Annotated in this window: 52 protein-coding genes (2 of these 52 cut by a window edge); 29 read left to right on the top strand and 23 right to left on the bottom strand. The window is 66.8% G+C overall.

The window, feature by feature from the left end; all coding sequences use genetic code 11:
• Window positions 1-1,170 carry the 3' end of an NACHT domain-containing protein gene (locus OV287_RS54005; RefSeq protein WP_267541915.1) on the top strand. Its footprint begins 2,865 nt before the window's first position, so the window shows 1,170 of its 4,035 coding nt (coding positions 2,866-4,035); the start codon falls outside the window, past its left edge; it ends in the stop codon at window positions 1,168-1,170.
• A gap of 8 nt (window positions 1,171-1,178) precedes the next feature.
• Here the strand turns inward: OV287_RS54005 and OV287_RS54000 are convergent, their stop codons facing one another.
• Together OV287_RS54000 and OV287_RS53995 are read right to left on the bottom strand one after the other, a co-directional pair.
• Window positions 1,179-1,634: an Imm26 family immunity protein gene (locus OV287_RS54000; protein WP_267541914.1), complete on the bottom strand. Its 456-nt coding sequence runs from the start codon at window positions 1,632-1,634 to the stop codon at window positions 1,179-1,181.
• Window positions 1,635-1,645: 11 nt separating this feature from the next.
• The gene (locus OV287_RS53995; protein WP_267541913.1) at window positions 1,646-2,428 is read right to left on the bottom strand and encodes a hypothetical protein; all 783 of its coding nucleotides are present in this window, start codon (window positions 2,426-2,428) and stop codon (window positions 1,646-1,648) included.
• Window positions 2,429-3,350: 922 nt separating this feature from the next.
• Between OV287_RS53995 and OV287_RS53990 the strand changes: the two genes are divergently transcribed.
• The 3 genes from OV287_RS53990 to istB are packed head-to-tail and all read left to right on the top strand — an operon-like array spanning window position 3,351 to window position 5,952.
• A complete protein-coding gene (locus tag OV287_RS53990; RefSeq protein ID WP_267535216.1) occupies window positions 3,351-3,680 on the top strand; it encodes a hypothetical protein in 330 nt (109 codons plus the stop codon).
• 9 nt (window positions 3,681-3,689) lie between these two features.
• The gene (istA, locus tag OV287_RS53985; RefSeq protein WP_267535575.1) at window positions 3,690-5,204 is read left to right on the top strand and encodes an IS21 family transposase; all 1,515 of its coding nucleotides are present in this window, start codon (window positions 3,690-3,692) and stop codon (window positions 5,202-5,204) included.
• A complete protein-coding gene (istB, locus tag OV287_RS53980) occupies window positions 5,185-5,952 on the top strand; it encodes an IS21-like element helper ATPase IstB (protein WP_267533277.1) in 768 nt (255 codons plus the stop codon). Before istA ends, istB begins: the two co-directional genes overlap by 20 nt.
• Window positions 5,953-6,600: 648 nt before the next feature.
• Here the strand turns inward: istB and OV287_RS53975 are convergent.
• Complete coding sequence (locus tag OV287_RS53975) at window positions 6,601-7,440, bottom strand: LysR family transcriptional regulator (protein WP_267541912.1); 840 nt, start codon at window positions 7,438-7,440, stop codon at window positions 6,601-6,603.
• 108 nt (window positions 7,441-7,548) lie between these two features.
• Between OV287_RS53975 and OV287_RS53970 the strand changes: the two genes are divergently transcribed.
• The 3 genes from OV287_RS53970 (at window position 7,549) to OV287_RS53960 (ending at window position 9,471) form a co-directional block, all read left to right on the top strand.
• The gene (locus OV287_RS53970) at window positions 7,549-7,836 is read left to right on the top strand and encodes a YybH family protein (RefSeq protein ID WP_267541911.1); all 288 of its coding nucleotides are present in this window, start codon (window positions 7,549-7,551) and stop codon (window positions 7,834-7,836) included.
• A gap of 73 nt (window positions 7,837-7,909) precedes the next feature.
• Window positions 7,910-8,689 (top strand): DsbA family protein, encoded by a 780-nt coding sequence (locus tag OV287_RS53965; protein ID WP_267541910.1) that lies wholly within the window; start codon window positions 7,910-7,912, stop codon window positions 8,687-8,689.
• Complete coding sequence (locus OV287_RS53960) at window positions 8,686-9,471, top strand: pirin family protein (protein WP_267541909.1); 786 nt, start codon at window positions 8,686-8,688, stop codon at window positions 9,469-9,471. Before OV287_RS53965 ends, OV287_RS53960 begins: the two co-directional genes overlap by 4 nt.
• Before the next feature lie 128 nt (window positions 9,472-9,599).
• Here the strand turns inward: OV287_RS53960 and OV287_RS53955 are convergent, their stop codons facing one another.
• The 3 genes from OV287_RS53955 to OV287_RS53945 form a co-directional block, all read right to left on the bottom strand.
• Window positions 9,600-11,147 (bottom strand): delta-60 repeat domain-containing protein, encoded by a 1,548-nt coding sequence (locus OV287_RS53955; protein WP_267541908.1) that lies wholly within the window; start codon window positions 11,145-11,147, stop codon window positions 9,600-9,602.
• 72 nt (window positions 11,148-11,219) lie between these two features.
• The gene (locus tag OV287_RS53950) at window positions 11,220-12,176 is read right to left on the bottom strand and encodes a bifunctional helix-turn-helix transcriptional regulator/GNAT family N-acetyltransferase (protein WP_267541907.1); all 957 of its coding nucleotides are present in this window, start codon (window positions 12,174-12,176) and stop codon (window positions 11,220-11,222) included.
• A 290-nt stretch (window positions 12,177-12,466) separates the two neighbouring features.
• Entirely contained in the window at window positions 12,467-13,288 is an 822-nt protein-coding gene (locus tag OV287_RS53945) for an alpha/beta hydrolase (RefSeq protein ID WP_267541906.1), read from the bottom strand.
• A 174-nt stretch (window positions 13,289-13,462) separates the two neighbouring features.
• Between OV287_RS53945 and OV287_RS53940 the strand changes: the two genes are divergently transcribed.
• Window positions 13,463-14,389: a LysR family transcriptional regulator gene (locus OV287_RS53940; protein WP_267541905.1), complete on the top strand. Its 927-nt coding sequence runs from the start codon at window positions 13,463-13,465 to the stop codon at window positions 14,387-14,389.
• Window positions 14,390-14,524: 135 nt separating this feature from the next.
• On the opposite strand, the gene OV287_RS53935 is transcribed toward OV287_RS53940, so the two are convergent.
• Window positions 14,525-15,376 (bottom strand): hypothetical protein, encoded by an 852-nt coding sequence (locus tag OV287_RS53935; RefSeq protein WP_267541904.1) that lies wholly within the window; start codon window positions 15,374-15,376, stop codon window positions 14,525-14,527.
• Window positions 15,377-15,656: 280 nt separating this feature from the next.
• Here OV287_RS53935 and OV287_RS53930 point away from each other — a divergent pair, with 280 nt between their 5' ends.
• The 3 genes from OV287_RS53930 (at window position 15,657) to OV287_RS53920 (ending at window position 17,668) form a co-directional block, all read left to right on the top strand.
• Window positions 15,657-16,589 (top strand): transposase, encoded by a 933-nt coding sequence (locus tag OV287_RS53930; protein ID WP_267541903.1) that lies wholly within the window; start codon window positions 15,657-15,659, stop codon window positions 16,587-16,589.
• Between the two features lie 65 nt (window positions 16,590-16,654).
• Window positions 16,655-17,173: a putative immunity protein gene (locus OV287_RS53925; protein ID WP_267541902.1), complete on the top strand. Its 519-nt coding sequence runs from the start codon at window positions 16,655-16,657 to the stop codon at window positions 17,171-17,173.
• Between the two features lie 309 nt (window positions 17,174-17,482).
• Window positions 17,483-17,668 carry a hypothetical protein gene (locus OV287_RS53920; protein ID WP_267541901.1) on the top strand — a complete coding sequence of 62 codons (186 nt, stop codon included), beginning with the start codon at window positions 17,483-17,485 and terminating at the stop codon, window positions 17,666-17,668.
• Window positions 17,669-17,825: 157 nt separating this feature from the next.
• Here OV287_RS53920 and OV287_RS53915 read toward each other — a convergent pair whose 3' ends face one another.
• From OV287_RS53915 to OV287_RS53905, 3 genes are all read right to left on the bottom strand, one after another.
• The gene (locus OV287_RS53915; protein ID WP_267541900.1) at window positions 17,826-19,121 is read right to left on the bottom strand and encodes a S1 family peptidase; all 1,296 of its coding nucleotides are present in this window, start codon (window positions 19,119-19,121) and stop codon (window positions 17,826-17,828) included.
• 391 nt (window positions 19,122-19,512) lie between these two features.
• On the bottom strand, window positions 19,513-20,247 hold the full coding sequence (locus OV287_RS53910) for a hypothetical protein (protein WP_267541899.1): 735 nt from the start codon (window positions 20,245-20,247) through the stop codon (window positions 19,513-19,515).
• Between the two features lie 134 nt (window positions 20,248-20,381).
• Window positions 20,382-21,383, bottom strand: a complete 1,002-nt coding sequence (locus OV287_RS53905) for a helix-turn-helix domain-containing protein (RefSeq protein ID WP_267541898.1) — start codon at window positions 21,381-21,383, stop codon at window positions 20,382-20,384.
• Window positions 21,384-21,460: 77 nt separating this feature from the next.
• On the opposite strand from OV287_RS53905, the gene OV287_RS53900 reads away from it, so the two are divergent.
• Window positions 21,461-22,036 carry a GNAT family N-acetyltransferase gene (locus OV287_RS53900; protein ID WP_267541897.1) on the top strand — a complete coding sequence of 192 codons (576 nt, stop codon included), beginning with the start codon at window positions 21,461-21,463 and terminating at the stop codon, window positions 22,034-22,036.
• Between the two features lie 78 nt (window positions 22,037-22,114).
• Here OV287_RS53900 and OV287_RS53895 read toward each other — a convergent pair whose 3' ends face one another.
• Window positions 22,115-22,618, bottom strand: coding sequence for a hypothetical protein (locus OV287_RS53895; RefSeq protein ID WP_267541896.1), 504 nt, complete (start codon window positions 22,616-22,618; stop codon window positions 22,115-22,117).
• A 405-nt stretch (window positions 22,619-23,023) separates the two neighbouring features.
• Between OV287_RS53895 and aac(3) the strand changes: the two genes are divergently transcribed.
• On the top strand, window positions 23,024-23,845 hold the full coding sequence (gene aac(3) / locus OV287_RS53890) for an aminoglycoside 3-N-acetyltransferase (RefSeq protein ID WP_267541895.1): 822 nt from the start codon (window positions 23,024-23,026) through the stop codon (window positions 23,843-23,845).
• 43 nt (window positions 23,846-23,888) lie between these two features.
• Here aac(3) and OV287_RS53885 read toward each other — a convergent pair whose 3' ends face one another.
• Window positions 23,889-24,968 carry a leucine-rich repeat domain-containing protein gene (locus OV287_RS53885; protein ID WP_267541894.1) on the bottom strand — a complete coding sequence of 360 codons (1,080 nt, stop codon included), beginning with the start codon at window positions 24,966-24,968 and terminating at the stop codon, window positions 23,889-23,891.
• Window position 24,969: 1 nt separating this feature from the next.
• A complete protein-coding gene (locus tag OV287_RS53880) occupies window positions 24,970-25,518 on the bottom strand; it encodes an SMI1/KNR4 family protein (RefSeq protein ID WP_267541893.1) in 549 nt (182 codons plus the stop codon).
• A gap of 114 nt (window positions 25,519-25,632) precedes the next feature.
• Between OV287_RS53880 and OV287_RS53875 the strand changes: the two genes are divergently transcribed.
• Complete coding sequence (locus OV287_RS53875) at window positions 25,633-26,274, top strand: hypothetical protein (RefSeq protein WP_267541892.1); 642 nt, start codon at window positions 25,633-25,635, stop codon at window positions 26,272-26,274.
• A 2-nt stretch (window positions 26,275-26,276) separates the two neighbouring features.
• Here OV287_RS53875 and OV287_RS53870 read toward each other — a convergent pair whose 3' ends face one another.
• Window positions 26,277-26,807 (bottom strand): bactofilin family protein, encoded by a 531-nt coding sequence (locus OV287_RS53870; protein WP_267541891.1) that lies wholly within the window; start codon window positions 26,805-26,807, stop codon window positions 26,277-26,279.
• 227 nt (window positions 26,808-27,034) lie between these two features.
• Between OV287_RS53870 and OV287_RS53865 the strand changes: the two genes are divergently transcribed.
• On the top strand, window positions 27,035-27,472 hold the full coding sequence (locus OV287_RS53865; RefSeq protein WP_267541890.1) for a hypothetical protein: 438 nt from the start codon (window positions 27,035-27,037) through the stop codon (window positions 27,470-27,472).
• A 134-nt stretch (window positions 27,473-27,606) separates the two neighbouring features.
• Here OV287_RS53865 and OV287_RS53860 read toward each other — a convergent pair whose 3' ends face one another.
• Window positions 27,607-27,762, bottom strand: a complete 156-nt coding sequence (locus OV287_RS53860; protein WP_267541889.1) for a hypothetical protein — start codon at window positions 27,760-27,762, stop codon at window positions 27,607-27,609.
• A gap of 171 nt (window positions 27,763-27,933) precedes the next feature.
• On the opposite strand from OV287_RS53860, the gene OV287_RS53855 reads away from it, so the two are divergent.
• The 3 genes from OV287_RS53855 (at window position 27,934) to OV287_RS53845 (ending at window position 29,949) form a co-directional block, all read left to right on the top strand.
• Window positions 27,934-28,827 (top strand): alpha/beta fold hydrolase, encoded by an 894-nt coding sequence (locus OV287_RS53855; RefSeq protein WP_267541888.1) that lies wholly within the window; start codon window positions 27,934-27,936, stop codon window positions 28,825-28,827.
• 89 nt (window positions 28,828-28,916) lie between these two features.
• Window positions 28,917-29,480, top strand: coding sequence for a hypothetical protein (locus OV287_RS53850; RefSeq protein WP_267541887.1), 564 nt, complete (start codon window positions 28,917-28,919; stop codon window positions 29,478-29,480).
• Window positions 29,470-29,949, top strand: coding sequence for a hypothetical protein (locus tag OV287_RS53845; protein WP_267541886.1), 480 nt, complete (start codon window positions 29,470-29,472; stop codon window positions 29,947-29,949). Before OV287_RS53850 ends, OV287_RS53845 begins: the two co-directional genes overlap by 11 nt.
• A gap of 92 nt (window positions 29,950-30,041) precedes the next feature.
• On the opposite strand, the gene OV287_RS53840 is transcribed toward OV287_RS53845, so the two are convergent.
• From OV287_RS53840 to OV287_RS53830, 3 genes are all read right to left on the bottom strand, one after another.
• Window positions 30,042-30,626 (bottom strand): DUF2911 domain-containing protein, encoded by a 585-nt coding sequence (locus OV287_RS53840; protein ID WP_267541885.1) that lies wholly within the window; start codon window positions 30,624-30,626, stop codon window positions 30,042-30,044.
• 78 nt (window positions 30,627-30,704) lie between these two features.
• Window positions 30,705-31,283 (bottom strand): GNAT family N-acetyltransferase, encoded by a 579-nt coding sequence (locus OV287_RS53835; protein WP_267541884.1) that lies wholly within the window; start codon window positions 31,281-31,283, stop codon window positions 30,705-30,707.
• 47 nt (window positions 31,284-31,330) lie between these two features.
• Entirely contained in the window at window positions 31,331-32,002 is a 672-nt protein-coding gene (locus tag OV287_RS53830; protein ID WP_267541883.1) for a nitroreductase, read from the bottom strand.
• A 292-nt stretch (window positions 32,003-32,294) separates the two neighbouring features.
• On the opposite strand from OV287_RS53830, the gene OV287_RS53825 reads away from it, so the two are divergent.
• From OV287_RS53825 to OV287_RS53805, 5 genes are all read left to right on the top strand, one after another.
• Complete coding sequence (locus OV287_RS53825) at window positions 32,295-32,861, top strand: hypothetical protein (RefSeq protein WP_267541882.1); 567 nt, start codon at window positions 32,295-32,297, stop codon at window positions 32,859-32,861.
• A 41-nt stretch (window positions 32,862-32,902) separates the two neighbouring features.
• Window positions 32,903-33,298, top strand: a complete 396-nt coding sequence (locus OV287_RS53820) for a GIY-YIG nuclease family protein (protein WP_267541881.1) — start codon at window positions 32,903-32,905, stop codon at window positions 33,296-33,298.
• Window positions 33,299-33,567: 269 nt separating this feature from the next.
• Complete coding sequence (locus OV287_RS53815) at window positions 33,568-35,151, top strand: SH3 domain-containing protein (RefSeq protein ID WP_267541880.1); 1,584 nt, start codon at window positions 33,568-33,570, stop codon at window positions 35,149-35,151.
• Between the two features lie 154 nt (window positions 35,152-35,305).
• A complete protein-coding gene (locus OV287_RS53810) occupies window positions 35,306-35,764 on the top strand; it encodes a hypothetical protein (RefSeq protein WP_267541879.1) in 459 nt (152 codons plus the stop codon).
• Window positions 35,765-36,057: 293 nt separating this feature from the next.
• Window positions 36,058-37,818 (top strand): S8 family serine peptidase, encoded by a 1,761-nt coding sequence (locus OV287_RS53805; RefSeq protein ID WP_267541878.1) that lies wholly within the window; start codon window positions 36,058-36,060, stop codon window positions 37,816-37,818.
• Between the two features lie 73 nt (window positions 37,819-37,891).
• Here the strand turns inward: OV287_RS53805 and OV287_RS53800 are convergent, their stop codons facing one another.
• Entirely contained in the window at window positions 37,892-38,365 is a 474-nt protein-coding gene (locus tag OV287_RS53800; RefSeq protein ID WP_267541877.1) for an FBP domain-containing protein, read from the bottom strand.
• Window positions 38,366-38,592: 227 nt separating this feature from the next.
• On the opposite strand from OV287_RS53800, the gene OV287_RS53795 reads away from it, so the two are divergent.
• Complete coding sequence (locus OV287_RS53795) at window positions 38,593-40,203, top strand: hypothetical protein (protein ID WP_267541876.1); 1,611 nt, start codon at window positions 38,593-38,595, stop codon at window positions 40,201-40,203.
• A gap of 161 nt (window positions 40,204-40,364) precedes the next feature.
• Here the strand turns inward: OV287_RS53795 and OV287_RS53790 are convergent, their stop codons facing one another.
• The 4 genes from OV287_RS53790 to adh form a co-directional block, all read right to left on the bottom strand.
• Window positions 40,365-41,774 carry a family 2B encapsulin nanocompartment shell protein gene (locus OV287_RS53790; protein WP_267541875.1) on the bottom strand — a complete coding sequence of 470 codons (1,410 nt, stop codon included), beginning with the start codon at window positions 41,772-41,774 and terminating at the stop codon, window positions 40,365-40,367.
• A 48-nt stretch (window positions 41,775-41,822) separates the two neighbouring features.
• On the bottom strand, window positions 41,823-43,229 hold the full coding sequence (locus OV287_RS53785; protein ID WP_267541874.1) for a family 2B encapsulin nanocompartment shell protein: 1,407 nt from the start codon (window positions 43,227-43,229) through the stop codon (window positions 41,823-41,825).
• 3 nt (window positions 43,230-43,232) lie between these two features.
• Window positions 43,233-45,563 carry a family 2 encapsulin nanocompartment cargo protein terpene cyclase gene (locus OV287_RS53780; RefSeq protein ID WP_267541873.1) on the bottom strand — a complete coding sequence of 777 codons (2,331 nt, stop codon included), beginning with the start codon at window positions 45,561-45,563 and terminating at the stop codon, window positions 43,233-43,235.
• Window positions 45,564-46,006: 443 nt separating this feature from the next.
• A complete protein-coding gene (adh, locus tag OV287_RS53775; RefSeq protein WP_267541872.1) occupies window positions 46,007-47,536 on the bottom strand; it encodes an aldehyde dehydrogenase in 1,530 nt (509 codons plus the stop codon).
• A 242-nt stretch (window positions 47,537-47,778) separates the two neighbouring features.
• Between adh and OV287_RS53770 the strand changes: the two genes are divergently transcribed.
• The 5 genes from OV287_RS53770 to OV287_RS53750 form a co-directional block, all read left to right on the top strand.
• Window positions 47,779-49,677: a sigma-54-dependent Fis family transcriptional regulator gene (locus OV287_RS53770; RefSeq protein WP_267541871.1), complete on the top strand. Its 1,899-nt coding sequence runs from the start codon at window positions 47,779-47,781 to the stop codon at window positions 49,675-49,677.
• A 174-nt stretch (window positions 49,678-49,851) separates the two neighbouring features.
• A complete protein-coding gene (locus tag OV287_RS53765; protein ID WP_267541870.1) occupies window positions 49,852-50,052 on the top strand; it encodes a hypothetical protein in 201 nt (66 codons plus the stop codon).
• A gap of 85 nt (window positions 50,053-50,137) precedes the next feature.
• Entirely contained in the window at window positions 50,138-51,322 is a 1,185-nt protein-coding gene (locus OV287_RS53760; protein WP_267541869.1) for a hypothetical protein, read from the top strand.
• A gap of 335 nt (window positions 51,323-51,657) precedes the next feature.
• Window positions 51,658-53,121, top strand: coding sequence for a hypothetical protein (locus OV287_RS53755; protein ID WP_267541868.1), 1,464 nt, complete (start codon window positions 51,658-51,660; stop codon window positions 53,119-53,121).
• Window positions 53,122-53,640: 519 nt separating this feature from the next.
• A protein-coding gene (locus OV287_RS53750) for a tetratricopeptide repeat protein (protein ID WP_267541867.1) crosses the window boundary here: on the top strand, window positions 53,641-56,195 show its 5' portion. 109 nt of this gene lie beyond the right edge of the window; 2,555 of the gene's 2,664 nt are visible here — the first part of the coding sequence; its start codon is at window positions 53,641-53,643; the stop codon falls past the right edge of the window.

Raw genomic sequence — 56,195 nt, 5'->3', positions numbered from 1 at the left:
GAGCAGAAGGACCTGATCGGTCGTGCGATGATGGTGGCGCTCGGGATCGATCCGCAGCAGCTCAGGCGAGAGGCCATGGCGCTACTGGCCTGTGCACGAGGTGCTGCTTCCTTTAACTCCCAGGCAATGGAGGCCCTCGGTGTCGTGACGGCGCTTCCTCGGCTTCCGATAACACCCGATTGGAAGAAGGCCGCGAAGCTGAACCTCCCTGCGGACACCCTCGTTCACGCGCTCTCTCACCCGTCATGGGCTGTCAGTACCAGCGCGGCTCAACTCCTGGAACACGGCGCGGGCGGCCAGGAGGCTCTCAAGCTGCTCGAGCAGCGGGTCCAAACACTCCGGAAACGCGAAGATGAACACCTGGTCCTGAACGTGGTCGGACTCGCGCCGCTTTTGTGGAAAGAGCAGCAGGCCGCCGCCCTGCTCCTACCGCTGCTAGAGCCGCCTGTGTCCTTCGTCAACGCGCCGCTGTACGAGGTATTGCCCGCGCTGTATGGGCGAACCCGGTCCGAGGAGATCATCGGATGCCTCATTCGAGGAGTCGAAGCGAAGGACTCCCGCATCGCGTGCAAGGCGGCGGAGGCAGTGCTGGAAGTGGCCGGGGTGCTTCCCGCGAGCGCAATCGAGGCGCTCGCTCGTTCTGCCGAGAGATGGGCTTGGGGCGAGCCCGAGTGTGACCAGCACCCTGACGTGGTAGTGGAGGGAAGGGTCTGCTCGCTCTGCCATCGTGTCCTGCCCCATCCCAAGGTGCCGCTCCTGCAGGTCCTGCTGAGCAAGGAGGGGCTGACCTTCGAGAACGGACTTCAGCTCATTCAGTCTCCGGATGCCGAGGTTCAAGCGATTGCCGCCGCGGCGCTTGTCTCTCGGCCTACCGCGGAGCACCTGGCCCAGGTCATCCACAAGGTGGTCGAGCACCAGCTCCCGCCATTCGTACTGGAGAATGTACTCGCCGTGGAGGCGGAGGCCCTGCGCGAGGTCCAAGGGGCGCTGAGGGAACTGCTTCAGCTCCCGTGGGACACGCTGCGGGAGCGCATGGTGGAGGCGCTTGCCACTGCGGGGTGGGTGAGCCGGGACGAGGCCTTGAGTCGTGCAAAGGCAGCTCTCAAGGACCCTGCCTTGGGCGTCCGAAATCAGGCGGTCATGACCATCCGATACATCATGGCTCAGTGAGAGACTGCCTATTTCAGGCGTACTTTCAGGTGCTCCACCGTGGCGTTGGGCCGCCCCATGAAGGTGTCGAGCAGGCGTTCTTCGACTGCATGCTGTTCCCAAACAGCCATTTGTTCCAGCCCAATACACTCGTGGGGTTCGGCACTCCTCGAATGACCGTCCAGGTCGAAGATCGTGCAGTTACGGAAGTCCAATATATCCTGCCTGAATGAGACAATCGGTTGAGTCAGCGGTTCCTCGAGCTCTCTCCACCCGATGACCTCCCACAATTTGGGGTCCAAATGACGGACAGCCACCTTGAAGAGGATGGGCTTGGATGCAATCCGATCGAGATCTGTATCAGGACTCTCGGTTTTGTAGTCGTAGAAGGCATCATGCGTTCGCGTCAGCGCCCTCCCGTAGCCGAAAGAGCCGTCCGAGAGGCGAATTCTCAAAAACGTCCCTGGCCTATAAAATCTCGGCATTCGCGCCATTTCTAATACCCTGTGTAAGAGTAACGTTGACCCCACCGGTCTGTGGCAGCGTCGTGAAACCGCCTGCCCCACGGATTGTCTCTCGCCACGCTGCGGATGGCATTCTCGGTCCGATAGGGCTTCCCGGTGTCAGACCAGGCACCACCCAGAGAATCAATCAACTGCTGCTCTCGTCCGCGAATCCGCCAATACGCGACATCATCATATCTCTTGCCATAGTCAACCGCGCTCCCAACATCGAATACATCAACGCGGCCGAAATCGAACGCAGCGCCCTTCGGCTCAGCGTCCTCGTCGATGTGGTGATTCGCATCTCGCAAAATAACGGCCAACCACGCCTGCTCTTCGAGGGACTTGGTGAGATCGACGACCATGCTGGTTCGCCCTGCGTAGTAGCGGTGGGTGATCTTGTTGAGCTTCGTGTAGGTCACATAGATGCGCCCCCGATTCTTTTGGGTCTCCTTGTTGGGTTCTGATGTTGGCGATGCGCCGGGAGGCGCCAGTGGGGCGGACGTCGGTCCCGTTCGGGTCTTGGGAGCCTTCGTCACTGGGTGTTGACCTTGGACCCACCCAGACACATCGCCGAAGTGCGTGCCGTAGAACTCATCCGCGATGTCGATCGGGGTCTCCGCCCCGTCCACGGCCGCGCTGACGGTCAAGCAGACCAGGAGAACACTACCGGCCGCAGCGACGATCGATCCTCCCGTGACGATGAGCTCTCCGGCCACACCGCCAGCCCCTGCTTCTTCCGCTGCCGTGGCGCCCTCTGGCACGATCCGGAGCACGCCTCGGGGGATGCCATTTCCCAAGCCCTCGCCAGAAATCCCCTCGAGCGGAGGTGACGAGGATGGACCCAGCGGCGCCACAGGTGAGGCCCCCGGCGTTGCCGCCACAGGCACTACTTCCAGGCCAGCGCGAGCTGAATGAAGCGCTTCATTCAGTGCCCCCGATGCAAGGTAACGGCGCGGGACATAAACACAGCGCTCTCGTTGACCCGTGGCGCGACGGACGCTCTGGGCAGCGCCGCTACACCCCACAAGAAACATGCAGAGCAGCACAGCCAACAAGCGTGCCATGCAGCACCTCCTGACGTTGATTGCTCCCCCAAGCAGGTGGGGAGGAGGCGAACGTAGCGCGCCCCAAGCAGATGGGGAGAGCGGCGGGATGGGGGCCCTGTTGAGGGTGAGGGCTGGAGCCGAGGGGGCGAGGAAGGCCGCTGACGGGTGCCGCCAGGGCTGTGCGCCGGGCCGGTGCAGAGGCGGTGCAGCCCTCTTCAGGCACACGCCGGCCCAAGTGTTGATGGTCACCAGGAAGCGCAGGTTCCTGGTCATGGGTCGCCGGGAGTTGCCTGACTTCAAGACCACTCCCTGAGATGGGTGTGGCCGAGAAGTTGAGGGGGGGAGAGTGCGCCGGTGGAATCCACGGTCGCGCGCGTCCTGAAAAGACGGAAGGCCCACCAGTAGCGGCTGGAGGGCCCTCCTTGGAGGCGCGCCCTGGTGTGCGAGAGGGGCGAGCCGGTGAGGAAGAGGTAGCGCACTCCGGGGCGCGGCGCCAGAAGCCGGCGCGCGCAGGAGTGTCGTGGAGGCGCTGCGCTTCGTGGTGTGCGGCCGGCCCGAGTGTCGGCAGGTGTTCTTCCTCTGCTCTGCGTGCGACCGTGGCCAGCGCTACTGCGGGCCGCCGTGCAGTCGAAGGGCGCGGGCGGAGTCAATGCGCGCGGCTGGTGCGCGCTACCAGCGCACCCGGGACGGACGGCACGCACATGCCGCGCGGCAGGCGGCCTGGCGGGAGCGGCGGCGAGAGAAAGTGACGCATCAGTCTCCCGCTGCCGTGGCGCGGACAGCCAGTGTGCCCGTCGCGCCGGCCCCGGCCGCCACGCAGGTGGCCGCGGAGCCGAGCGCAGCGAGGCCACTGCCGCATGCACCGCCGCCCTCCATCCCCGCCTGCACCTCGTGCGGGCGTCAGAGTCCCTTCCTGCGCCACACCACGCTTGCGCGCACCCACGTGGGCCGGCGCTTCAGGGCTGCCCGTCCGCCGTGAGGTGGGCCCATGATTTCCCCCGAACTCGCCGCCCGCATCCGCCGACTGCACTTCGCCGAGCACTGGAAGGTGGGCACCATCTGCTCCGAGCTGAGCGTGCACCACGACACCGTCCGGCGCGCCCTGACGCTCGAGCGCGTCAGCGGCACGGGGGTGAAGTCCGTCAGGCCCACGCTGCTGGATGCCTACAAGGGCTTCATCCAAGCCACCCTGGAGGCCCACCCACGCCTCACCGCCATGCGCCTCTTCCACATGGTGAAGGCGCGCGGCTACGTGGGTGGCCCGCTCCAGGTGCGCCGCTACGTGCGCACGGTGCGTCCCACCTCTCGCGCCGAGGCCTTCCTGCGCCGCAGCACGCTTGCGGGCGAGGAGGCCCAGGTGGATTGGGGACACTTCGGCACGCTGTCCGTGGGCAACACGCGCCGCCCTCTGTGCTGCTTCGTCATGGTGCTGGGCCACAGCCGCGCCCTCTACGCGCGCTTCTTCCTCGACATGACGCTGGAGAGCTTCCTCAGGGGCCACGTGCTGGCCTTCCAGGCGCTGGGGGGCGTGCCGCGCGCGCTGCTGTACGACAACTTGAAGTCCGTGGTGCTCGAGCGCGCCGGCGACGCCATCCGCTTCCACCCGCGCCTGCTGGAATTGGCCGGCCACTACCACTTCGCACCCAAGCCCTGCGCCCCCTACCGCGGCAACGAGAAGGGCAAGGTGGAGCGCACCATCCGCTACCTGCGCGACTCCTTCTTCGCCGCGCGCACCTTTAGCGGCGTGGATGACCTCAACTCTCAAGCGGCGCGGTGGGCGGCCGAGGTGGCCCACGCGCGCCAATTGCCCGGCGACGTCACCGGGCGCACCGTCGCCACGGCCCTCGAGGAGGAACGCCCGCGGCTGCTGCCCCTGCCCGCACACCCGTTTCCCACGGACGTGGTGCGCCCCGTCGCCTCCGGCAAGACGCCCTACGTGCGCTTCGACTCCAACGACTACTCCATTCCACACACCCTGGTGAAGAAGCCCCTCACCCTGGTGGCCTCCGAGACACGCGTACGCGTACTGGACGGCTCCGAGGAGGTGGCCTCCCACCCGCGCTGCTTCGAGAAGGGCCGCACCCTGGAGCAGCCCGGCCACCTCGCCGCCCTCGCCGACGCCAAGGCCCGCGCGCACGAGCTGCGCGGCCGAGACTTGCTGCGCGCCTCCTGCCAGCAGGCGGAGGGCTTCCTCGCGGCCCTCGCCCAGCGCGACCTCTCGCTGTCACACCACACTGCTCAATTGCTGAAGTTACTTACGCTCCACGGCGCACGCGCCCTGGATGAGGCCCTCGCCGAGGCCCTGCGCAAGGGGGCGGTGAGCGCCCCCGCCGTGGCCCACCTCCTGGACCAGCGCGCTCGCCGCCAGCGTCAGCCTCCACCACTCACCGTGGTGCTGCCGGATGACCCGCGCATCGCCGCCTCCCGCACCCGCCCCCACTCCCTCGCCGACTACGACCGCCTCCTCGACAAGGACTCCGCCGATGACGACTCCACTCGCTGACCGCCTGGCCTCCCTCGGACTGCACGCCACCTCCCAGGGCCTCGCGGACCTCATCGCCCGCGCCACGAAGGCCAGATGGGGCGCTACCGAGTTGCTGGAGCACCTGGCCGACGAGGAGCAGAAGGAACGCGGCCGCAGAAGTCTCGAGCGGCGCCTGTCTCGCAGCCGCCTTGGCCGCTTCAAGCCCATGGCGGACTACGACTGGGGATGGCCCAAGAAGATTGACCGCGAGGCCGTCGAGTCCGCCTTGCGCCTGGATTTCCTGGAGCGCGCGCGCAACGTCGTCATTGTCGCCCCTCAGGGACTGGGCAAGACGATGATCGCGCAGAACATCGCCCACCAGGCCGTCCTCAAGGGGCACTCCGCTCTCTTCGTCACCGCCTCCCAGTTGCTGCTCGACCTGGGCGCCCAGGACACCAGCCGCGCACTGGACCGCCGCCTGCGCCACTACACCAGCCGCACCAGCCTGCTCGTCATCGACGAGATGGGCTACCTCGCCTACGACGCGCGCAACGCGGACCTCCTCTTTCAAGTCGTGGCGCGCAGGTATGAACAACGCTCATTGGTGATGACCACGAATCTGGCGTTTTCGGACTGGCCGACCATTTTTCCCAACGCCGCGTGCGCCACCGCGCTGATTGACCGCGTCATCCACCACGCGGACGTCCTCGCTATCGAAGGCGAGAGCTACCGCCGCCGCGAGGCCGAGGAGGCCGCGACGACCAGGAGGGCGAAGTCCAAGCGCTGAGCCTCACCTCGGACCGGGATGCCGGACCCCCGGCACACCTCCAGCGTCCCAGTCCAAATTTCCGCGTTTCCTCGTGAACGCCAACACCCAAGCGGCCCACCTGGCAGGGGGGCGGCACTCCAGGCGTCAACTACCCTGACACAGGGGGCCAGGGCCCCGGCAGGTGAGGCTCGGGGCGGTGGGAGTCGCCAGGCACGACCGCAGCCACGGCGGGCACCTTGGGCTCAGTGGAGGCCGCCAGGGGCCCGGTAGGCAACTCGGGCTGGTGGGGGGCTTTGGGGGTCAGTAGTAGCAGGCCCAGGTATCGGCGCCAGAAGATGGATTCAGGGCTGAAGGGTTTGCCGCTCTCGCCCGGCGAGGGGACCAAGGGGACCAAAAAAGGACCAAACCGAATGGACGTGCCTGGACTCGCCCGGACAGATGGGTGCCCCATTTTCAGAGGGAAAACGTGGGGTGGGCCTCTGGTCCCGAGTGGAGGCGGCTCCGTCCTTAGCGGCTTCGATTCCCGCCGCCTCCACTACTCCTCCGCTCTTCTCCACCGGCCCGGCGCACAGCACGGGCGGCACTCGTCTGCGGCCTTCCTCTCCCCTCTGCACCAGCCCACCCCCTCAACAGCGCCCCAATTTCTCCTATGCTTCTCTGAAGGTCTCATGCCTCCCACACGCCCGGGGCGCGCCGGAGGGCTTCGGAGAGTGACTCCCGCGCCCGCCGGAGGGCCGCGTCCGCGCGCCGGGTGGCGGCGGAGAGCAGCCACACCGGTGGGCCGCCCGGGAGCTCCTCCTCCAGCAGCAGGCGCGGGTCTCCCTCGGCGAGCAGCGCCGGGAGTACGCTCCGCCCCAGGCCCGCAACGCAGGCATCCCTGATGCCGAGCAGCGTGTCGCACTCCACGAGGGCCTCGGCGCCTTCGGGGACGGCCTTCCACCAGCGCATGGAGGAACGGGTGCGCAGGCTCCCTGAAGGCAGGACCCAGGCCGCCGAGTCCTGCCTGGCTGCCCGTGCCCGGAACACGCCGAGCCGCAGCTTTCCGAGCTGCTGCCCCCGCAGTGCGCCCCCCGGCGTATGGCTTGGCCGCAGCGCCAGGTCCGTCACACCGGGCTCCAGCGCCAGCTCGCTCTCGGAGATGCGCACTTGAACTCGCTGCGTGAAGCCGCACGTGCGCAGCGCGCCGAACAGCAGTGACGCCAGCACCTCGTTGGTGGTGATGACGAGCTGGCCTGCGCGTGCCCGGCGCTGCTCCTCGAGAAGTGCACCCACGTCCAGGGCGTGGGGACGCATCCGGCCCGCGCGCTCGGCGATGGCGAGGCCGAGCGGTGTCGGGCGCAGTCTCGCCCCACGCAAGAAGAGCGGCGCTCCCAGCGTACGCTCGAGGGCGTCCACCCTCCGCGAGATGGACGAATGGCGCAGCGAAAGCTCGCGCGCCGCGCCCACGACGCTCCCCGTGCGCACCAGCGCCTCCACGGTCTGTAGGTCGTCCCAGGTAATGTGCATGAACGCACATGCTGTGCGCGTCTGCGGTAAGTCGTCAACGCAGGCCCACGGGGCTATCTCTCGGGACCTGGCAATGACGCCACTCCCGCAGGAGCAACACATGGTCTCTTGCCCCCACGACATGCCCGCCGCCTTTGCCACCGCCTTCAACTCCGGAAGTGTCGCGGCCCCGCCATCCGCGAGGCGCTCCAGGGCTTCCTCGCGCTCAAGGGCCCCATCGACATGAAGCTCACGCGCGTGGTGGAGGGGCCGGGCACCGCAGTCGTCGTGGCCGACTGGTCCCTGCCGACGCCGGACGGGACGGTGCTGACGGGGAGGACGTCGGACGTGGTCACCCGCTCGGCCGACGGCAGCTGGCGCTACTCCGTCGACGCCCCCTTCGGCGTCAAGGCGTAAAGCCTGGCCGCCGTGCGAGGGTGCGCGGCGGAGGCTGGAGACCCCCTGCAATGAGAACGAATCGGAGAGCCCCGTGAAGACCCCCAGCAACGACAACGAGACGCCCCCTGAGGTGCAGGCGCTGTGTGACCCCGAGACTGGGACGTGCGCGCTCCCCGGCGCTGCGCCGAAGACTGCCGGGCCGAGTGCCGAGGGGCCCTTGGGAGAGGTGCTCTACGTAGGGGACCCGATGTGCTCCTGGTGCTGGGGCGCCTCGCCCGGCCTCCGCCAGCTGGAAGCGGAGGCGAATCGTCGAGGCATCCCCTTCCGCATCCTCGTGGGCGGGCTCCGTCCCGGAGGCGGGGACGCCTGGACCGAGCGGTTCAGAGGCTTCCTGCGCCACCACTGGGAGGAGATCGCCGCGCGCACCGGGCAGCCGTTCTCCACCCGGTTCCTCGACCGAGCGGCGTTCAACTACGACACCGAGCCCGCGTGTCGCGCGTTCCTCGTCATGCGCGGGATGCTCGCGGAGACGCCCGGACCGGCGACGCGCGCGTACGAGGTGTTTGCCGCCATCCAGCAGAAGTTCTACGCCGAGGGGCAGGACCCGACCGTGGCGTCCTTCTACGAGAGTATCTGTGCCGCGCAGAGCCTCGACTTCGGCGTGTTCCTGGATCGGTTCAGCCAGGCAGATGCGAAGCGGGCGACGGCGAACGAGTTCCAGGAGGTCAGGGCCCTGGGCGTGAGCGGGTTCCCCACTGTGCTCTTCCGTGGCAGCGCCGGCCTCGCAGTGCTCGCAAGTGGCTTCGCGACCGGAACGCGCCTGGTCGAGGCCCTCGTTCGGGCGACGAAGCAGGCAAGGGTCGAACCGTGAAGCTCGGTCGTCGTGCGCTGGTGCGCGGTGGCTCCCATCTGTTGGGGCTCGCCGCGCTCGGCTGTTCCTCCCCTCCGAAGCCTGCGCCCGCGGCCGACGTCCGCTTGCGCCCGCTCTCCTCCCTGCCGGTGACAGAGCTGCCCTGGCTGCGCCTGCGCGACCACTTCATCGCCACCGTGGGCCCCCATGCGGGCAAGGGACGCCCACTCGGCAGCCTTCTCGTCCTGGCCGATGCCACCTTCGCGCCCCGCTCGCGCTTCCCGCTCCACCCGCACCGGGAGATGGAAATCTTGAGCATCGTTCTCAGCGGCGAGCTGAGCCACCACGGGGACCAGTCCCATGGGGCGACGCTGCGCCCGCGCGAGGCGCAGTTGATTTCGGCCCGGGAGGGTATGGTCCACGCCGAGGGCAACGAGACGGATGAGGACACGCGGATGTTTCAGCTGTGGTTCACCCCCGAGCAGCACGGCGGTGCGCCCGCGTACTTCCGCCGCTCCGTCCCGCCCGCTCCATCGGGAGGCCGCCACCTCATGGCCGGGGACGAGGCGATGCCCCTGCGGAGCGATGCGCGCGTGTGGTGGCTGGATCTGGCAGCGGGACAGGAGACCGCAATCGCGGTGGCCGCGGGACGTGCCGGCTATCTGCTGTCCTTGGATGACCCCCTGCAGTTGGGGGAAGGGCGAGTCCTTGCCAGAGGCGAGGGGGCGCAGCTGAACCAGGGAGGCCTGACGCTGCGAGCCTCGCAGGATTGCGGCGCGCTCTGGATTGACGTCGCGGCCTGACATTCCAGAGAGAACGGCCCCGTCGTCCCACCCTCGTGAAGGCTCATGCCGGGTGACTGCGCCGTCCTGCCACTGCACCTGGACGCGGATGGTCCGCTTGGGGACATCCACCGGCGGCTTGCCGACCCCTAAAGCGGCGGATGAAAGCCGGTGTCCAGGCTGCCGTCTGGCAGAAGCTGAACAAGCTGGCGGAACGTCTCTCCGCCAGCCGAGTGCGGCGCGAAGCGATAGAGAAGCACGGTGCCGTTGGGCCCCACTGTGAGCTCGCGAATGCTCGAGATCCCTTGCTCGGCGAACGCCGAACGGAAACGCTCGGCGACCGCCCTGTCGATCCGCCCGTTCGAGTCCAGGCGTGCCAGCACCACTGGAGTCTGTTCGTCGGACGCGTTCACGGGACCCACCTGGGCGACGATGAAGCCTCCGTCCGCAAGAGCGCTCCGGTGGTTGGCTTCGAAGGGAAGCTCCTCCCGCTGGAAGGTGTCGTCCAGGGTTCCGTCAGGGTTCAGACGCCTCACCTCGGAACGAGCCTCACCCGTCACAAAAGCGGTGACGAGCTTTCCGTCCGCCTGAACAGCCAGGGCTGTTGCCTGGCGCAACTCCTTCTCGCGCTGCATCCCCAAAAGCCGCTCATGAAAGGCCTCATCAGGCTGCCCTTCAGCGCTGATGGAGTAGACAGCCGGGAGGAGAGACTCCTCATCGTTGGGATTGTCGGCGACGAGGAAACGTCGCCCATCGGCACCGCTTGCGCCGGGAATGGACTCGGCCACATCCAGCCCTGGCATCTCCCTCCATGAGGACAGGTCTGGCAGCCCCTCGGGAGTGATTCGCAGGATGGGGCTCCCGGACTTGGAATCCGCCTCACGACGGAAGCCTCCATACATCAGCAGCCCACCATCCGACTGGAGCTGGATCTCCGCGACCAGGCCCTCGACGTGCTGCTCGGCCGGGAGCTTGGGGATGGACACCCGGCGGAGTTCTTCTCCCTCCGGGCTGACGATCAGGGACAGCTCGTCCTCGTGATTCGGAGAGCTGGAGATCGACCTCGAGCCCAGGAGGATCTTTCCATCCGACTGAAGCCAGACGTGGCCTGGATGCACGGGCGTGAGGCTCATGCAGCGGTCCTGTCCCTTGAAGGTGGGATCGATGCTCCCATCCGGCAGGAGCCGGGAGAGCTTCATGCCCTTCTTCCGCGTTCCTTCCTTGGAGATGAAGCCTTGGATGAGGAGCCTGCCGTCGGGCTGGTACGTGACACCCAGGACTTCCGTGCTGAACCCATGCTGGCCGGCTTCCCACAGGGAAACCTCGCAGGGTGAGGCGAACGTGAACCCCTTCAGCTTGCCGTCGAGGGCCTCTCCGGGCCTGAACCACACGTCGAAGGACGCCACGCGCACCGTGACGTCCAGGAAGGGGACTCGTCGGGGCAGGGGCACCACGGCCAGGATGAGCAGGAGGACCCCAGGCACGAGCGCGCTGATGACCATCCTGCGTCCCTGGGACATGCGCATCAACCACACCGGCCAGGTGAGCGCGAAGTAGTAGAGCGTATAGGAGAACAGGCCCGTCACCAGCCAACCTCCACCGCCCGGCCGGTCGGTGCTTAGGTTGGTGTGGATCACCACGCCAATGGCCACGGGGATGGCGAAGACAAGCGGCCAGAACCACAGGATACGTCTCATGCCCCCGACTATAGACATCCTCTCCTTCAGCGGCGCCTTGCTGGCCGCTGCCTCAAAAGGCTGCTTTCCGCTCTAACCCCTCGGTCGGTACGACATCGCCACGTCGCATCGCTCGTAGCGCGCCCCGAACAGCCGCATGATCTCGGCGTCGTGCACGAAGCCCAGCTTCTCGTAGAGATGGATGGCCGCCGCGCACTTCTTGTTGGTCAGCAGATAGACCTTGCCGAAGCCCAGGCTGGAGGCCCGCTCCAGGGTCTTGGCGAGCAGGAACTCGCCGACCTTCAGGCCCCGGGCGCTCTTCAGGACGCCCATCTTGGTCAGCTCGACCCAGCCGTCCTTGGACACCATCAGGGCGCAGGTTCCGACCACGCCCAGCTCCGGCGTCTCGGCGAACAGCACCACCCCGCCCTTGTCGAGGATCAGCTCGCGCGGCCTCGACAGGAGGGCGATGTCGTTCTCCTCGAGGGCGAACATGTCCTCGATCCATTCGGCGTTGATTCGATAGAAGGCGTCGGTCAGGTCGTCGGAGAAGTCGCGCGCCCACATCGCGGGCGGACCGGCGGCCTTGACCCGGCTCAGCAGCGAGGCCTCGGCCAGCCGCGCCTCCACCTTTGCCAGGCCCTGCATGAAGTCGCCCGACAGCCCTTCGACCAGCGAGGCGGCGGCGGGCTCGATGCGCGGCATCAGCTGCGTCTGGATGCGGACCATCAGGGCCTCGCCCTTCTCCGTCAGCGCCAGGCGCTTCGAGCGCTGGTCGTCCGGCGCGCGCCGCGCTTCGACGAAGTCTTCCAATGTCCCGAGGGCGCGGGTCACCGTGGGTTGGGCCAGTTGCAGGCGCTCGGCCAGTTCGCCCACCGTGATCGGGCCGTGCAGGCGGATCGTCATCAGCAGCGATATCTGGGCCGGCTGGACCGGCAGGTCCAGTGAGCGGGCCACTTCGGCGGCGTCGGCCTGCATCCGCTCGGCCAGGCGCTTGAGCCGGCTGCCCAGAAAGCCCACGCCAAACCCCGCCAGAAGATCGACTTCCATGCCGTACCTCCATTTCATAGCACGCTATATAGATAGCTATGAAACAGGATGGAGCGCAAGAGGGGTGGACTGTTCCTTCCTCGCCTGCTGGCCTTGCTACTTCCAGTGGAGGCGGCGGGAATCGAAGCCGCTAACGGCGGAGCTGCCTTCCCTCGGGACCAGAGGCATCCCCCCGGTTTCCCCTCTGAAAATGGGGCGCCCATCTGTCCGGGCGGGTCCAGGCGCGTCCGTTCGATTTGGTCCTTTTTGGTCCCCTGGACGAAGCGCTGGAGCAAACGGGGCAAGCCCAGCTACTGCATCGGGACCGGCTGCGGATTCCGCGCCCACTCGAGCGCAGCGGTGGCGACCTCTTCCCAGCCCTTCTCCCCGACGATGAAGTGGTCGCGGCCAGCGAACTCGCGGAAGGCGACGATGCCGCTCCGGTACTTCCTGGCGTTATCGCGGTTGAGTGCCGCGGGCATGATGTGGTCGTGCTCTCCGGCGATGAAGAAGAGGGGCGCTCGGTCTTCCTTGTGGAAGTCCACCTTCGCGGCGGTGTTCGGGTTCAAGTTGATGGTCGCGCCTTCGAAGAGGATTCGGCCCGGCGCGGCGACGGCGTAGCGCTCATACGCCTCCCGGCTCTCCTCCTCGCTCAGCGTGTTGGTGAAGGCGTAGTGGAACTCTTCGTGGGTGAACGGCACCGCGCGCTTCACGTTCGCCGGATTCTTGAGCACGGGGAACGTCGAACGCACTTGAGTCAGCGGCACCCGCAGCACCCCCTTCACCGGCGCCGAATCAATCACCACCCCCGCTGCACCCAATCCCCGGTCGAGCAGGAGCTGCACCACCGTGCCACCGAACGAGTGGCCGATGAGGATGGGCTTGGAGGGGAGCGCCTCGATGATGCTCGCGTAGTGGTCCACCACCTTCTGCACGCTCAGCTCGGCAATCGGCGAGGAGTCCTCGCGCAGGCCGTCCACTTCACCCTCCATCCCCGGGTAGGTGGGCGCCAGCACCTTGTACCCACGGGCTTCGTAGAACTTCACCCAGTTCTCCCAGCTACGGGGCGTCACCCACAGGCCGTGAATGAGGACGATGGTGTCGGGGAAATTGTTCTTGCCGGTGGTCTCCATGGCTTTCTCTCTCTCCTGTGCCGCGAGGTTCGTGTCGCGTTGATGAGAAGAGTATGTGCATTCGCCATTTCCTCCGGTAGGAACAGATTGCGACAATCATCTTCAACCCGAAGTTGAAGATAGTCAGACGAACCCGCTTCAACCCGTGGTTGAATGCCCCCTGGGAGCAAGTGCGTGGAACCCCTTTCAGCCATTGAAGCCTTCGTACGCAGCGCCGAGCTGGGCAGCTTCTCCGCGGCTGCGCGAAAGCTCGTCCTGACGCCCGCGGCGGTGAGCAAGAGCGTCGCCAGGCTCGAGGACTCGCTGGGGGTGCGCCTGTTCCACCGCACCACGCGCAAGCTCAAGCTGACCGAGGCGGGTGAGCACCTGTTCGCTGACGTGGCGGGAAGTCTGCACACGCTGCAGGAGGCACTCACACGCGTCTCGAGCCAGAGACTCGAACCGACGGGGACGCTCAAGCTGAGCCTCGCTCCGGCGTTCGGGCGCGAGTACGTGCTGCCCGTCTTGAAGCCCTACCGGGAGGCCTGCCCTCGCGTACTTCCTGAGTGGCACTTCGAGAACCGGCAGGTGGATCTCATCGCCGAGGGTTATGACGTCGCGGTGGGCGCCGGGTTGGAGCTGAGCGCGGGGCTCGTAGCGCGGGAGCTGGCGCGCATCCACATCATCGCGGTGTCGTCCAAGGAGTACCTCAAGAAGCACGGCACGCCGAAGACGCCGGAGGAGCTGGCCCATCACCAGGTGATCGCGTTCCGTTCGCCGCGCACGGGCAAGCCACGGGTCTGGACGATGCGGAACCGCGACGGCACCGAGGCCCTCGTCGACCCGAAGCCGGCCATCTTGCTGAGCGAGGTGGACGCGATGGCCGCGGCGGTCCGCGGCGGCATGGGCGTGGCGCTGCTGCCGACCTCGCAGGTGCTGGCGGATCTGGAGCGCGGCACGGCCGTCCGCGTGCTCCCGGAGTGGTACGCCGACGGCGGCCCCTTGCTCGTCTACTTCTCGAGTCAGCGCCTGCTGCCCGCGCGGGTTCGCGTGTTCATCGAGCTGCTCGCAGCCCACTTCAAGCAGGAGAAGCTCGCGCAGCGGTTCCGGGCGGATCGGTAGATATTAGTGTAAGCGGCGGGAATCGAACTCGCGTCAAGGCGGAAGCGCCGCCGCCGAGGTGTCAGACGATTCGTAGCCGCCGCCGAGGTGTCAGACGATTCGTAGGAGGCCTCGGCCGAGGTGTCGGCCGAGGTGTCAGACGATTCGTAGGAGGCAATATACCTGTACGAGTCCTTTGACACCTTCCCGGACACCTTCCCCGAGACACCTTCCCCGACACCTTCCCCGGCGGCCAGCCGATCTGGCGCCCGAACCCAATGCGCACCGGCCCCGCCCAGGGCACCTTTCCCTCGAAAACAGGAGGGAAACACCATGCACCGGAAGACGGTCTTCCAATTCTCGCGGCAGCCCTGGTTCCCCAGGTTCCTCAGGACCCAGATCGACGAGTTCCTCGACTTCATGGTGCAACTGCCCCAGCGGGCCCACCTGCCCCATGTCAACCACCCGTTCCTCCCCTTGTTCGACGAGGTGCTGGCGCACTCCCAGGCCCGGATCCTCGTCGGCTTCGAGTCGATGGACGGGGGCGGGCTCGCCCATATCGCCTCCGAGGTGGGCGGCCCCCTCAATCCGAAGCTGTCCCTCCAGCTCACCGACGAGCAGTGCGTCCCCGCCCGGGTGAAGCGGCTCGAGCAGCTCGCGGGCCGGCCCATCGAGGTGCTCGCCAGCCCGAAACACCAGGTGGCCGAGCGCTTCCGGGGCCGCGGCATCGGCGTCTTCATCAACTCCTTCCACCACCTGGGCCACGGAGAGGATCGTGCCGTGCTCCAGGAGCTCGTCGACCATGACCTGGACGTGGTGATCGGCGAGGGGAACAACAACAGCCTCCGCCAGGTCATCGGCATGACGGTGATCGTCCCGCTCGTGATGCTGCTCGTCACGCCGTTCATCCAGCCGTTCCGCCCCTCGCGGCTGCTCTTCACGTACCTGCTGCCCATCCTCCCCTTCGTGTCCGTCTGGGACGGGGTGGCCGCTCTCTTCCGCCTCCACCGGCCCGAGGAGCTGGAAGCGATGGCCCGGAGCCTCGGACGGGACGACTACGTCTGGAAGGCGGGAAGGCGGGAAGGCGGGAAGGCGAGACAACGGTCGCGGGGGCTTCGTCATCTGAGATGGTGTCCTGAGATGGTGTCAAAGGAATCGAAATGCGAGGTTGAGAGAGGCTCGGCGTGGACGGATGGCCAACCGTTCTTCAAGTCCTTTCGAGGACTTGCGATTGGCCCGTGGGGTGCATCTGGCTTCGCAGCTTGCAACTCGCACGCAGGGGATGGGGATGGGTTGGCCGCTGAGAATGTTCCAGGAGGAGGGCTTCTATTTCGTCACGTCCAGGTGCTTTCAAGGACGGTTGCTGCTGCGGCCCAGTCCGCAGGTGAACGAGGTGGTGGGAGGCGTACTGGCGCGCGCCGTCCAGCAGAGCGACGGCGATGTGCGGCTGCACGCCTTCACCTTTGCCTCCAATCACTTCCACCTGCTGGTGTGGGCGAGGGGCCCGGCACTTGCTTCTTTCATGCAATACCTGCGTGCCAATCTCTCCCGCAAGGTAGGGAAGTTGGTGGATTGGAGTGGGGGCTTCTGGGAGCGGCGCTACTCGGCGGAGCCAGTGCTGGACGACGCCGCGTTGGTGGGACGGCTGCGCTACGTGCTGGCCCACGGAGTGAAAGAAGGACTGGTGGAGAGGAGCGCCGAGTGGCCAGGGCTCACCTGCCTGCCACAGTTGCTGGGGCCAGCCAGGCGGCTCTTCTGGTGGCTCAACTGGACGAAGCGCTGGAGCAAGCGGCGGAGTGAGGACATGGCAGAAGCGCAGGGGCGCTTCGCACAGGAGTGGGCCGAGCCGGTGGAACTGGAGTTGGCTCCCCTGCCGTGCTGGGAAGGACTGGCAGAGGAGGAGCGGCAACGCAAGGTGCGGGGACTTGTGGAGCATGTGGAAGCCGAGGCCCATGCCCGGGGTACTCCTGTTTTGGGGGCACGGGCTGTGCGGGCACAAAACCCTCATACCCGCCCCGAGCACCTCAAGCGCAGCCCTCGGCCTTTGGGGCATGCCTCCTCAAGCCTGGCGTTAAAGGAACTCCGTGAGCAGTACCGGGCCTTTGTCTCTGTATTCCGCGAGGCAGCGGCTCGGTGGATGCGGGGAGATTTCTCGGCCCGCTTTCCGCCTTTCTCCTTCCCTCCGCGTGTCGTGCCAGGTCGCTTCGCTCAAGTTCTTTGACCCCCTCTCCGGCTTCGCTCAAGTTCTTTGACCCCCTCTCCGGGAGGCTGGGCGATGATCTGTCCATGCCGATCCTGCCGAAAGAGCGAGACCCCAGGTTGATCACGATCCGTCGTGGCGGGAGCCTGACCGACGAGGACCACCACCTGCTCGCAGAGTGGGCCGCCCTCTGCGCGGAGCACGTCCTGCCCTTCTTCGAGAGCGCGTGCCCTGAGGACTCGCGCCCCCGTGACGCCATCGCCGTGGGTCGGGCGTGGATCAGGGGCGAGGTGCGGATGCGTGACGCCCACCGAACCGCGTTCGTGGCCAACGCCGCGGCTCGTGGGTTGCCTGAACCAGCCAAATTCGCTGCTCTCGCGGCAGGCCAGGCGGTGGCCGTCGCCCACGTCGCTGCGCACTACTTGGGCGCGGCGGCGTACGCCATCCGAGCCGCCGCCGCGTCGGTCGCCGTGGGTGACGCGGAAGGGGCTCGTCTGAAGGAGCTCGGATGGCAGCGGAAACGGATTCCCGCCACCCTTCGTGAACTGGTCCTCGAAGACCAGCGGGCGCGGAACGACATCTGCTGGGGCGTCTTCACCGGGTGACGCAGGTCCGAGACCTCACGCAGCGAGGCCGCGGCTCGGTGGAAGCGGGGAGATTTCTCGGCCCGCTTTCTGCCTTTCTACTTCCCTCCGCGTGTCGTGACAGGTCTCTTCGCTTAAGTTCTTTGACACCCTCTCCGCTTAAGTTCTTTGACACCCTCTCCGGACACCCTCTCCGGCGTGTCGTGACAGGTCTCTTCGCTTAAGTTCTTTGACACCCTCTCCGACACCCTCTCCGGTCTCTCCGCTTAAGTTCTTTGACACCCTCTCCGGACACCCTCTCCGCCCTCTCCGGGGAACACGCACGACCCGGTGGGCGAGACGACGCTGTGCCCGGACTGTGGCGGGGAGCTCGTCGTGCGGGACTGGCACTCCATCCTCAGTTACCGGCTGACGGCGGAGGGAGGGTGCCCGAACTGCGGAACGAGGATACCGGGCCACTTCGGCGCGAAGCCGGGAGACTTCGGGCGCCGCCGTCTCCCCATCGCGGTGCTGTAGAACCTCCCCGTAGGCAGAGCGCCATGCCGGTGGAGAGGCCGTGCAGCCCCATTGGGCACACGCCGACCCCGGCTGCCCTCCCATGAGAGCGCGGCAGGGGTCGGGGCTTGTGGGCAAACGCGGCGCGTGGCTCGACACCACGTGCTCTGGGGCAGCCCTACTGCGAGCGGATCTCCAGATCGTGGATGATCAACGCCGTCTCGATGGGGGTGAAGAAGACATCCCAGGAGCACCGCCGAGCCTGGCCATTGGTCGAGATGATCCCCGTGCACGAAGCAGGCTTGTTGTACGGGTTGCCCGCGGTGATGGTTCCCTTCGCGATGACTCCGTTGTTGGGGCTCAGGGAGAACACGGGACCGCCACTGTCCCCTTCTCCGGCCGCGGCCAGGTAATCCAACTGCTCCGCCCGAACCATCGGCCCGTGCAGGCGCGCGCCGCCATCCGAAAAATAGAAGGCGTCCTTCGACTTCGTGACGATACCGCACAGCACACCACTGTAAGCGCCGGAGGTGCACAGATACTCTCCGACCCAGGGATCGGTGGCGCCGTGAACGGGCTTGGTGAACTCGCCGACGAACACTCCACCATCGAAGATACGCGAGCCCGAGCTGCTCACCTTGATGGCAATCGTGTCGTTTTCGCTGATGTACGTCTCGAGGCCATTGGTGCCGTTACCTGGAATGGTACCCAGGGGATCGTTATTCCCGTCCGTGAAGGAAATCCCATTCTGGAAGTAGGAGCAGTGCGCGGCCGTCAGCACGTAGTAGTCATCCGAGAACCAGCCGTTGTACCAGACCCCAAAGCCTGTAGAGCAGCCATTGCCGAACGCACTCCTGATGGCTGCGCCGCCATACCACGGGGCGGTATCGTTCCAGCGGGACAGTGGCGTGGGCCGCTTGCCCGAGCCCAACTCGATGTGGATCGGTGCGCTCTCGAAAAGCGCCAGCCGCGCGACTTCCGCAACCGGGTTTTCCACCTCGACCTTCAGCCCTTGATAGTCCGCCAGCGGCTCGATCCGCGCGATGACGAGCCCGGGAGTCTCAGACGCCTGGAGGAAGAGGCGCCTGGCCTCCGCTCGCAGCTCCTCCTTCGAATAGGGGACCGTCTCCACCACCACATCCACATCGTCCTGGGCGCCGAGCCCGTCGACGAGCGTCACCAGCTCGGCGGGAATCTCCTGTCCCTCCTTCCACAGGACCCTGACCAGGCCCTTGGGCACGTCCAGGACGATTTCGCCAAAGCCAGTGCCGGGGTACCGCTGGATGACCTCATCCAAAGTCCTGGCGGCATCCGTCAGAGGCAACTGGGCCTTCATGAGCTGCTCCGCGGACGCAAACCCGGAAGGCACGTCCTTGCCCGTGATGTCGAGAATGGGCGGGACCACGACGACGTTGCTCGGCGGCGTGGTGTGCGTCACGGGCTTGCCGTCCTGCGCGACTGCGGCTGAACCCATCAGAATGGCAGCCAAGAACATGGGCGTGCGTGCGGCAATCAATGCTTTCACTGTTTCCCCCTCGGTTGAGACTTGATGACAGCCGGTGCCTTCTACATCGCGCGGTTCACACTCACAACATCAATCACATACGAAATACGTGATTCTGTTCGTCAGACATCCATTGCCGCTGGCGGCTGCACCAGGCGTCAGCAATGGCTTTCAAGGTGGCCACGGAGGACCGCCTCGCCCATCTGGCTCCCCCGGAGAGCATCCCCTGTGCTCGAGAGCTGCGCATTCCGGAGCAACTGACCCCTGCCCTCTACCTCGGGTTCCGCGAAGATGCTGTGAAGCGATTCACAGCATCCGGGGAAGGTGTCAAAGGACTCGTTGTGGCGCAGCACGCGCGTGCTCAGCGCGCCACTCCTCCATCCACGCTCGCTGGCACCGGGCGAGGTGTGGCCACCGGCAGCAGGCACTTGCCGCCGTAGGCGACGGTCTGTGGTGGGCACTTCGGCGGTGCGTGCTCGGTGGCTATCCAGCACACGCCTGAGACTTCGCGCTCCAATCCCGCGGCGCACGGCGCACGCTTCTGGTTCTTCACTGGGCGCGGCGCCTCGCCCGAGCGGACCGGCACAGGGTCCATGTGAACGTCCGTGGCCCAGGCCTCCCGTGTCGAATCCCTCCTGCGTGCCTCGGTAACAGGTGACAACGTCACCGGCAGCAGCGCCACCACGAGCACGGCGGCCCCCGCCAGCACCAGCCCCAGACGCCTCCAGTGACGAGGCTCGTCGGAGTCGCCCAGGGCCCGGTCCATGCGCTTCACTCCGTCGCGCACATCCTCGAACATGCACATCAACGTCTCCACGGAGTGCCTGTCGGGGGCCACGGACCAGGGCGAATGCTCCACCTCCAGGGCCACGTAGCCCGGGGACTTCGAGGAGATGCAGCGCACCCGCCAGTCCGTCAGCGGCACCGCTCCGTCCTCGGCGGCGGGCTTGAACACCAGGGCCGTGGCCCCGCTCGTCTCGTGCGTGGCCCGGAAGAGTTCCCCCCTCCTGAGTTCGTCCTGCGGCACCTGCTCGTGGAGTTGGTACGGCCCCAGTTGCTCCGACTCCTCCCATCCTGATTCGGACTTCCGCTCCATGCGTGCTCCTCGCGAGCCTCCCCACTTGCTAGAGGCCTCACGCCCCCGTTTGCACCGAACCAGGCCCTTGCGCCAGGAGGTGCGGGGTGGCTCCGGGGCGTCCTACTCTGCCTCGACGCTCTGCTGGAACTCGTTCATCGTGCTCGAGCCTTTGAGGCGGGAGGTGTGCGCTTCGTTCCGCTCGCCGACCCGTGGCGGCGGCTCCGTGACGGGGCCTCGCCGCGCCAGCGTTGCCATGCACGCGTGAAAGAGGCCTGCTCGGCGAACCCCACGCGGGCGGCGATCTCCCCGAGTGTCAGCAGTCCTTCGTCCAGCAGTTGTTCCGCACGATTGCGGCGCACCTCGTCCAGCACCTCCACGAACGAGGTGCCGCTCAGCGCGAGCCTGCGTTGCAGCGAGCGCACGCTGAGCCCCAGGGCTGGGGCCACCTCGCCGATGGTGGGGGTGGCGGGAAGGCGCTGCATCGCCAGGGCGCGCACGGCCACGAGCAGGGCATCACCTGTGCGCTGCTCGGCGCCCACCAGGGTCTCGAGGGTCGCCAGCAGCCGCGGGTCGGCGCTGCGCAGGGGGGTCGCCCAGTCGCTCGCGGAGAAGTGCAGCGCGGTGCGCCGCGTACCGAACCGCAGGCGGGACGTGCCGAGCAGCTCGACCCACCGCGTGCGCGACTCGGGGTGGGGCTCGGCCAGCTCGAGCCTCGGCAGTTCGAGCGGCCGGCTCGCCAGCGTCCGCATCCGCGCCAGCAGGATGCCGAGCACCAGCAGGTCGCTTTCGAGCTCCCCGGGAAAGGGTGGCTGGTTGACGATCACCACGCGCCGCACGCCGCTCGGCAGCCGCTCGAGGAGCAACTGGACGCCGGGCGCGACGAGCGGAAACACGCGCTGGGCCACCGTGAGCGCCGCCCCCACCGTCGCCGAGGCCGCCGCGAGGTAGTCCACCACGGCCATCATGCCCAGCGGCATCTTCAACCCCACCTCGAGCGGGAGCGTCCGCCGGCCGGTGCGCGCGATGGCCCGTGTCCACAACACCGCGAGCGCCGGGTCATCATCGAGGGGGCTGACCTTCAGCGCCGCAACGTCGACCCCGAAGCGGCCCAGCATCTCGGTGATGGCCTGTGCGGTGGTGGGCACGAGGGGCATGCCACGGTTCTAGCGGGTGGCGCACGAAGACAAAAGACTGGCGCGCCTGGACAAACGCCTGAACGCACTGTAGCCGCATGACTGCCGCGCAATTGCTGGCCCGGGCGTTCCAGGAAGATCCCTTCATCCGCTGGGCGGAGCCCGACCCCGCCCGAAGACAGCGAACGATGACCACGGTGTACGAGGCGAGGTTGGGGTACTCGGGCCGGCATGGCGGGCGGCTGTTCGAGCCCGGGGTCGGCTCGGTGGACTGGATGCCCCCGTCGCACGCGAGCATGGGCCTCGGCGCCATCATCAGCAGCGGCCTGTGGCGGTTGGCGCTCATCACTCCGCCGAAGGTGTGGTGGCGGCTGTCGGCGCACGAAGACGCCGCGATGGCTCGTGTCCGCCCCTTCCTCGGAGACGGCAGCGTCTACCTCGGGTCGCTGGGCGTCGAGCCGTCGCTGGCCGGGCGCGGACACGGGGGCCGGCTGCTCCAGCGCACCTTCACGGAATTGGCGCGGCGGTGGAGGACCTGTGTCCTGCGCACCGAGCAGCCGCGCAATGTCGCCTTCTACCTCAAGCAAGGCTTCACGCTGGTGGACGAGAGCGTGGCTCCGGTGAGCGGGCTCCGCGTATGGGTCTTCTCTCTCCCGCTCGCGAAGACGCGCTGACCCCGGGGGAAGGTGTCAGAGGACTCGCTCCGACACCTCGCCCCCTACGAGCCGGCTGACACCGCCGACGCGTCACGGCTATTTCTGGCACTTGCGGCAGGCCTGGCCGTCAATGGTGCGCGACTCATAGCTGCAGTCGTTCGCGGCTTTTGCTCCAACGCGCACCTTCCCGATGTAGTCCTTGAACTGCACACACACACGGACCATCTTGTCGGGCCCCTGCAGCTCGAAGCGGTAGTCCGCGTTGAGTTCCTGGCACGGCCCGCCCATCGACTTGAGGCGGTCCGTGACGTCCTCCACGCCTCGGGACTCCGTCCTCACCGTGACGCGGAAGTCCTTGATGGGGCAGTTGCCGAAGTCCAGGAAGATGTGGGTGATGTTCTTGTCGCGCTCGAGGTCGATGCAGCGCCTCACTCCGCACTGGTTGTGGTCGTTGTCCTCGGAGTCTTCGGCGGCTTCGAGATACTTCGCCGTGACGCTGGGGGCTGTTGCCTGCGTGGGTTCCGGCTCCACGCCGCCGCAGCCGAAGCCCACCGCGCCCATCATGACCGCCGCCATGAATCCCGCGCTCCAAAGCTTCATCGGAGACCTCTCTTGCGATGCCCGAAGGCGTTCCCGGGATGCGTGTATCGCTTCCCTACTGGCGCAGTGAGCAACCCATGTGCCGCTCGCGAGGGTGTTGGATTCCGAGACCCTCCCATGGCCGAAGAGGCAGGTTCCACGGGACGGTGAGGCAGGGCCGGGTGTGATTCAGGAACGTCGTGAGGAACGCGCGAGGATTCACGCGGCGCTGATGTCGCCACTCAGGTCAGGATGGGGGTCCCAGAAGGGGCGTACGAGCGCTGGGGCCGGGAGTTGAGTCCACTGTTGCCCAGGTAATGGGGAGTGGCACCAGCGAACGTTGTCGCCTTCCCACTCCGTCCAGGTGTCAGCCTTCTGAGGCCGTCTTCCCGAGTCTATGCTCCCTTCTCCGGAGGGAGCACCCAGATGAGGACACCCGCGACCCGTACCAGCTTGAGAGAAGATCTGCGGCGGCTCGGTTTATGTGCTGGCGATGTCGTGATGGTTCATGCCGGCATCCGGAGCCTGGGGCCAGTGCTCGGCGGCGTGAACACCGTGGTTCAGGCGCTGCTCGATGCGGTGGGCGACACGGGCACGCTCATGGCGTACATGGATTGGGAGATCGGGGCCGACGAGGAAGACTTCGAGAACGAGAGCCTTCGCGAGGAGATTCCCACGTTCGACAAGCGCATCGCGCGAGCGGCTCGCGACCACGGCATTCTCGCGGAGACGATTCGGACCTGGCCCGGTGCGATTCGGAGCGACCACCCGGATGCCGGCATGAGTGCGATTGGCTCGCGTGCGGAGTGGCTCTGCGCGGACCATCCACTGCAATACGGGTATGGCCCGGGCTCTCCACTGCACAAGCTGGTGGAGAGTGGCGGCAAGGTGTTGATGCTCGGTGCGCCGCTCGAGACGATCACCTTGCTGCATCACGTGGAGCACCTGGCGAACATCCCCGGCAAGCGAATCATGCGGTACCAGCGGCCGCTTCTGGTGGAGGGCGAGCGGCGCTGGGTCTCGTTCGAGGAGTTCGACACGAGCGATCCGGTGACGGACGAGCTGCTCACGTCCTGCGCGAATTTCTTCACGCTCATCGCGGAGCACTGTCTCGCCGAGGGCGGTGGATGCGCGGGAAAGATCGCGCAAGCTCCGACCTATCTGTTCGATGCACGCCGGCTGGTGAAGTGTGGCGTTACCTGGCTGGAGGAGCGCTATGGGAGCGGCAAGCTTCCAACGGCTCGTTAGGCGCAGCGCGCGGTACCCTTGAGGCACCGCGCCTCCGAGACGCTCAGGACACGCCCACCTTGCAGTCCGGCAACGCACGACGCAGTTGCTCGATTTCCTCCGGGGGAATCGTCGTCCAGTAGAGGTCCAGGGTTCGAAGCCACGGCATCCGGAAGAGGACGGGAGGGAGCGTCTTCAGCGCAGTCGCCTGGAGGTCCAGGAACGTCAGACGTCGAAGCTGCTCCAGTTCATCAGGCAGTGTGCTCAGCCCCGTGCGGTTCAGGTTGAGCGATTCGAGGGACTGGAGCTGACCCAGCTCGGGCGGCAGTGCCGTCAGCGCCGGATTGAAGGACACATCGAGCTTCTTCAGCTTCCCGAGCAGGCCCAGCTCCCGTGGAAGCTGCTGGAGGCCCGTGGTGCGCAGCCACAGCGACTCCAGCTCGGTGAACTCCCCGATCATCGAGGGCAGTTCTCCCAGCTTTCGTCCATTCAGCAGAATCTCCTTCGCCGTGCGAGGAAACGCGTCCAGCACCGCGGCCGGGCCCGCCTTGCCGGACTTGTTCTTCATCGGCAGGGACTCGCCCTCCAGCCCCAGCGGCTCGTCTGGCTCCGCGTCTTCCTCCGTTTCCTCTAGCGCTGCTTCCAGCGCGCCCAGCTCCTCGGCAATCCAGGTGGAGAACGGTCCCAGCTCACTTTCGGGAAGGCTGTCCTCCACGTTCCAGACCACCAGCTCGTCGCTGTCCTCGCTCTTGCCGAAGCAGAACCCGTTGACGTCGTTGAGGTCGCGCGAGGCGAACATCACGAACCGGTAGGCGTGAGTGCCCGCCTCCCGCTCCGCCCGAACCGTCTCCCACGTCCGGTCGGGCTCTCCCATCTGCTGGGCGAGGCTCACCATCCAGCGCGGCGGGAGGAAGGCCAGCGCTGACGCCCCTGTCGACACCCACCGGTAGCCCAGCGCCTTGATGAACTGGACGTACTCAGGAGGAAGCAGGGGCCCGGGGTCGAACGCGGACGCGAACGGCATCACCCGGGGTTCCAGCTCCGCGGTGTAGCGGCCCGCGGAGTGCTTGCCCAGCTTCTGGATCGCCGCCTTCTCCAGGCGCTTCCACGCCGTCGCAGGGGCGGTCTTCTTCGAGGTGGCCACGTCAGGCCTCTGCGTAGGTCTCGATGAACTCGTTGATGGTGTCCACGATGTGCGTGGAGAAGTCCAGGAAGTGTTCAGCGTTCTTGGTGCCCAGCAGCTTCGGGAGCCCGAAGGTCTCGTCATGCTGGTAGGCCACGACGCCCAGCTCGTCCTGCGCGTTGCGGTCGCGCGGATTGAAGCACCAGAAGTTCTCCACCGCGTCGTCGTCGATGCGCTGGAAGAACAGGGCCTCGTTGATGGCCGCTTCCACCTCGGGATCGTCGCCCTCCTGGGCGTCACTCGGATCCGGCGCCGCGGCGTGCAGGTGCTGCGGGTCTTCCATCCCGATGAGCTCCGCCCCGCCGTACAGCACCTTGAACGTGCCGTGGGTGCGCAGGAAGTTCACGTAGCTGGGGGGCAGCTTCAGCGAATACTTCGTCTCCAGCGCCGTCACCTGCTGCTCCGTGAGCGGAGCCGAGAACTCCACCTCCATGTCCTCCTTCGCCTCGGCGAAGTCCTTGAGCCGCTCGACGGCCTCCGCGACCACCTGATTTCCCGCATTCTTCGCCATACGTGCTCCTGTGAGTGCCCGGCGGATGCCCGGGCGTTTCGCTCTCCCCTACCTGCCTTCACGACGGGTGAAAAGCGGACTCTTCGTGTCTACCGTCTTAGAATCCGCGCAACGATGAGCAAGCGGGCTTCGCAAGAGCGTTTCCGGGAGCTGTTGAACGACGTGGCTGGCTGGGCGGCGGGTTTTGGCGGCCGGCTCGTCCTGGGTCCACCCGTGCCGGACGAGGACATCGCCCTCCTTCCGGAGCTGCTGGGGCTTCCCGTGCCCCCTGGAGGCGAGGTGCTCCCGGACGGTCTGCGGGACTTCTGGGGCCTGTGCGCGTTCGCGCGCGTGGAGGTGCCCGACGCGGAGGAAGAAGGCGGCTGGAGGACCCTTCCCGCGAACTTCCGGGTGTATTCACCGGACGAGGTGCTCGACGCCACGCGCTGGGTGCGCATCCCCGACGACGTGACGCTGGGCAACCGCCGCATCACCACCGCGCACCTCTTCGCGCTGGCGGTGAGTGATGTGCTGCCACGCGACGCCCAGTGGTGTGTTGCGGCAGCGCAAGGCTCCCTGCCAGGCCCGGTCATCGTGCACAACCACATGGACGAGCTCCAATGGGCCCGCTTCCAGGACACCGGACGGTACGTCGGGGAGGGGGAGTCCGCGGGCGTGTTTGCTTCGTTCCTGGAGTGGTTCGAGCACTACGTCCGGCACGTCCGCGCGCTGCGCCCCGAGGCCCTGTATCCGGACGGCGTCACCTACAGCGCGTGACGCTACGCGCCGATCTGGAGCTCGCTGCCCGCCGCCTGCATCAACTCCAGCAACTCCTCCTCGCCGCCCTCACTGTCACTCAGGCTCGCGAGCGTGCCGCCGCCAAGGAACTGCATGATGTATTGCTGATGCATCTCGCAGCGCCCCGCCTGGACCGCACCGAGCACCGTCAGGGTATGGGGCTCCCCATGGCCGACGAGGCTCTCGGCGACCTCGCACGTGCCCAGCACGAGCACCGTGCCGTATAGACGCGCCGAGCGGGCCTTCAGGTTGCCCAGCACGAGCAGCACGGACGGCTCCTCGAGGACGAGCGTCTCCACCGTCACGTCCCCCGTGACGACGACGCACGTGGGCTCGCTGAGCTCCAACTTCTGACCGTCCAGACGGGGCCTCAGCTCCACGCCGTGCTGGACCATGGCTTCCAGGTCGACTGGGGCCGCGAGCAGCCCCTCCGCATCGAGCTCGTCCAGCTGGTTCAGCGCGGGCGAGAGGAGGGAGGCATGGGGTTCGAGGATCGATGGCAGGGCGCTCATGGAGAGCCGCGAAGCTAGCACGGGCTGCTCGGCGCAATGGGGCTCTGCATGCTGAGCCCTGGAGGTTCCTCGTGGAAGACTCCTGGGGCGAAATATTTGGAAATCGAAGAGCGGTAAATAGCGCCCCGGCTCCCGAGGTCTGACCAGGCACAACACGACGCGAGACCTCATCGAGAAGTTCGAGAAGGGCCTCGCTTCACCGGGTGTTTGACCGAGGGAGCACTGTCATGAAGCGACTGTTCACGTGGATGTCCGTTGCTATCGCCGTGTATTCGAGCGCTCCGGCGCTGGCGCAGGATCTTCGCAATGCTCCGCCCAGCCACAACGCCGATGCCGTGCGCCAACGGGACAGCCATGAGCGCGAGGCCCGCGAGCGGCGGGAACGAGAGGAGCGGGAGCGGCGGGAGCGGGAGGCCCGCGAGCGCGCCGAGCGAGAGCGGAGGGACCGGGAGGAGCGAGAGCGCCGGGAGCGAGCCGAGCGAGAGCGCCGGGAGCGTGAGGCTCGGGAGAGGCGGGATCGGGCCGAGCGGGAGCGGGAGGCCCGTGAGCGAGCCGAGCGGGAGAGGCGGGAGCGGGCTGAGCGGGAGCGTCGGGAGCGTGAGGCCCGCGAGCGGGCGGACCGGAACCATGGGAACGCGCACGGGGCCTCTGCGGTGCACCGCTAGCCGCTCTTGATGGGGCTCAGCGCCTCTCCATCCAGGAGGCCAGGGAGGCGAGCCATCCGTTCATGGGATGGCTCGCTGCCGCGAGGGGAGCCCGAGGACTCGGGCTCCCGGTACCGCTCCTTCCGGAGGTGTCACTACTCCGGGCAGGGGATACAACGGCCGCGCTCGTCGCGGCAGGTAAAGTCGATCGGGCAGGGGGCCGAGGGCTGCGCAAACGCCAGCGCCGCCGTCCCGCCACCCAGCACGCCCGCGAGGAACACAGCCACCACCATCATGCGCTTCTTCGTCATGGGGCTTCTCCTTGGAATCGCCAGCCATCAATGGCTGGGCACCCAGCACAACGCGTGCGGGTCTCCTCTGTCAATAAGTGGAATTTTCTAGGGCGATGAGCGTGACCGGGGCGCCAGGCCGTCCGGAATCTTCACGTGGTGGGGCGAAGTCCTTGGGGCCATCATCGGGGAATGTCGAGCCCCTCGCCCTTTCGCAGTGAAGCCGCTCGGAGCCGGTATCTGGCCGCCTATGACGGGTGGAGTCAGCAATGGCCGGGGCCCGCGGACACGCGGCTCGTGCAGACGTCCTACGGCGCGACGTTCGTGCGGGGCTCGGGCCCGGCGGATGCGCCGCCTCTCGTGCTGTTGCCGGGCGCCGGGGCCACCTCTCTCATGTGGGCACCCAATGTCCCCGCGCTCGCCGTTCAGCACCGTGTCTGGGCGCTCGACAGCATCGCGGACTATGGCCGCAGCGAGCCCTCTCGCCCGGTGCTCACGGCCCAGGACTTCGTGACCTGGCTGGATGAGCTCACCGCGGTGTTGGCGCCTGGGCGGCCCTTTGGCCTCGCGGGCGTCTCCTATGGAGCGTGGATGGCGGCACAGTACGCGCTGGCGCATCCCGAGCGACTCTCGGGCCTGGCGCTCATCGCACCCGCGGGGACGGTGATGCCCCTGGGCCTGGGCTTCGTCTGGCGGGCGGTGTTGTGCGCGCTGCCTTCGCCCTACTTCACCCGTCGCTTCATGACCTGGCTCGCCAATGATCTGGCGACGAAAGACGAAGCGAGCCAGTTGCAGCTCGAGGAGCGCATCGAGCAGGGCTACCTCGCGATTCGCAGTTACAAGGCGCGCCGGCTGGTCGAGCCCTCCGTGCTGAGCGATGAGCAGCTGCGCGCGCTGCCTTCGCCCACGCTCTTCCTGGTAGGGGAGAACGAGCGCATCTTCTCCGCCTCGGCGGCGCTCGAGCGCCTGCGCGGCGTGGCCCCCAACATCGAGGCGGAGCTCGTTGCGGGAGCGGGGCACGACGTCACCCTCGTGCAGGCCGAGCGCGTCACCGCTCGCCTCCTGGCCCTGTTCGGCCGGGGATGAAGAGGGCCGCGGCTGCTTCTCGACGGAGGGCGAAGCGCGCCTGATTCCTCTTCGTGGCTCCAGGGGAGTCAGTGAGAATCCGCCTCGCGATGACCGAATCTCCGAGTGCGCGGCTGCTCGCCATGTTTCACGAGGCAGAAATCCATTTCGAGTCCGTTGACGACGCATGGCAACGGTCCGAGCACCTCTATCCACTCCTGGGATGGCTGATGGCCAGCTTTCCCGACGAGAGTGCCTTCCGGACGTGCGCGGAATGGCTGCGAGTGTGTGCCTCTCGCGTTGAGGGCAGCGAGCCCGCTGCCACCCTGTTCGCGCAGGCGCGCACGGGCTCTCCCCGTCAGGCCCATATCTCCGCGGGGGGACTGGTGGATCTTCGCAACGAGTGCATCCTGGCGCGGAAGCCCGCGGCCGCGGCGTTCGCGGATGCCGCCAACCACCTCTGCGAAGTCTGGGCCGCTGTGACCACCCATGAAGAGGATGCCGAGACCGAGCCCTGGGGGCGGGCGAATGCGGCAGCGACGGCCATGGTGACGGCCTGGCTGTACCAGCAGGGTCTGGAGGAGGAGGACAAGGCGGCGAGGAAGCTGGCGCGGGTCGAGCTCACGCAGCTCCTGCGCGAGGCCCGGGCAGCGGTGCGCCCGGATGAAGCCTGAGCTGCCGGTGGAGCTGCCGGCTCATTTGCTTCGTCCAGGCATCCGGGGCATGGTCGCCGCGATGGACAAACTGACCCTGCTTCAATCCGTCGCCGTCTTGATGGAGCTCGCGGCGCCGCTCGTGGTCGGTGCGCTCGCTGGACCGATGTTCAAGAGATTCATGTTCCGGAAGCTGCGCTCGCGGTTGGGGCCATGGGTCGAGGAGCTGGTGAACTCCCCGGCCAACCGCCTGTCGAGCCTCTTCTTCGTTGCCGTGATGCTGGGGCTGGCGGTGTTCTGCCATCCATCGAACGTCACGGAGGCGCTCGCCTGGCTCCAGGCACATCCCGGGCTGCTGCCCGTCCAGCCCACGCCGTTCCTGCTCCGGGTCGTCTTCCACGGAGCCGCCTTCTCCTGCGCGTACAATCTCGCCGCCCTCCCGCTGGCTCAGTCTTCACGCGAGGACGGTGAGGCCAGCCGGGCCGGCTAGACGAGGTCCTTCCAGAGTCCCGAACGCAAGGCAGGAAACGGAACCGGCGCGCTCGGGTTCTCAGTACTCGGAGCGCGCCGGGTGCATCATGCTCAGCCCTTCTTCGCCGGACGCACGGGCACGGAGGCCTGCGTGTTCTCCCACGAGAAGTTCAGCGCGGTGCCCTTGTCATCAAAGGCAATCGTGAAGGCCTCGTAGGTGTCGGCGCTCTTCTTCGCCGGCACATCCACGCGCAGGACGTCCAGGTCCTTGTTGTACTTGTAGGCGCCCCACTGGCCGACGTCCTTGCTGACGATGAGCGTCCACTTGTCCGCCTGGGGAATGGTGTAGAGCGAGTAGGTGCCCGCCGGGAGCCGCTGGCCCGCGAGCTCGATATCGCCCGTGGTGGTCAGCTCCGTGGCGGCGTTCGCGCCCAGGCGCCACACTTCGCCATAGGGCACCAGCTTGCCGAAGATGACGCGCTTCTGGCCCGTCTTCGGATCCTGGATGCGGGGCGAGTTGTACGTCACCTTCACGTACGTGGTGTCGTCCAGCTTCTTGGCCGCCATCTCCAGCGGGCTGACGGCAGCCTTGGCGGGCGGAATGGTCTTCTGCGCCAGCGCGGGCGTCGAGGCGAGGAAGACGAGCGCGGCCAGGGTGGGGATGCTCAGGTGCGACGTGAGTCGACGGTTCGTCATGGGTGCGGCCCTCCGGGTAAAGAGAGAACGGAAACAGCGGCCCCCGGAACGCCGAACCCGCCCTCCCATTCCCCGGAACTACCGCGTGCCTTCACTCAGGCCCAGCACCATGACGGCCCACTCGTCCGTGGCGTCCCGGTAGGTCTTGATGATCTCGAAGCCAACGCGGGCGTGGGCCCGCATCGAGCGCGTGTTGCGTGTGGCTACCTCCGTTACCGTGCAGTCGAAGCGCCCCCCGTAGCTCGTCTGGTGCTCGCGGTAGAGCGCGTCGAACACGCCCTGGCCCCGGTACGCCTCGGCCACGCACACCTGGCCCATGACGTAATAGCGGGACTCGCGGAGCGGACGCCCGCGCCAGCTCAGCGTCTCCATGAGCCGGAACATGGGCTCCAGGATGGGAACGAAGGCGCGCGCCTCCACCGGCATCACCAGCGCATAGCCCGCGAGCGTCTCGCCTTCCTTCGCGATGACGCTTGGCGCGAGCGCGTGCATCTTCTCCAGCACGTCCAGCGTGTGGGCCACGGTGACGAAGCCCTGGCGCGCGGCCTGCTCGGGTGAGACGTGGTCGCGCAGGTTGGCGGCCTGGAGCTGGAGGATCTGCTCCAGTTCCTCCCGGCGCGTGACGAGGCAGGTCCGAGGCGGAGTCGACGGAGTCATGGGGCCTGGTTTCTAATGCCGGGCTCCCCTCCGTGTCACGCGACCCGTCAAGGCCTCAACGTGTCCTGGCTGGTGCGGAGAATCGACACATTCTTGTCCACGGGCTGTTTCGGTACCTTGAGGTGATTCGTTGGAAACTCAGGGTCCGCATACCCCAAAGACAGTCCACAGAGGATCTCCAGCTCCTCGGGGATGGCGATCTCACGGCGAATCACTTCTGGATACGTCTTCAACGCCGCTTGGACACAGGTCCCGATACCGCGCGCCGTGAGTCCCAGGACCAGGGTCTGGAGGTACATGCCAACGCCCACCGCATCCGTGAGTCCGAGGTCTCGGTGCATGCACAGGATGCCGACCACGGGCGCGCCGAAGAATTCGTAGTTGCGCTGCGAAGCCACGGCCCTTCCGGCTTCATCGTCTCGAGCGATCCCCATCGACCCGTAGACCATTGCCCCCAGCTCACGGCGATACGCTCGAAAGGACGCTGGCAGCGGCGCCAGCTCACGCGGATGCGCTCGCACCTCCGCCATGAGGGCCTCGCGCAGGCGTTCCGTGCGTTCTCCCTCCGTGAGGAAGAGGCGCCAGGGCTGGATGTTCGAGTTGGAGGGCGCGAGCTGCGCGAGAGCCAGGGCTTCTTCGAGATGCTCGCGAGGAATCGGGGTGGGGAGAAAACGGCGAATGGAGCACCGGCTTCGGACGAGCTTCTCGAAATCAAACATGATGGCCGAGGACTCGTACACCCGCGGAGAAGGCCCGGGGAAGGTGTGAGAGAATTCGTACAGAGGATCCGTACCCCGAGCGAAGGTGCGAGCGGAGGAGCCGTAGGTCGCTCGACCGGCTCAAAACCCTTGCCAGTCTTCCTCCACCTCCTTACCTTCTGCGGAAGGTGCCGAGGGGCGCCTACCCGAAAAGACGACGTCACCCTCGCTGTTCCCCGCGGTTCGACACGTTCTCGATGAGTTTCCTTCCACGGCCCATGAACGGGTAAGGGCCGCCGACGAGGGATTTGTCATGGGAACCGACTCCCGCGCTGAGACTCTCCACAGCCTTCGCGAGTGCAAGGTCCGGGCATCCATCCTGCTCAAGGACCTGTTGTCCTCCGAGCCATCACGCGCCACGCGGGCGGCAGAGCGGTTGCGCGCACTCTCCGCCTTCGCACGCCTGACTCCCGGCGAGCTGCTCGCACGCAAGGAGTCGGTGCGCCGCAAGCACGTGCTGGCCGTCATCGCCCAGGAGCAGGGCCATGCCTCCTGGGCAGAGCTCAAGCAGGCGCTGGGCGAGAAGGAGCCGCCCCAGCTCGACACGGAGACGTTCTTCGCGAGGAACCGGGGCGCCTTCCTCAACCGCTGGTTCTCCTCGTACGAGGAGGCGCTCGCTTCCCAGCGGGCGATAGGGGGCTACCTCTTCCCCTTCCGCGAGCAGTTCTTCATCACCGATGCCGGCTTCCTCACCGCGCTCGGCGTGGACCCGTCCGATGCCGACTGGGCACGGATGGGGTTCAACTGGGTGGAGCCGCTCGAGCCAGCCGCCCGTGCACGGCTCGAGCAGAAGCTCATCGCACTCGGCTACGCGAGCTGACGCGCTCGTCCTTCACGTTTCAAGACAAGGAGAAGACAGTCATGTCCTCGAATGACGCTGGTGTACGGCGGGGCAGCTCGACGCGCCGTGCGGAGTTGAAACAAGCCTACAAGGAGAAGCCTCCCCCGATGGGGGTGTTCGTCATCCGTAACCGCGCCAATGGCAAGGTGCTGGTGGGAACGGCTCTCAACCTCCCGGGAATGCTCAATCGCTTCCGCTTCGAGCTGACCACTGGTATCCACCGCAGGTGGCCCGCGCTGCAGGAGGATTGGAACCGGCACGGCGCCGACAGCTTTTCCTTCGAGGTTCTCGACGTCCTGCCCCCCACGGAGGAGCCTCGCACGGACCTGAAGGAGGAGTTGCAGGTGCTGGAGGCCCTCTGGCTGGAGCGGCTCCGTCCCTATGGAGAGGCCGGCTACAACAGAGGGACGGGGTGAGGGTGTCGGGTGAAACCGGGTTGAACCCCCTGTCCACACTGAGGGCCACGGGTTGAAGAACGGATTCGGATACCCTCACCCTGACCCTCTCCCGGAGGGCGAGGGGATGGTTCTCCCATTCAGATACGTCTGTGACGGCGTGGTCCTGGGTGTTGGAGCGCTGGATGACGAGCACCGCTGGCGGCGGTGCGGGTAGAGTTCAGCAGCACGTCCGCGACACGCTGCGAGGAAGGCTTCTTCGCGGCGGTGGGCGTGGAGACGGGGCGCAGATGAACACGAGCAGGAACGGGGGCAGGCTTCCAGCGCTGCTGGCTTGGGTGGTGCTCACGGCGAACGTGGCCTGTGTGAGTGGTTCGGGGCTGCGCGGCGCCAGCGAGCCGACCGTGCAGGAGCTGTTGTCCCGGAGCCGGGCCGCGCTGACCAGGCGGGATTGGATGACGGCGCAGGAGCTGGCCGGTGAGGCCTCCCGCCTGGCCCCCAACTCCGAGCCCGCCAGGCAATGGTCGGAGCTGCTCCTCGACGCCTCTTCGAGCCCGGTGCCTCCCGGGTTGCGGGTGCCTTCCACCACGGAATCCCCGAGGCCCCCGCTCGCGCCGGTGCCGCACGTCTCGGCTGGAGCCCTCCTCTACGTGGGAGTCCCGTCATTGCCCCTCGTGGACCCGCCCGCTTCCGATTCAGAGGTGCCGCGCACGCTGGCCCTGAACTCTGCCGTCACCGTGTTGGGCGTGGAGGGGGGCTGGGCGCGCGTCCGCCAGGTGGAGGTGAGCGGCTTGCTCTCGCAAGGTGAGCAGCCCCGGTGGTCCGCCGTGCCGAGCGACCCCGCGGACCCCGTGGTCGAGGGCTACGTGGAGGCGCGCTTCCTCGAACCCGTTCCCGTGGACGTGGGCGCGCTCCGGCAGCGGGTGAGCACTCTGTTGGCCGCGGGCTCGCGCGAGGACGCCCTCGAGGCCATGGAGTACGTTGTCTTCGCAGAGCCCTGGGACCTGGAGCTGTCGAGCGCGCTACATCGGCTCGCACTGGAGCTCGAGCGCCTCCCGGTCGCAGCCTGGGCCGCCTGGACCGCCAGCCGGCAGGAACCGGTCCCGAGGCTCCTCGATGTCGGCGTGACGCTGCTCTACGGCTGCCGGGGCGACGTGCTCCGGGCCGACGTGTACCTCGAGAGCGATGTCGGCACGGAGGAGAACCTCGCGCTCGCGGAGGTCTGCGTCGGGGAGGTGGACATCACGCCTCCCGAGGATGCGCTCTCCCTTGCCAACTGTGGGGACCTGAACCCGGCGAGTGAGGACTCCGAAGCGCGCATATCCGAGGCACTGCAGCGGCAGGAAGCGGACGCGGCCCGGTACCAGGCGGAGCTGCGGGCCTACCAGGAGCGGCTGGCCCGCCTGCGCAAGCTCCACCCCCAGGGCCCCTTCCTGTGCGCCATCGTCACCAATCCGAGCGAGACGGCCCGGTGGAGCGCTCCCTTGCAGCTCTTCTCGATGCCGGCGGTCGATGGGGAATGCTCCACCGCTGGGGACGTGCCGAATGTGGAGTCGTTCCCGGACGTCGGGGGCCTCCGGGTGGACGCGCTCCGCGTGCCCTACGTCGCGCCGGGAGCCACGGAGCTGGTCTGCCTGAAGGCCCCTCGCTACGAGCAGATGTTCTACGGCGCGGTGCTGGCGCCGGACGCGGAGGCGGCGCGAGACTTCGTGCGCCGGCTCGGCACGGCCCTGGTTGCCTATTCAGAAGAGGGGCCTTCTGGAACCGAGCGCTCGTCCGAGCTTCATCATGAGCTCGAGACCCTCGCCGGGGAGCTGCCGCATGCGACGGTCGACACGAAGTTCCCGCTGAGCTGCAACCTGGGCTGCTTCTGAGGCCCGCACCTCAGGCCAGCACCCCGCGGCCCTCGACGGCAGGCCCCGTCAGTTGCAGCGGGCCGCTCTATGACGCAGGATGTCATGAGTGGTCGAGGCGAATCCGCCAGAATGGTCTTGCAGGATGCGCCAGCGCGAGGAGGACACGTAGGTCATGGCAGGACGCGTCGACTTCGATGACGAGTCGCTATGGCCGCTGCTGCTGGTGGGCTACGTGGGGACACCCTCGGCGGAACAGCAGGAGGAGTACCAGGCCTGTTTGAGCGCGTGCCTCCGGCGCGGAGAGAAGTACGTCAGCATCATCGACACCCGTTCCTTTGTTGGCATCCCCATGGCGCAACGTCAGCGCATGGCGGAATTCCTGAAGGAGCAGGAGGACCTCTTCCGGCAGGTGTCGCTCGGTACCTGTCTCCTCATCACCTCGCCCATGGTCCGGCTGATCGTGAGCGTGGTCTTCCATCTCAAGCCCATGCCCTCCCCGTACTACGTCGCCGCCTCCATGCCGGCGGCGTTGGACTGGGTCATCGGACGTCTGGAGGCCGCGGGGCTCACCGAGGACGCCGCCCGCATCCGGCAGCAGTCCGAGCGGCTTCTCCTCGGCCGGGTGGGCTGAGGCCTCGCCTCGCTTCGCCGGTCACACTCCGTTGCAGGCTCAACGTGTAGCTGGTCGGGCAACACGTTGCTTCAAAGGCAACACGTAGCCTCTCGAGCAACACATGTCTGTAAAAGCGACAGGTAGCCTCAAAGGCAACATCAATCATTCGGGGGAATGTCTGGACTGATATTGCATTTCCAGCCAATCCGGGTGTATTGGAGAAGTCCGGTTGTTCCGCCCTTTCTGTGTGGCGACACCGTTTGTCCAAGTTCATCGTTGGAGCTGGCTTTTTTCCAGGAGAGGCATTCACCATGCGTATGTCCAAGAAGACCACTGTCTTGTTGACGTGTCTGACCTTGACGGGCTGCTCGGCGCAGGAGGCGGCACAGGAGGTGGCTCGGGAGCCGAGCATCTCCCTGGGCAGCACGTCCAAGTTCATGAAGACGGCCGAGCCCATCGCGGGGCAGTACATCGTCGTCCTCAAGGGCGGAGAGCCCCAGGTCGAGGAGCCGCCCTCGGAGCCCTCGGGGCTGCCGCTCCCGGTACCGGACACGGGAGACGAGGCCCCGGTGGAGGGCAAGGCCGCGGCCGCGGCCGCGGAGGAGGAGCCGCCGCTGGATGAGGAGTCCCAGAAGGTCATCATGCGCGCCAAGGAGCTCACGGAGCGTTACGGCGGCACGCTGGAGCGGACCTATACCCAGGTGCTGCGCGGCTTCGTGACGCGGATGAGCGAGGACCAGGCGCGCAAGCTCGCCGAGGTCGAGCCCGACGTGAGCTACGTGGTGGAGGATGGTGAGGTGACGGCCGACTGGACCCAGACGGGGGCCACGTGGGGGCTGGATCGCGTCGACCAGCGGGACCGCCCGCTCAATGGCTGGTACAGCTACAACCGCACCGGCGCCGGGGTCCACGCCTATATCGTCGACACCGGCATCATGGCCAATCACCAGGACTTCGGGGGCCGGGCCTCGGGGGACTTCTCCTCCATCAACGATGGTCGCCTCGCCAATGACTGCAACGGACATGGCACGCACGTGGCGGGCACGGTGGGCGGTTTCAACTGGGGCGTTGCCAAGGGCGTCCGGCTGCACGGTGTACGCGTGCTCGACTGCTCGGGCCGTGGCTCCTGGTCCGGTGTCATCGCCGGCCTGGACTGGGTGAAGGCCCGCCACATCAAGCCGGCCGTGGTCAACATGAGCCTCGGTGGTGGCGCCAACCAGGCCGTGGACGACGCAGTTCGCCGCATCCACCACTCGGGCGTAGTTGTCGCCGTGGCCGCGGGCAATGAGAGCACCAATGCCTGCTCGCGCTCGCCGGCCCGCACTCCCGAGGCCATCACCGTGGGGGCCACCAACAGCTCCGACACCCGGCCGTCCTGGTCCAACTACGGCTCGTGCCTGGATCTCTTCGCGCCCGGTGACGGCATCACCTCGGCCTGGCACAACGGTGGTACCAACACCATCAGCGGCACCTCGATGGCCAGCCCCCACGTGGCGGGCGCCGCGGCGCTCTTCCTGGAGGGCAATCCCTGGTCGGGCACCTGGGCGGTGACCGATGCCATCGTCGGGAGCGCCAGCCCCAACCGGGTGGCCAACGCGGGCAGCGGCTCGCCCAACCGCCTGCTGTACACCGGGGCCTTCAACATCTCGGCGCCGCGCATCTCCCTGCGCAGCGTCAACGGCAACTACGTGGTGGCGGAGAACGGCGGCAACAACGTGGTGAACGCCAACCGCTGGGCGCTCGGGCCCTGGGAGATGTTCTACCTGATTGACCTGAACGGCGGGGCCATTGCCCATGGCGACCAGATCGCCCTGGAGAGCATCTACGGCTTCTTCGTGGTGGCGGAGAACGGCGGCAACGGCGTGGTGAACGCCAACCGCACTGTCATCGGCCCCTGGGAGACGTTCACGCTGCTCGACCTGAACGGGGGCTTCCTGGTGAACGGAGACCCCATCGCCCTGCGCAGCTCCTCCGGCTACTACGTGGTGGCGGAGAACGGCGGAGGCAGCGTGGTGAACGCGAACCGCACCGCCATCGGGCCCTGGGAGCGCTTCACGCTGAACTTCCTGTAGGCCGCTCGTTGGTGCCTCCGGCGGGCGCCGGGCTCGGGAGGGACTGTCCAAGGCAGTCCCTCTCGTTGTCTTTTCATGCGTCCGGGCTGACCTCCATGCCCAGCGCCTCGCTCGCGAAGCGAGACATGTGCTCGATGATTTGCCGGTGGTCGTCCAGCACGCTCCGGCCGGACAGGTTCGCCGCTGCTTCCATTCGCTCGTTGCAGCGGAGATCCAAGCAGAGGTTCACGCCCACCCGGCGCTTCGAATCCACATCCGTGGTGAGCAGCCCAATCTGGTCCGAAGCGCCCGAGGAGCGGCACCACTCACACACCCGGGTGGTCAGCATCTTGTCTCCCTGCTGATCTCTCCGGAAGGCGATGCCCGTGAGCCGCTTGCTGTCCGGTGCGGTGAACACCAGGAAGACGCGCACTCCGTATGGGTCCACCCAGGCGAGGTAGTCGCGGACGAAAAGGGGGAGTCGAGTGCCCTTGGGTAACTCGACGTACTTGCGGTCCCGTGAACGGAAGGCGCTCAGGAGCTCTTTCTCGGTCTCGATGCGGAACATAAGGGTCTTCTCCGGGTATCACATCTCGTGCAGTAGCAGCGGCAGGTGACGGCGGCGTGACGGGGTCTGCTGGCGCAGACGTGGCGATGGAGTGGCTCTGACACGGATGTTTCCGAGGCGATTGTCGGTGTTCTGATGGCCGGCTGCCTCCTCGGGCAGCAAGGGGGGTGGGTCTCGGGGCTCCTTCGTGTCAGGACAGGTGGGGCCGGGTCGTCCCCGGACTCATCATGTCGATGACCTTCCTCGACCGACTCATGCGCCGCGACCGTTGGCATCTGGACCTGGCCGAAGCTCCCTGGGCGGGCCGTCCCTCCCTTCATGACTTCCTGGTGCGCCACACGCGGCCCGACGGCAAGGGCCTGACCCCCGAGGGCCAGAACCTTCCGGACGAGCAGGTGGAGCCCGGTGCCATCCACTGGGCCGCCGGGGCGAAGGATGGGGTGAGACGCCACCATTTCGGGAGTGGCAGCGCGGAGGGGCGCGTGCGGGAAGTGGTGGCGTCCCTGCGCGCCGTCCTGGGGCAGCCCGACGCCGAGCGCCTCGCTGCCCTCTATACGCTGCTGCGCGATGGCGAGACCTTGGCCGTCGTGGACGAGGTGCTGGAGGCCTTGCGCGCGGAGGCTCGTGCGGGGGCTGCCTGGATGGATGTGGAGCGTCTGCACACGCTCGCGCTCTGGCTCGCCACTCGCGCGGTGGACCGCGAGCCGGTGAAGTTTGGCCTCGCGATGCTGGGGCTCTTCACGGGGTTCGATGACACGGAGGTGCTGCACACGCTCGGTCAGCACGACGAGTTCACCCTGTACGCGGCCGTGGTGCTGTCCAACTCCGGCGAGGACTCAGAGGCCGCGCTCTTCGCGCTTGCCCAGCGCGTCCACGGCTGGGGCCGCGTGCACCTGGTGGAGCGGTTGGCGGAGGACGCGAAGTCCCCGGCGCTGCGCCGCTGGCTCGTGCGCGAGGGCTTCCGCAACTCGGTCATGTACGAGTACCTGGCGCACGTGTGCGCCGTGGGCGGGGGCTTGCGCGAGCAGCTCGACGTGTCCGAGCCGGACGATGCGCTGCTGAGCGGGGCGTCCCTGTTGTGGGTCGCGCTGCTGGCCGGTGGGCCCGCTCCCGACGTGGACTCGTACGAGGATGGCGCCGCCGCGGCCGAGCTGCTGTTCGGACACCTGGAGCGGCGCGCGAGCCGGCTCGAGCACTACCAGGCCGTGGACGCTCAGCTCTCCTGGCTGCTGGAGGAGGCAAACTGGAATGAGCGGGCGAGCCGCGGCTGGATGCCCGAGGTGCGCGCGCGGTTGCAGGCCCGGTGCGAAGCGCTGCTCGAGCGGCCGCTGTGGCGTGGGCTGGCGGAGCAGGGGCTCGCATCCGAGGACCCCGTCACCTTCCACCGCGCGGCGATCGTTGGCGGGAAGGTTGGGGCGGACGTGTGGTCCGCGGCCTTCCGGCGCTACACCGCGGGAGATCTCGGTCAGTCGTGGTGGCTCGCTCGCACCGCGGACCCCGAGCGCGCGCGCCGCTTCGTGGCCGCTACGCTGGAGGCGCTCGACTTCGCGCAGCTGTGCACGGGGCCCACCTCGCAGGCGGGCTTTGGCCCGGACTTCGAGAAGCACCATGCGCACGAGCTCGCGCTGGGCGTGCTTCCACTCCTGCCGGGAGAAGGTTGGGCCCTGGTGAATGCGGGGCTGCGCAGCCCATCGGTGCGGGTGCGGAACTCGGCCCTGAAGGTACTGGGGGCGTGGCCCGAGTGGCCCGTTGGGGCGGCGGAGGCGCTGCGGGCGGCGCACGCACGGGAGCCGGACGAGGACCTGAAGGTTGAGGCGGCAGCGCTGCTGGCGCGCTGAGCGCTCAAATGCTCCCTCTCCCGGGGGGAGAGGGGAAATGGTCTCGGGCTCTCCCTCGTGGGCCTGCCTGAAAGGGATTAGAAGGGAACCCACGCCCGCGAGGAGGGAGCGCCAGCCCTGCACGCTCCTCCCCGGGGTGTGAGGCCCCCTGTTACTCTGAATCAGCGACCGAGCTGGATGTTCTCCAGGACTCCGAGCGCGTCCGGGATGAGGACGGCCGTGGAGTAGTAGGTGCTCACCAGGTAGGAGGAGACCGCCTTCTCGTTGACGCCCATGTGCCGCACGGACAGGCCCGGCTCGACCTCATCCGGGATGCCCGTCTGCCGCAGGCCAACCACGCCTTGATCGTCCTTCCCCGTCCGGAGCACGAGGATGGACGTCGTGCCGTGCTCGGAGATGGGAATCTTGTCGCAGGGCAGGATCGGAACGCCGCGCCAGCCGATGAACTTCCGCCCCTCCACCTCGACGACAGGCGGATAGAGCCCGCGCCGGGTGCACTCCTGCCCGAACGCGGCGATGGCGCGCGGATGCGCCAGGAAGAACCGCGACTTCTTGCGGCGGCTGAGCAGATCATCCATGTCATCGGGCGTCGGCGGCCCGCTGCGCGCGTGGATGCGCTGCTTGAGGTCCGCGTTGTGCAGCAGCCCGAAGTCCCGGTTGTTGATCATCTCGTTCTCCTGCGCCTCGCGCAGGGCCTCGATGGTCAACCGGACCTGTTCCGCGACCTGATTCATCGGGCCGTTGAACACGTCCGCGACGCGGTTATGCACCCGGAGCAGGGTCTGGGCCAGGCTCAGCTCATACTCGCGGGGCCTGAGGTCGTAGTCGACGAACGTCCCCGGCAGCTCCGGCTCGCCGTGGTGTCCTGCGGAGAGCTGGATGGCCGCCTGCCCCGCCTTGTCCTGGGGCTTGCTCAACCGTGCCTTCACCCGCTCGACGTGAGCGGACAGGGCCGGGGACTGCTTGATCATGTCCTCGAACACCCGCTGCGGCAGCATCATCACGATGCAGGGTGTCAGGGCCTTGACCGTGAACTTCCACTGGTCGTTCGACTCCAGCACCGCCATGTCCCCGAAATGGTCGCCGTCGGCGAGCGTCTCGAGCATGACCTGATCGCCATACCGGCCACGGCCCAGCTTCTGGGCCATGCCATGGGCGAGCAGCACCACGTGCTCGGCGGGCTGGCCCGCCTCGACAATCAGGTCGCCCGGCTTGAACTCCTTCTGGACGAACCGTGACGCCAGGGAGCTCAACACCTCCAGGTCCTCGACGTCGCGCAAGAGCGGCAGCTCACGCAACTCCTGGGGAATGACCTCCACCCGGGCGCCGATGTTGGAGAAGCTGAGGCGCCCGTCACCCGTGGAATACGTCAGCCGGCGGTTGACGCGGTACGTACCACCCGGCACCTCCTCCCAGGGCAGCATGCGCAGCAGCCACCGGGGGGAGATTCCCAACATCTGCGGCCGCGACTTGGTCGTCGTCGCGAGCTGACGGGCCGCTTCCGTCGATAGACTCAACTGCCGTTCTTCGACTCCACCACCACCGCTGCCCGTGTTTATCGTATTCGCCATGAGCTGTGCCTCAGCTTTGTCTGGACTGCCTCACGGACCGGCTGCGTCCTAGACGCGGCCGATCTCCACGCTCTCGAGGATGCCGAGCGCGTCGGGGATGAGGACGGCCGTGGAGAAGTAGGTGCTGACGAGGTAGGACATGACGGCCTTGTCGTTGATGCCCATGAACCGCACGTTCGTGCTGGGCTCGATCTCGTCGGGGATGCCGGCCTGGTGCAGACCGATGACGCCCTGGTTCTCCGCGCCCGCGCGCATCAGCATGATGGAGCTGGTCCGCGACTCGCTGATGGGAATCTTGTTGCAGGGGAAGATGGGGACGCCACGCCAGGCGGTGACCGCGCGGCCGTTCACGTCCACGCTGCCCGGGTAGACCCCGCGGCGGTTGCACTCCTGGCCGAACGCGGCGATGGCGCGCGGGTGGGCCAGGAAGAAGGACGGGTCCTTCCACACGGTGGCCAGCAGCTCGTCCATGTCATCCGGCGTCGGCGGGCCGCTGCGGGTGTGGATGCGCTGCTTGAGGTCCGCGTTGTGCAGCAGGCCGAACTCGCGGTTGTTGACGAGCTCGTGCTCCTTGCGCTCCTTCAGCGCCTCGACGGTCAGACGCAACTGCTCCTGGGTCTGGTTCATCGGGTCGTTGAAGAGGTCGGCGACGCGCGTGTGAATCTGGAGCACCGTCTGCGCCAGGCTCAGCTCGTACTCGCGGGGCGACGTCTCGTAGTCCACGAAGGTGCCCGGCAGCACGGGCTCGCCGTGATGTCCGGCGGCCAGCTCGATGTCCGCCTGGCCCGAGGCGTCCTTCTTCTTCTTGGCGAGCTCCTTGAAGTCCGCGATGTGCTTCTGCAGCGTCGGGGCCTGGCCGAGCACCGCCTCGAACGCGGACTGCTTGAGGATCAGCACCGTGGCCGAGGTGACGGCCTTGGTCGTGAACTTCCACTGGTCGTTCGACTCGAGCAGCACCTCGTAGCTGTAGTGGTCGCCATCGGCCAGCACCTCGAGCACCGTCTGCTCGCCGTACTTGCTGGTGCCGATCTTGTTCACCTTGCCGTGAGCGATGAGGACGATGGAGTCGGCCTCCTGGCCGGCCTGGGTGATGACCTCACCGGCCTTGTACTCCTTCTGCTCGAAGCGGTTGGCCAGGGCCTGCAGCACCTCGGGGTCCTCGAAGCCGCGCAGCAGCGGCAGCTCGCGGAGCTCCTGGGGGATGACCTGCACCTTGGCGCCGGTGCTGGTGAAGGACACGCGGCCATCGCCCACGGCATAGCTCAGGCGCCGGTTGACGCGGAACACGCCGCCGTTGACCTGCACCCAGGGCAGCAGCTTGAGCAGCCACCGGGTGGAGATGCCCTGCATCTGCGGGGCGGACTTGGTGGTCGTCGCGAGCTGGCGCGCCGCCTCCGTCCCAAGGCTCATCTGCTGCTTGTTGGCTTCCTCAATCAGCTTCTCGATATTCGCCATGACCTACCTCTTTCCTTCTGTCTGAAGAAAACGATCCTTCTCACGGCCAGCCGGCTCGGGCCGCTGACCACCCACCAACGAAGCGATGCGCGCCGCCGACGTCCCCAGTCCAGTGGGACCCCGGAGCTGGTTCAGGTACCGCCCGGGCGTCCGGCTCTGACGCAGCTCGGCTTCCTTGTAGCGGTCCACCGTCTGGTGCCAGATGAGGACGCCCGCCATCCATTGCTGGAGCTGCTCGACGTAGGCGTGCAGCCGCTCCTGCGCCTTCCCGTCCAACTCGAAGTGGGTGATGAGCGTCGGCAGCTCGGTCTTGATGATGTGCTGGAACTGCTCCATCCGCGCGGTCATCAGATTGTTGACGACCTCGACGCCCTGCTGCTTGTCCAGGTCGAGGAAGCGCTGCACCACCAGCACGCCGTTGTGGATCTCCCCCTCGAACTCGATCTCCTTCTGGTAGGAGAAGACGTCGTTGGTGAGGCAGGCGTAGTCGGCGGCCGAGTTCTCGAGCGCGCGCATGATGCGGGTCCGGAAGAGCTCGGCCGGGAGCCCGTTGCCCTGGGCCAGCCGAGACAGGCTCATGGTGAGATCCGAGCCGAACGTCTTGCGGCGCATCTCCACGTAGTCCACCGGGTCCGGCACCCGGTTCTGGGTCTGATTGGCCAGCTCCCACAACCAGCTCTCGGTCATGTCCAGGATGGCCTTGCGGAACTGGCTGCGCCCCTCGGCGGACATGGGGCCCGCGGTGCGAGCCCAGATGTCGGCCAGGCCCCGCTCCACCGGGTTGGTGGGGACGGCGGTGAGGGTGGCGGGGTCATCCGGCATGAATGCCGCCAGCCGCGCGTGGAACACCTTGGCCCCCGCCATGTCGCGGGTGTTGCCGTAGATCGCCGGGAAGTAGTCGTCGGCGTAGGTTCCCCAGACGAGCCAGGCGGCCGTGATGTCGAGCTGGGGGCCGGACGCCGCCGGGTGGATCAACGCACCGCACAGGGCCACGTCGGCGACATCGAAGATGTGGTCATTCCAGATGTAGGCGCCCGGGAGGCCCGGCAGGGAGTCCAGCATTCCCATCCGGCGCGCCCACGCCTTGGAGCTGCGGCGCGCGGCGTCCAGGTGCGGGTTCTGCCGCGTCGAGTACGGCATGTAGAACTTCGGCAGCTTGACCGGGCCCACGGGCGTAAAGGGGACGTGGGTGAAGCTCTTGACCCGTTGCAGCCCCAGGGCGCCCGGCGTCAGGGGGAGCCGCGCCCCGGAGGTCCCCAGGCCCGTGGCACCGAGGGGCAGACCGCCCAGCGAGTGCCCCGCGTTGTTCCCGGCGGACTTGTTCATGTAGCGGCTCGAGCGCATGTGCCACTCGTGGCCGCCGGACTGCCAGTCCTGCAGTCCGCGGATGTAGCTGAGGATCTGCGTCTGCTCGACGGGGTTGATGCCGAACTCCGCGAAGAGGAGTGGCAGCTCCGTCAGGGCGGTGTTCTCGAACTGCTGCAGCCGGGACGTGAGGATGTCGTTGGTCAGGTCGGCGGCGCGCTGCGTGCCGACGTCCAGGAAGCGCTCGAGGACGAGGACACAGTTGGAGAGCTCGCCCTCCTCCAGGATTTCCCGCTCGTAGGAGAACAGGTCGTTGCGCAGGTGCACCGCATCGGCGAACGTGTCCTTGAGGACGCGCATCGGACGGGACTCGGCGATGCGGGCGGGGACCTCGGCGAAGACGGCGTGCTCGACGAGGTCCGCCGACCACGGGGCTCCGCCCACCTTGCGGCGCATCTCGATGTACTCGATGGGGTTGGAGACACGCTTCTCGCTGATGTTGGCGAGCTCCCACATCGACTCGTCGAGCAGGGCCTTGGTGCTCTCGAAGAACCGGCGGCGCCAGGCCTCGGACTTGGAGGGCACCGTGCGCTTCCAGAGGTCCGCCAGGCCCGCCTCCACCGGATTGGTGGGCTCGGGCATGGCGACGGAGAGGTCCACCGGCATGAACATGGGCAGCCGGTCGAGGTACGCCTTCGCACCCACCATGTCCCTGGAGCGCTTGAAGAGCTCGAGGAAGTGATCGTCGAAGTAGAAGACCCAGACGTACCAGTCCGTGATGAGGTCCAGCTCGGGGCCCGGAGCCTCGGGATGGGTGTACGCGCAGAGCAGCGCGTAGTCCATGGCGTCGAACTTCGCCTCGTTCCAGATCTCCGGGGCGCTTCCGTCCTTCGGCTTGCCGATGATGCCCAGCTCGTACGACCACGCCTTGGAGTGCGTCCGCGCGCCCTCGAGGTTGGGATTCAGGCGCGCCGGCCAGGGGACGTAGAAGTCTGGCAATTCAAAGGGTTGCTTGGCTTGCGCCTTCATGCTTGCACCTTGTGACGGTCCTTCGGAAATCGATGAATGGGATGGGATGAGAGGCGGGGGGGACCGTGCGTTCGTGCTGCGCGCGGCTCCTTCAGCAAGCCATGTGCCAGTGGCCGCCAGGGCCACATGACGCGTAAGGGGGCGGAATCAGGAGGCTGGGGCCAGGGGCGGCGGTGCTCGCAGCGGAGAGCGACACGTCAGCGAGGCGGACTGACATGTCAGTGGGGCCGACTGACATGTCAGCGAGACAGCGGCACGTTCACCGGGAGTGATGCTGAGAAGATGAGATACGCGGCGCTCGGGGAGCACCGCGCCGTGCTGGAATCACAGGGGCTTCATGTTTTACGGAGAGTCCGCGCACCAGGATCTGGAGTTGTCGAGCAACCGCAGGGCCGCTTCGGAGGCGAGGACACGCGGGACGCTCATGTTCGTTCTTCCCTGGCCTAGAAGAAGCCCATCGCCTTCGGCGAGTAGCTGACGAGCAGGTTCTTCGTCTGCTGGTAGTGATTGAGCATCATCCGGTGGTTCTCACGGCCGATGCCCGACTGCTTGTAGCCACCGAAGGCCGCATGCGCCGGGTACAGGTGGTAGCAGTTCGTCCAGACGCGGCCCGCCTGCACCTCGCGGCCCACCCGGTACGCCGTCGACGTGTCGCGCGTCCACACGCCGGCCCCGAGGCCGTACAGCGTGTCGTTGGCGATCTTCAGCGCATCATCCACGTCCTTGAAGGACGTCACGGAGACGACCGGTCCGAAGATCTCCTCCTGGAAGATGCGCATCCGGTTGTTGCCCTCGAAGATGGTCGGCGAGACGTAGTAGCCGTTGTCGAGGTCGCCGCCGTGGCGCAGCCGCTCGCCACCGAGCAGCACCTTCGCGCCCTCCTTCTTGCCGATGTCCACGTACGAGAGGATCTTCTCCAGCTGATCATTCGACGCCTGGGCGCCGATCATCGTGGAGGTGTCCAGCGGGTTGCCCGTCTTGATCTTCTTCGTGCGCTCGATGGCCCGCTCGAGGAACTCCTTGTAGATCTTCTCGCTGACGAGCGCGCGCGAGGGACAGGTGCAGACCTCGCCCTGGTTCAGGGCGAACATGGCGAAGCCCTCCATCGCTTTGTCCGCGAAGTCGTCGTTCTTCGCGAAGATGTCGTCGAAGAAGATGTTGGGCGACTTGCCGCCGAGCTCCAGCGTCACCGGAATCAGGTTCTCGGACGCGTACTGCATGATGAGCCGGCCAGTGGTGGTCTCACCGGTGAAGGCCACCTTCGCCACGCGCTTGTTCATGGCCAGCGGCTTGCCCGCCTCCACGCCAAAGCCGTTCACGATGTTCAGCACACCTGGGGGGAGCAGGTCTCCAATGAGCTCCGCGAGCATGAGGATGGAGGAGGGCGTCTGCTCGGCCGGCTTGAGCACCACCGCGTTGCCCGCGGCGAGCGCCGGGGCGAGCTTCCACGCGGCCATGAGCAGCGGGAAGTTCCAGGGGATGATTTGCGCTACCACGCCGAGCGGCTCGTGGAAGTGGTAGGCCACGGTGTCCGCGTCCAGCTCGGACAGGCTGCCCTCCTGCGCACGGATGCAGCCGGCGAAATAGCGGAAGTGGTCCACCGTCAGCGGCAGGTCCGCGGCGAGCGTCTCGCGGATGGGCTTGCCGTTGTCCCACGTCTCCGCGATGGCCAGCTTCTCGAGGTTCTGCTCGATGCGGTCGGCGATCTTGTTGAGGATGATGGCCCGCTCGGTGGGCGAGGTCTTCCCCCAGCCCGTCTTCGCGCGGTGCGCGGCGTCGAGCGCGGCCTCGATGTCGCTCGCATCCGAGCGGGGCACCTCACAGAACGCGCGGCCGGTGACGGGGGTGATGTTCTCGAAGTACCGGCCATTCTTCGGCGGGGTCCATTCACCACCGATGTAGTTGGCGTAGCGCGACTTGAACTGGACCGGCGAACCCGACGTGTTGGGGGCTGCGTACACCTTGCTGGACATCTGCGCTCCGTGGGGAAGAGCCGCGGGATTGCGGCGTGAGCCCTGGTCTTCAGTGCAGCGCACGTGCCCAAGCCCCTTCCCTCTCACGCGGTGTCGCGACCTGGAGCGGAAGCGGTCATCGAGACGAGACAGGTGCAGCGTTTCGCGACATGACGCGGGACGTCACAGAAAAAGGGCACGAGGCCCGCGTGCAATCCCCTGAGGGCCTGGATCAGAATTCGGAAGGTCCGGAGGACACAGAGATGCTCAAACTGATCGAGCCGGAGCCGCAGGTCTGGGAGCGTTTCGTCTCGGGTGTCGTCGAGGCAGAGGCGCGCTCGCACTCCATTCTCCGCCGCTGGTCGCGTGCGGTGGCGTTGGGGGCGAAGGCGGCCGGCCCCGCGCACTCCGAAGGCGTCACCGATGCGGAGCTGCGTTCCCGGCGCGAGTCCCTGACCGAGCGCTGTGTCGATGCGGTCCAGCTCGTCTCTCGGCTCGCGACAGAGACGAGCGCCTCCGCGTTCCGCGCCGTCCTCTCCGATGCGGAGGGCGTCGTGGTGCTCGCACGGGGTGGTGCTGGTGCGTCCCTCCATTCCGCGGACACATCACGGCTGGTGGAGGGCGCGAGCTGGGCGGAGCGCACGCGCGGCACGAATGCCATTGGGACCGCGATTGCCGAGGGCGAGCCGGTCGCGGTGGTCGGGCGCGCGCACCTGGAGGAGCGCAACCACGGCCTCGTCTGCTACGCGGCGCCGATTCGAGATCCATTCGGTGAGCTGGTCGCCGTGCTGGATGTGAGTGGAGCCGTGACCCAGGCGGACCCGCTGCTCGAGGCGCTCGTGCTCGCATCCGCGCATGCCGCCGAGCAGTCGCTCCGGCTTCGCAGCTATGAGGAGATGCTCATGGGGGGCCGCCGGAGCCTCGAGGCTCAGCTCTCCGGCTTCCCGTCACTCCTGGTCGAGGCGCCCGGCGTGGTCCGGCAGGTGAGCGCGGATGCGGCGGCGAGGCTCGGCCAGTCACCCTCCTCCGTGATGGGACGGCCTGTCGAGAAGGTGCTTCCGCTGTCGTGGACCGCGCTCGTGGAGGCGGCCCTGAGTGGCAAGCAGTGCCGCGTCTCCGGTATGCGGCTCCACCCTGTGCCGCACTTCGATGCACGCGGACGTCCCCTCGCGCTCGCCGTCTTCCTCGAGCGCGACGTTCCCCGGGCGCGCGTGGCGGAGCCGCTGCCTTCTTCGTTCGACAGGCTCGTGGGGAGTGATCCGGTGTTGCAGGAGACGAAGCAACGGGCGGCCCGGGTCGCGCGCAGTCCGCTGCCGGTCCTGTTGCTCGCCGAGACGGGCACTGGCAAGGAGCTGCTCGCACGCGCCATTCACGATGCGAGTGGCACTGCGTCCGGCCCCTTCCTGGCCATCAACTGTGGAGCGATGCCCGCGGGGCTGCTCGAGGCCGAGCTGTTCGGCTACGCACCAGGAGCCTTCACCGGCGCGCTCGCCGCTGGAAGCAAGGGCAAGCTCGGCGCGGCCGATGGGGGAACGCTGTTCCTCGATGAGATTGGCGAGATGCCCGAGCAGCTCCAGGCGCTCCTGCTCCGGGTACTCGATGATGGGCACTACTTCCGGCTCGGCGAGACGCGGCCGCGGGAGTCTCGCTTCCGACTCATCAGCGCCACTTGCCGTGACCTGCCCGCGCTGGTGGAGGCGGGGAAGTTCCGGCGCGACCTTTACTACCGCATTCGTGGCGCGGTGCTCTCCCTGCCGCCCCTTCGCCGGAGAACGGACAAGGTCGAGCTGTCGCGCGCACTCGTGGAGAACATCGCCCAGGCTCAGCGGGGTGAGGTGCCTCCGCTGTCCCCCGAGACCGAGCGGCTCATCGAGGCGCACACGTGGCCGGGGAACGTGCGGGAGCTGAAGTCCGCGCTCGCGCATGCCTTCGCGCTCGCGGGTGAGGGCGAGCCGCTCGCTCCCGAGCACCTCCCGGGGGATGTCGCCGAGCCGTCCGGCGCCGCGGAGACCAACGAGGGGGGTGGCAGGAAGGCCGCGGAGGCCCGCGCGCTGAAGGATGCGATGGCCGCCGCGAGCGGGAACCTCAGCGAGGCGGCGCGGCGTCTGGGGGTTGCGCGGAGCACGCTGTACCGGATGCTCAGCCGGCACGGGCTCGCCTGAGCCACCATGCCCGAGGGCTCTGGAAGCCGCGGGCCGAGTCTCACCATGGACAGCAGGCGTGCGAGTCCGGCCATCGCTCGGGGCGGGGCGCATCGAAAATCCAGCCTCAATGCCTCGGCGTAGCTGCTGGTGAGGCGGCGGTGACACCGCAGCCCATACCCGAGGAGCCACGCCATGAATCGCAAGACGAAGAAGCAGTCGCAGCCGCGGAAAACCCAGCAGTCGACCAGGCGGTCACAGGAATTGGAGAAGAAGGAGCTGACCCTCGAGGACCTGGCCTCGGTCACGGGTGGCTTCGCCGAGGCCTTGGAACTCGTGCCGGATGCCTCGGTCAAGCTGGAAGACCGCGCGGGCAACAAGGGCGAGGCGGAGTGAGTCGCTCGGACCACCTCCTTCACCCCAGCACCGAGGACGGCGGTGCCTCACCGCGCCGCCGTCCCGCACCTTCGAGTCCACGGTCATGCTCAGCGCTCTTCCCTCTCCTGTTCCCTTCGAGCCCCATGCGGAGTCGCTTCTGCAACTGCCGCTCGTTCGCCGGATGCTCTCGGATCCCCTGGTGCGCCTCGTGCCGCGCGCGATTGATCAACGGTGGCACTACGAGCGCATCGCCCCGGTGTCCCTGACGGGCTTCAACCCCTTCCATCGGTCCGTCTTCTACGCGAGCAACTCGGCGCTCTCGCGCTGGCTCGATGCGCCATACGGCTCGGCCCGGGACTACAACGAGGGGGACCACCTGGTCCGGGAAGTGCTGTTCGCTGTGCACGACTACCTGCATTGCTGGTCCGCGGCGGCCATCGCCGGATTGGCCCCGCGGGTCCGGTTCGATACCGGCCCCATCCTCCGCGACAACCTCGAGGATTTCGTCTTCTGCCATCTCCTGACCGAGGTGGCTGCGACGGTCGGGCTTGATTACTGGTACCTCTCGACCTTCAACCTCGCCGAGCGGATACCGATTGGCACCACGCTCGTGAACCTCACGGTCAACTATCACGAGCGCTACGTCTCCGAGTACCGCCGGTTCTGCCCGCGCTGGGATGCGCAGCGCCCCGAATTCTTTGGTGACCTTGCCCGCTTCTACTGCTCGGGCGTCTTCGAGGGCTTCGATGTCCGGGATGTGCGCAGGAGCCCCCGGCTGCTCAAATGGCTCTCGCACGAGCTGACCTACGGCGCCAGGCAGCGCGAGTACACCCGGCTGTGGTTGTCCTTCCTGGCCGCCGAGGAGATTCCACCTGGCCCCCGCGGACTGTCCGCGCCCGTCTCCTTCGAGGAGCCCTGGAAGCAGCGGCTGATTCACGAGCTGGGGCGGGTGATGTTCGCGAAGATCAAGGAGGACTCAGACAGTGGACTCGTGCTCCGCAATCGGAACGAGCCTCCCGAGAGTCCGAGAGCGCGCCGGCCCGACTTCCGCTTCGTGAATGCGAATGTGGTTCCGTTCACGCCGGGCGCGGCCCCCGAGAGCCTGCGCTACTACGTCCTCCAGCGTGTCTCGGCGATGGCGTTCGACAGGTTGAGCAGAGACGTCCGGCAGGCCATTGCGCGTGGACTCCGGCGCGAGGAGCACGAGGAGGTATTGCGGCTCATCGAGAGGGCGGAGCGTGTTCCTCCGGTGGGAGGCGAGCCACGAGACCTGTTCGTCCTGAACTAGGAGTTCTTGGACCTGGTCCGAGAGCCCGTGGATGTCCCCTCTCCCAGAGGGAGAGGGCTAGGGTGAGGGTATCCGGATCCGTTCTTCAATCCGTGGCCCCAGGGTGGGCACGGGTTCAACCCGGGTTCACCCGACACCCTCACCCCGTCCCTCTCCCGGAGGGAGAGGGGAAATGGCCGTGGGCACTTCTTCGCGGACCTGTCTGAAAGGGATTGGCGCGGAATCTGAAACACACGAAGGAGCTGGCCTTGTCTCCGAACTGCAAGCGTCCACCGAGTCACCCGACAGACCCCTGGTCGGTCCCCGTTCCCGTCGGGCCCGCGGGATTCACCTCGTTGCATGCGAGCCATGCCGAGTGCGCCGTCCAGGTAGACCTCGGGCGCATCGGGCCCTTCGGGTTTTCGGTGCGGCCGGCGCAGGAATCAGAGCTCTTGTATGCGGACCTCCAGACCAATGCGGACGGCAACATCTCCCGGCGGCTGGGGTCGGGCCGAGCGGGTTTCTACGCTGGCAAGTACCTGAAGGGCGTGGGCCGCACCCCGCTCGCGGCGAACTGGTGCCACCGGACAGATCGCTACCACAGCAGCGGGCACCTGCTCCCTTCCGCTGCCGCGAGGGAGTACCTCGTGAGCTGTTACCTGGAGGAACTGGGCGCAGGTGACACCCTCGTCGCTTGCGAGGGACTGCTCCTCGCGCCGTTGCCACCGGAGGCCGAGCAGTATGTGGAGTCGATCTTCGCGGGTCGCGACCCGCGCCAGCTCGCCCAGGTGGATCGGCGGCTTCAGGCGATCTCCGTCAAGGACGCGGGCTTCGCGCGCCTGTCCAACTTCGTCTGGGCGTTCTCCCAGTGGCGCGGTGGCGCCCCGTTCGTGATCGAGTTGTTCCTGCGGATGGCCAGGTACCTGGGAGGCCCCTCCCAGCCAGATGTGCGCACTGGCGACGTCTCCCCCGAGGCGCTCGCGGAACGTCTGGAGCGCGCCATCGAGCGGCTCGTCCACCACTTCGAGCGGTTCTTCCAGTCCGGCGTCTACTGGGGCTCCTTTCACAACAACTTCACCGCGGATGGTCGCTTCCTCGACCTGGAGACCCCCACGGTTCTGGGAGGGCCTTTCATCGGTATCCTCGCCCCGGCGGGCAAGCTGCCCGAGTCGGTGGACCCGGCGGGTTCCCGAATCTTCGTCGGGTGCGAGGTGCTGCAATGCCTCGGGCAGGTCCGCACGTTCCTCGCCTTTCTCATCCACCGGCTGGAGTGGCTGGGCCGGAACGACTGGGACGGGGGCGAGCTGGAACGTCGCTTCCTCCGGGACACGGCCGAGGCCCTGCGCACGCGGTTTCCGCCCTCGCACTGGCTCCATGACGTGAGCGCACTCACGGAGAAGCTGACCGCAGCGCTCGCCTCGACGCTCGCCTTGCCACCTGGGGCAACGGAGGAGCTGCGCGCGTTGGTGGAGGCGCAGTGCCGCGTGATGCTGAACGTGGAGCCGAGGCACGCGGAGGCGGTCCGGCTCGTGCCGGTGAAGATGCCGCTCGCCAATCCAGAGCCCATCTTCCCAGTCGTGGTGGGAGTTCCCCGCTTCCTCGAGGGATGGGGGGGCCAGACGCGTGCGGGCAGAATCTTCAACGCCGCGCTCGGCCAGGTGGATGGGGTCGGAGAGGTCGCTACTGCCCTCGAAGCACTCCGCGAAGCGGAGGCCTCAATCCGGAACTCAGCCCGTGAACAGCGGAGGCTAGGAGCGGAGCCTGAGAGGAACAACGGTCCCGTGAGGAAGCGGGCGACTCAAGGGCGAGGACGGGACTGATCGACACGTTGGACGGAGCCCTGAGTCGAAGATGGAGCGGATACCGCGGCCGGCGGAGGAACAAAGGGGCTGGGTCTGGCCGCTCTCTCAGTCTCCGCCTGGGGGAGCTACCCGTCAGGCTCGGTCTTCACTCTAACCACGAGGGTATCCTGGCCTAATCCTCCTCGGGTAAGTCAGTTAAGGGTGAGCCCTGCATGGCAGAAGACGCCTCGCAGGGCCGCCTTAACCCAATATCCCGAGGGGGATTAGTTCTGGCTTGCGGCCCACTTCGCGTGGAATAGCATCCTTCTCATGAGCCCGCGTCTCTTGTCCCTTTCAGAGGCTGTGCACGATATCACCGACGCAATGAGGCCGAGGCCCTGGCAGAGCAGCCAATCCTCCCCGACCTCCCGGTTTTTCTTCATCGTTGGCGCCGGCATCTCGCATCCGCCGCTTCCTCTTGCCAGTGGTATCGAGGAGCTCTGTCGTCAGGAGATCGTGAGGCGGGGTCGTACGTTTCCATCCACCAACGGGACGTCGATGGATCGCTACGAGAAGTATTTCCAGGAGGCGTTCCCGCATCCCGAAGTCCGGCAGGCATTCCTGCATCATCAAATCAAGTCGGCACCGATTTCTGCGGCGAACTTCCGGTTGGCCCACCTTGTTAGCTCCGGCAAGCTCACCAACCTCGTTGTCACGACGAACTTCGACGAGCTCCTGACCAAGGCGCTGCGTCTCTTCGGAAAGGACGTGATCGTCTGTGACCACCCCAAGACGACGCAGCGGATCGATCCGAAGCGGGACGACCTCCAGGTCGTCCATGTGCACGGGACGCACTGGTTCTACGACTGTTGCAATCTGAAGGAAGAGATCGAGAACCGTGCGCAGGATGACCGTGACGACAACTCCAGCATGGGCCAACTCCTCGATCGGATGCTCTTCGATCGATCCCCTCTGGTCGTCGGCTATTCCGGCTGGGAGGGAGATGTTGTCATGGCCGCGCTCAAGCGTCGGCTCAAGACGCAACTGAGCTACAACTTGTACTGGTTCTGCTTCAGTCGCGCCGACGTAGAGAGGCTTCCCAGGTGGCTGAAGGAGCATGGGAGTGTTCGATTTGTGGTGCCGCCCTCTGCTGCTTCTGCGGAGAAGGGCGAGGGTGCCGACACTCTGCGTGATACGCCCATGGAACCCACCCGGGCGGGGCCGGTTGGCGCAGGGGCCGCTGGCGATTCGCAGCCCAAGGACCCAATGCTTCCCGCTCATCAGGTCTTCGATGCGCTGATCCAGGGCCTTCATCTGGAGGAGCCCTTGCTTACGAAGTCGCCGCTGGAGTTCTTCGCCGACCAGTTGAGCAATCTTGTCGCGCAGGATGTTCCGGAGAAGGACGACATCTACCTGATCCGACAGGTCATCCGTCACGTCAAAGAAGGAGCGGGGTTGGCACAGCGGGAGATGGAAAAGAGGTCTCAGAGGGAGAAGGAAACCACGGAACTCTTCGAGCGCGTGAGCAAGGCTGTTCGCAGTGCTTCCTATGCCGAGGCGGTCGAGGTGGCGTTCGAGATCGACCCCAGCCACCTCTCCGCACCGCAGCGTGTAGACTTCGAGGCTGCACTAGACGCCATTTATCAGAATGCCTCGGACCTAGATGCGAAGACGAAACTCGATGTCAGCACGGTGCGGATTCGACTCTGTGCTGTCGCTCGTACATCGGGCTCCGGGGAATCAGACTGGCTGGTGCGAGAAGCTAAGGCGATCCACGGAAAGGGCTATTCGCTGTCAGTACTCGGTCGGCACACCGAGGCCATCGCAACGTACGACGAACTCATCCAGCGCTTCGGCGAGTCTACAGACCCTGCCCTGCTGGAGCGGGTTGCCAAGGCACTCGTGAACAAGGGGGCTGCGCTGGGGAGGGACGGCAAGGGGGCGGAGGCGATTGCAGCTTACGACGAAGTCGTCCGGCGCTTCGGAGAGTCCACCGAAATGGCCCTGAAAGAGCAGGTCGCCAGAGCGCTCGTGAACAAGGGGGCAGCATTGGGGAGGGACGGCAAGGGGGCGGAGGAGATTTCAGCCTACGATGAAGTCATCCGGCGCTTCGATGAATCCCCTGATGCCATCCTGAAGGAGCAGGTCGCCAGGGCGCTCGTGTATAAGGGGACAGCGCTAGGGAAGGACGGCAGGCGGGCGGCGGAGGTTGCGACCTACGATGAAGTCGTTCGGCGTTTCAGTGATTCCACCGGAACCGCCCTGAAGGCGTGGGTTGCCTGGGCGATCGTGAACAAAGGAATCGCGTTGGGCGCTGACGGTAAGGGGGTGGAGGAGGTTGCGACCTACGATGAAGTCATCCGGCGTTTCAGCGATTCCACCGAAATGGCCCTGAAAGAGGCGGTTGCCTGGGCAATGGTGAACAAGGGAATCGTGTTGGAGGCTGATGGTAAGGGGGCGGAGGCGATTGAGATCTGTGACGAGGTCATCCGGCGCTTCGGAGAGTCCACCGATACCGCTTTGCAGGAGGTGGTTGCCAGGGCGCTCGGGAACAAGGGACTCGCTCTGGCCAAGGACGGCAAGATGGCGGAGGCGATTGCGACCTGTGATGAAGTTGTCCGGCGCTTTGGTGGGTCCACCGATACCGCCTTGCAGGAGCAGGTTGCCTGGGCGCTTATGAACAAAGGGAGGTGGCTGGGCAAGGACGGTAAGGGGGCGGAGATGATTGCCACCTACGACGAAGTTGTCCGGCGCTTCGGGGAGTCCTCCGAGCTCGCCCTGAAGGTGCAGGTTGCCTGGGCACTCGTGAGCAAGGGCCTCACGCTGGTCAAGGACGGCACGGGGCCGGAGACGATTGCCACCTGCGACGAAGTCATCCGGCGCTTCGGGGAGTCCACCGAGTCCGCCCTGAAAGAGCAGGTCGCCTGGGCGCTCGTGAACAAGGGACTCGCGCTGAGAATGGACGGCAAGAGGGCAGAGGAAATTGCAGTCTACGACGAAGTTGTCCGGCGTTTCGGCGAGTCCACCGATACCGCCTTACAGGATGTGGTCGCCAGGGCACTCGTGAATAAGGGCTTCGTTCTGGTCAAGGACGGCAAGGATGCGGAGGCGAT

Source organism: Archangium lansingense, assembly GCF_026626635.1.
Lineage (GTDB): Bacteria > Myxococcota > Myxococcia > Myxococcales > Myxococcaceae > Archangium > Archangium lansingense.
The sequence above is the reverse complement of the archived record's forward strand: the minus strand, read 5'-3'. Positions and strand labels throughout refer to the sequence as shown.

Excerpts from the sequence above, each read along its gene's own strand:
- OV287_RS54000 (WP_267541914.1), bottom strand. The coding sequence starts at position 1,634 with ATGCCGAGATTTTATAGGCCAGGGACGTTTTTGAGAATTCGCCTCTCG.
- OV287_RS53990 (WP_267535216.1), top strand. The coding sequence starts at position 3,351 with ATGCGCGCGGCTGGTGCGCGCTACCAGCGCACCCGGGACGGACGGCAC.
- istA (WP_267535575.1), top strand. The coding sequence starts at position 3,690 with ATGATTTCCCCCGAACTCGCCGCCCGCATCCGCCGACTGCACTTCGCC.
- istB (WP_267533277.1), top strand. The coding sequence starts at position 5,185 with ATGACGACTCCACTCGCTGACCGCCTGGCCTCCCTCGGACTGCACGCC.
- OV287_RS53975 (WP_267541912.1), bottom strand. The coding sequence starts at position 7,440 with ATGCACATTACCTGGGACGACCTACAGACCGTGGAGGCGCTGGTGCGC.
- OV287_RS53955 (WP_267541908.1), bottom strand. The coding sequence starts at position 11,147 with ATGAGACGTATCCTGTGGTTCTGGCCGCTTGTCTTCGCCATCCCCGTG.
- OV287_RS53950 (WP_267541907.1), bottom strand. The coding sequence starts at position 12,176 with ATGGAAGTCGATCTTCTGGCGGGGTTTGGCGTGGGCTTTCTGGGCAGC.
- OV287_RS53945 (WP_267541906.1), bottom strand. The coding sequence starts at position 13,288 with ATGGAGACCACCGGCAAGAACAATTTCCCCGACACCATCGTCCTCATT.
- OV287_RS53930 (WP_267541903.1), top strand. The coding sequence starts at position 15,657 with ATGGGTTGGCCGCTGAGAATGTTCCAGGAGGAGGGCTTCTATTTCGTC.
- OV287_RS53925 (WP_267541902.1), top strand. The coding sequence starts at position 16,655 with ATGCCGATCCTGCCGAAAGAGCGAGACCCCAGGTTGATCACGATCCGT.
- OV287_RS53915 (WP_267541900.1), bottom strand. The coding sequence starts at position 19,121 with ATGGGTTCAGCCGCAGTCGCGCAGGACGGCAAGCCCGTGACGCACACC.
- OV287_RS53910 (WP_267541899.1), bottom strand. The coding sequence starts at position 20,247 with ATGGAGCGGAAGTCCGAATCAGGATGGGAGGAGTCGGAGCAACTGGGG.
- OV287_RS53905 (WP_267541898.1), bottom strand. The coding sequence starts at position 21,383 with ATGCCCCTCGTGCCCACCACCGCACAGGCCATCACCGAGATGCTGGGC.
- OV287_RS53900 (WP_267541897.1), top strand. The coding sequence starts at position 21,461 with ATGACTGCCGCGCAATTGCTGGCCCGGGCGTTCCAGGAAGATCCCTTC.
- OV287_RS53895 (WP_267541896.1), bottom strand. The coding sequence starts at position 22,618 with ATGAAGCTTTGGAGCGCGGGATTCATGGCGGCGGTCATGATGGGCGCG.
- OV287_RS53880 (WP_267541893.1), bottom strand. The coding sequence starts at position 25,518 with ATGGCGAAGAATGCGGGAAATCAGGTGGTCGCGGAGGCCGTCGAGCGG.
- OV287_RS53875 (WP_267541892.1), top strand. The coding sequence starts at position 25,633 with ATGAGCAAGCGGGCTTCGCAAGAGCGTTTCCGGGAGCTGTTGAACGAC.
- OV287_RS53870 (WP_267541891.1), bottom strand. The coding sequence starts at position 26,807 with ATGAGCGCCCTGCCATCGATCCTCGAACCCCATGCCTCCCTCCTCTCG.
- OV287_RS53865 (WP_267541890.1), top strand. The coding sequence starts at position 27,035 with ATGAAGCGACTGTTCACGTGGATGTCCGTTGCTATCGCCGTGTATTCG.
- OV287_RS53860 (WP_267541889.1), bottom strand. The coding sequence starts at position 27,762 with ATGACGAAGAAGCGCATGATGGTGGTGGCTGTGTTCCTCGCGGGCGTG.
- OV287_RS53855 (WP_267541888.1), top strand. The coding sequence starts at position 27,934 with ATGTCGAGCCCCTCGCCCTTTCGCAGTGAAGCCGCTCGGAGCCGGTAT.
- OV287_RS53850 (WP_267541887.1), top strand. The coding sequence starts at position 28,917 with ATGACCGAATCTCCGAGTGCGCGGCTGCTCGCCATGTTTCACGAGGCA.
- OV287_RS53845 (WP_267541886.1), top strand. The coding sequence starts at position 29,470 with ATGAAGCCTGAGCTGCCGGTGGAGCTGCCGGCTCATTTGCTTCGTCCA.
- OV287_RS53840 (WP_267541885.1), bottom strand. The coding sequence starts at position 30,626 with ATGACGAACCGTCGACTCACGTCGCACCTGAGCATCCCCACCCTGGCC.
- OV287_RS53835 (WP_267541884.1), bottom strand. The coding sequence starts at position 31,283 with ATGACTCCGTCGACTCCGCCTCGGACCTGCCTCGTCACGCGCCGGGAG.
- OV287_RS53830 (WP_267541883.1), bottom strand. The coding sequence starts at position 32,002 with ATGTTTGATTTCGAGAAGCTCGTCCGAAGCCGGTGCTCCATTCGCCGT.
- OV287_RS53825 (WP_267541882.1), top strand. The coding sequence starts at position 32,295 with ATGGGAACCGACTCCCGCGCTGAGACTCTCCACAGCCTTCGCGAGTGC.
- OV287_RS53820 (WP_267541881.1), top strand. The coding sequence starts at position 32,903 with ATGTCCTCGAATGACGCTGGTGTACGGCGGGGCAGCTCGACGCGCCGT.
- OV287_RS53815 (WP_267541880.1), top strand. The coding sequence starts at position 33,568 with ATGAACACGAGCAGGAACGGGGGCAGGCTTCCAGCGCTGCTGGCTTGG.
- OV287_RS53810 (WP_267541879.1), top strand. The coding sequence starts at position 35,306 with ATGGCAGGACGCGTCGACTTCGATGACGAGTCGCTATGGCCGCTGCTG.
- OV287_RS53805 (WP_267541878.1), top strand. The coding sequence starts at position 36,058 with ATGCGTATGTCCAAGAAGACCACTGTCTTGTTGACGTGTCTGACCTTG.
- OV287_RS53800 (WP_267541877.1), bottom strand. The coding sequence starts at position 38,365 with ATGTTCCGCATCGAGACCGAGAAAGAGCTCCTGAGCGCCTTCCGTTCA.
- OV287_RS53795 (WP_267541876.1), top strand. The coding sequence starts at position 38,593 with ATGTCGATGACCTTCCTCGACCGACTCATGCGCCGCGACCGTTGGCAT.
- OV287_RS53790 (WP_267541875.1), bottom strand. The coding sequence starts at position 41,774 with ATGGCGAATACGATAAACACGGGCAGCGGTGGTGGTGGAGTCGAAGAA.
- OV287_RS53785 (WP_267541874.1), bottom strand. The coding sequence starts at position 43,229 with ATGGCGAATATCGAGAAGCTGATTGAGGAAGCCAACAAGCAGCAGATG.
- OV287_RS53780 (WP_267541873.1), bottom strand. The coding sequence starts at position 45,563 with ATGAAGGCGCAAGCCAAGCAACCCTTTGAATTGCCAGACTTCTACGTC.
- adh (WP_267541872.1), bottom strand. The coding sequence starts at position 47,536 with ATGTCCAGCAAGGTGTACGCAGCCCCCAACACGTCGGGTTCGCCGGTC.
- OV287_RS53770 (WP_267541871.1), top strand. The coding sequence starts at position 47,779 with ATGCTCAAACTGATCGAGCCGGAGCCGCAGGTCTGGGAGCGTTTCGTC.
- OV287_RS53765 (WP_267541870.1), top strand. The coding sequence starts at position 49,852 with ATGAATCGCAAGACGAAGAAGCAGTCGCAGCCGCGGAAAACCCAGCAG.
- OV287_RS53760 (WP_267541869.1), top strand. The coding sequence starts at position 50,138 with ATGCTCAGCGCTCTTCCCTCTCCTGTTCCCTTCGAGCCCCATGCGGAG.